57 protein-coding genes, 1 tRNA gene and 1 pseudogene (1 of these 59 only partly in view) are annotated in these 55614 nt (G+C 71.7%); 23 read left to right on the top strand and 36 right to left on the bottom strand.

Going from position 1 to position 55614, the window contains the following annotated elements:
* Positions 1-340: 340 nt before the first annotated feature.
* From ACH54P_RS43865 to ACH54P_RS43835, 7 genes are all read left to right on the top strand, one after another.
* Positions 341-2746, top strand: a complete 2406-nt coding sequence (locus ACH54P_RS43865) for a sensor histidine kinase (protein WP_489909200.1) — start codon at positions 341-343, stop codon at positions 2744-2746.
* A 52-nt stretch (positions 2747-2798) separates the two neighbouring features.
* Positions 2799-3224: a roadblock/LC7 domain-containing protein gene (locus ACH54P_RS43860; RefSeq protein ID WP_155545909.1), complete on the top strand. Its 426-nt coding sequence runs from the start codon at positions 2799-2801 to the stop codon at positions 3222-3224.
* Entirely contained in the window at positions 3221-3592 is a 372-nt protein-coding gene (locus tag ACH54P_RS43855; RefSeq protein WP_489909199.1) for a DUF742 domain-containing protein, read from the top strand. The genes ACH54P_RS43860 and ACH54P_RS43855 overlap by 4 nt, the downstream gene beginning before the upstream one ends.
* A 16-nt stretch (positions 3593-3608) precedes the next feature.
* On the top strand, positions 3609-4163 hold the full coding sequence (locus tag ACH54P_RS43850) for a GTP-binding protein (protein WP_489909198.1): 555 nt from the start codon (positions 3609-3611) through the stop codon (positions 4161-4163).
* Positions 4164-4479: 316 nt separating this feature from the next.
* On the top strand, positions 4480-5439 hold the full coding sequence (locus tag ACH54P_RS43845; protein ID WP_489909197.1) for a hypothetical protein: 960 nt from the start codon (positions 4480-4482) through the stop codon (positions 5437-5439).
* A 48-nt stretch (positions 5440-5487) separates the two neighbouring features.
* Positions 5488-6117: a hypothetical protein gene (locus ACH54P_RS43840; RefSeq protein WP_489909196.1), complete on the top strand. Its 630-nt coding sequence runs from the start codon at positions 5488-5490 to the stop codon at positions 6115-6117.
* On the top strand, positions 6114-6938 hold the full coding sequence (locus tag ACH54P_RS43835) for a hypothetical protein (protein WP_489909195.1): 825 nt from the start codon (positions 6114-6116) through the stop codon (positions 6936-6938). The genes ACH54P_RS43840 and ACH54P_RS43835 overlap by 4 nt, the downstream gene beginning before the upstream one ends.
* Here the strand turns inward: ACH54P_RS43835 and ACH54P_RS43830 are convergent.
* A complete protein-coding gene (locus ACH54P_RS43830; RefSeq protein WP_489909194.1) occupies positions 6901-7938 on the bottom strand; it encodes a sigma-70 family RNA polymerase sigma factor in 1038 nt (345 codons plus the stop codon). The two genes, ACH54P_RS43835 and ACH54P_RS43830, sit on opposite strands and share 38 nt — an antisense overlap.
* A 122-nt stretch (positions 7939-8060) precedes the next feature.
* Here ACH54P_RS43830 and ACH54P_RS43825 point away from each other — a divergent pair, with 122 nt between their 5' ends.
* A complete protein-coding gene (locus tag ACH54P_RS43825; RefSeq protein ID WP_489916974.1) occupies positions 8061-8840 on the top strand; it encodes an SDR family NAD(P)-dependent oxidoreductase in 780 nt (259 codons plus the stop codon).
* A 220-nt stretch (positions 8841-9060) separates the two neighbouring features.
* Positions 9061-10008: a cold-shock protein gene (locus ACH54P_RS43820; RefSeq protein ID WP_489909193.1), complete on the top strand. Its 948-nt coding sequence runs from the start codon at positions 9061-9063 to the stop codon at positions 10006-10008.
* A gap of 227 nt (positions 10009-10235) precedes the next feature.
* Here the strand turns inward: ACH54P_RS43820 and ACH54P_RS43815 are convergent.
* The 3 genes from ACH54P_RS43815 to ACH54P_RS43805 form a co-directional block, all read right to left on the bottom strand.
* A protein-coding gene (locus ACH54P_RS43815; RefSeq protein ID WP_489909192.1) for an IS5 family transposase occupies positions 10236-11077 on the bottom strand; the annotation gives its coding sequence in 2 pieces (ribosomal slippage) (positions 10236-10741 and positions 10741-11077; 843 coding nt in all).
* 70 nt (positions 11078-11147) lie between these two features.
* A complete protein-coding gene (locus tag ACH54P_RS43810) occupies positions 11148-13469 on the bottom strand; it encodes an ATP-binding protein (RefSeq protein WP_489909191.1) in 2322 nt (773 codons plus the stop codon).
* A gap of 79 nt (positions 13470-13548) precedes the next feature.
* Complete coding sequence (locus tag ACH54P_RS43805) at positions 13549-13995, bottom strand: hypothetical protein (RefSeq protein WP_489909190.1); 447 nt, start codon at positions 13993-13995, stop codon at positions 13549-13551.
* Between ACH54P_RS43805 and ACH54P_RS43800 the strand changes: the two genes are divergently transcribed.
* Complete coding sequence (locus tag ACH54P_RS43800; RefSeq protein ID WP_489909189.1) at positions 13996-15180, top strand: tetratricopeptide repeat protein; 1185 nt, start codon at positions 13996-13998, stop codon at positions 15178-15180.
* 2 nt (positions 15181-15182) lie between these two features.
* On the opposite strand, the gene ACH54P_RS43795 is transcribed toward ACH54P_RS43800, so the two are convergent.
* The 4 genes from ACH54P_RS43795 to ACH54P_RS43780 form a co-directional block, all read right to left on the bottom strand.
* Positions 15183-16067, bottom strand: coding sequence for an RNA polymerase sigma-70 factor (locus tag ACH54P_RS43795; RefSeq protein ID WP_489909188.1), 885 nt, complete (start codon positions 16065-16067; stop codon positions 15183-15185).
* A gap of 22 nt (positions 16068-16089) precedes the next feature.
* Positions 16090-16473 (bottom strand): DoxX family protein, encoded by a 384-nt coding sequence (locus ACH54P_RS43790; protein WP_489909187.1) that lies wholly within the window; start codon positions 16471-16473, stop codon positions 16090-16092.
* Between the two features lie 100 nt (positions 16474-16573).
* Entirely contained in the window at positions 16574-17305 is a 732-nt protein-coding gene (locus ACH54P_RS43785; protein WP_489909186.1) for a hypothetical protein, read from the bottom strand.
* Between the two features lie 228 nt (positions 17306-17533).
* The gene (locus ACH54P_RS43780) at positions 17534-18784 is read right to left on the bottom strand and encodes an MFS transporter (RefSeq protein WP_489909185.1); all 1251 of its coding nucleotides are present in this window, start codon (positions 18782-18784) and stop codon (positions 17534-17536) included.
* Positions 18785-18856: 72 nt separating this feature from the next.
* On the opposite strand from ACH54P_RS43780, the gene ACH54P_RS43775 reads away from it, so the two are divergent.
* Positions 18857-19333: a MarR family winged helix-turn-helix transcriptional regulator gene (locus ACH54P_RS43775; RefSeq protein ID WP_489909184.1), complete on the top strand. Its 477-nt coding sequence runs from the start codon at positions 18857-18859 to the stop codon at positions 19331-19333.
* Between the two features lie 13 nt (positions 19334-19346).
* Here the strand turns inward: ACH54P_RS43775 and ACH54P_RS43770 are convergent, their stop codons facing one another.
* The 4 genes from ACH54P_RS43770 to ACH54P_RS43755 form a co-directional block, all read right to left on the bottom strand.
* Positions 19347-20066, bottom strand: coding sequence for an alpha/beta fold hydrolase (locus ACH54P_RS43770; RefSeq protein WP_489909183.1), 720 nt, complete (start codon positions 20064-20066; stop codon positions 19347-19349).
* Between the two features lie 136 nt (positions 20067-20202).
* Complete coding sequence (locus tag ACH54P_RS43765) at positions 20203-20568, bottom strand: DsrE family protein (protein WP_489909182.1); 366 nt, start codon at positions 20566-20568, stop codon at positions 20203-20205.
* A gap of 68 nt (positions 20569-20636) precedes the next feature.
* A complete protein-coding gene (locus ACH54P_RS43760; protein WP_489909181.1) occupies positions 20637-20984 on the bottom strand; it encodes a hypothetical protein in 348 nt (115 codons plus the stop codon).
* Positions 20985-21168: 184 nt separating this feature from the next.
* Complete coding sequence (locus tag ACH54P_RS43755; RefSeq protein WP_489909180.1) at positions 21169-21807, bottom strand: TetR/AcrR family transcriptional regulator; 639 nt, start codon at positions 21805-21807, stop codon at positions 21169-21171.
* 85 nt (positions 21808-21892) lie between these two features.
* On the opposite strand from ACH54P_RS43755, the gene ACH54P_RS43750 reads away from it, so the two are divergent.
* Positions 21893-22597: a haloacid dehalogenase type II gene (locus tag ACH54P_RS43750; RefSeq protein WP_489909179.1), complete on the top strand. Its 705-nt coding sequence runs from the start codon at positions 21893-21895 to the stop codon at positions 22595-22597.
* Between the two features lie 3 nt (positions 22598-22600).
* Here ACH54P_RS43750 and ACH54P_RS43745 read toward each other — a convergent pair whose 3' ends face one another.
* The 4 genes from ACH54P_RS43745 to ACH54P_RS43730 all read right to left on the bottom strand — a co-directional run bounded on the left by ACH54P_RS43745 (position 22601) and on the right by ACH54P_RS43730 (position 25389).
* Entirely contained in the window at positions 22601-22804 is a 204-nt protein-coding gene (locus ACH54P_RS43745; RefSeq protein ID WP_489909178.1) for a hypothetical protein, read from the bottom strand.
* 214 nt (positions 22805-23018) lie between these two features.
* On the bottom strand, positions 23019-23873 hold the full coding sequence (locus ACH54P_RS43740; RefSeq protein ID WP_489909177.1) for an alpha/beta fold hydrolase: 855 nt from the start codon (positions 23871-23873) through the stop codon (positions 23019-23021).
* A gap of 16 nt (positions 23874-23889) precedes the next feature.
* Positions 23890-24741, bottom strand: a complete 852-nt coding sequence (locus tag ACH54P_RS43735; RefSeq protein WP_489909176.1) for an alpha/beta fold hydrolase — start codon at positions 24739-24741, stop codon at positions 23890-23892.
* A gap of 63 nt (positions 24742-24804) precedes the next feature.
* The gene (locus ACH54P_RS43730; RefSeq protein ID WP_489909175.1) at positions 24805-25389 is read right to left on the bottom strand and encodes a TetR/AcrR family transcriptional regulator; all 585 of its coding nucleotides are present in this window, start codon (positions 25387-25389) and stop codon (positions 24805-24807) included.
* Positions 25390-25518: 129 nt separating this feature from the next.
* Between ACH54P_RS43730 and ACH54P_RS43725 the strand changes: the two genes are divergently transcribed.
* Together ACH54P_RS43725 and ACH54P_RS43720 are read left to right on the top strand one after the other, a co-directional pair.
* A complete protein-coding gene (locus ACH54P_RS43725; protein ID WP_489909174.1) occupies positions 25519-26535 on the top strand; it encodes an NADP-dependent oxidoreductase in 1017 nt (338 codons plus the stop codon).
* 120 nt (positions 26536-26655) lie between these two features.
* Entirely contained in the window at positions 26656-26811 is a 156-nt protein-coding gene (locus tag ACH54P_RS43720; protein WP_489909173.1) for a hypothetical protein, read from the top strand.
* A 1-nt stretch (position 26812) separates the two neighbouring features.
* Here the strand turns inward: ACH54P_RS43720 and ACH54P_RS43715 are convergent, their stop codons facing one another.
* From ACH54P_RS43715 to ACH54P_RS43700, 4 genes are all read right to left on the bottom strand, one after another.
* Entirely contained in the window at positions 26813-28369 is a 1557-nt protein-coding gene (locus ACH54P_RS43715; RefSeq protein WP_489909172.1) for a Na+/H+ antiporter, read from the bottom strand.
* Positions 28370-28474: 105 nt separating this feature from the next.
* Entirely contained in the window at positions 28475-29488 is a 1014-nt protein-coding gene (locus ACH54P_RS43710; protein ID WP_489909171.1) for a HEAT repeat domain-containing protein, read from the bottom strand.
* Positions 29482-30147 (bottom strand): HEAT repeat domain-containing protein, encoded by a 666-nt coding sequence (locus tag ACH54P_RS43705; RefSeq protein ID WP_489916972.1) that lies wholly within the window; start codon positions 30145-30147, stop codon positions 29482-29484. The genes ACH54P_RS43710 and ACH54P_RS43705 overlap by 7 nt, the downstream gene beginning before the upstream one ends.
* A 24-nt stretch (positions 30148-30171) precedes the next feature.
* The gene (locus tag ACH54P_RS43700; protein ID WP_489909170.1) at positions 30172-31698 is read right to left on the bottom strand and encodes a hypothetical protein; all 1527 of its coding nucleotides are present in this window, start codon (positions 31696-31698) and stop codon (positions 30172-30174) included.
* A gap of 98 nt (positions 31699-31796) precedes the next feature.
* Between ACH54P_RS43700 and ACH54P_RS43695 the strand changes: the two genes are divergently transcribed.
* Positions 31797-32165, top strand: coding sequence for an STAS domain-containing protein (locus tag ACH54P_RS43695; protein ID WP_489909169.1), 369 nt, complete (start codon positions 31797-31799; stop codon positions 32163-32165).
* On the opposite strand, the gene ACH54P_RS43690 is transcribed toward ACH54P_RS43695, so the two are convergent.
* Complete coding sequence (locus tag ACH54P_RS43690; protein WP_489909168.1) at positions 32162-32632, bottom strand: hypothetical protein; 471 nt, start codon at positions 32630-32632, stop codon at positions 32162-32164. The genes ACH54P_RS43695 and ACH54P_RS43690 overlap by 4 nt on opposite strands.
* Positions 32633-32847: 215 nt before the next feature.
* Here ACH54P_RS43690 and ACH54P_RS43685 point away from each other — a divergent pair, with 215 nt between their 5' ends.
* From ACH54P_RS43685 to ACH54P_RS43670, 4 genes and pseudogenes are all read left to right on the top strand, one after another.
* Positions 32848-33903, top strand: coding sequence for an FkbM family methyltransferase (locus ACH54P_RS43685; protein WP_489909167.1), 1056 nt, complete (start codon positions 32848-32850; stop codon positions 33901-33903).
* A 10-nt stretch (positions 33904-33913) separates the two neighbouring features.
* Complete coding sequence (locus ACH54P_RS43680; protein WP_489909166.1) at positions 33914-34315, top strand: hypothetical protein; 402 nt, start codon at positions 33914-33916, stop codon at positions 34313-34315.
* Positions 34236-34990 (top strand): annotated as a pseudogene (locus ACH54P_RS43675) (8-oxoguanine DNA glycosylase OGG fold protein). The gene ACH54P_RS43680 and the pseudogene ACH54P_RS43675 overlap by 80 nt, the downstream one beginning before the upstream one ends.
* A gap of 131 nt (positions 34991-35121) precedes the next feature.
* Positions 35122-36123, top strand: a complete 1002-nt coding sequence (locus tag ACH54P_RS43670; RefSeq protein ID WP_489909165.1) for a hypothetical protein — start codon at positions 35122-35124, stop codon at positions 36121-36123.
* On the opposite strand, the gene ACH54P_RS43665 is transcribed toward ACH54P_RS43670, so the two are convergent.
* Positions 36120-37058: an SDR family NAD(P)-dependent oxidoreductase gene (locus tag ACH54P_RS43665; protein WP_489909164.1), complete on the bottom strand. Its 939-nt coding sequence runs from the start codon at positions 37056-37058 to the stop codon at positions 36120-36122. The genes ACH54P_RS43670 and ACH54P_RS43665 overlap by 4 nt on opposite strands.
* A gap of 102 nt (positions 37059-37160) precedes the next feature.
* On the opposite strand from ACH54P_RS43665, the gene ACH54P_RS43660 reads away from it, so the two are divergent.
* Positions 37161-38006: a helix-turn-helix transcriptional regulator gene (locus ACH54P_RS43660; protein WP_489909163.1), complete on the top strand. Its 846-nt coding sequence runs from the start codon at positions 37161-37163 to the stop codon at positions 38004-38006.
* A gap of 44 nt (positions 38007-38050) precedes the next feature.
* Here ACH54P_RS43660 and ACH54P_RS43655 read toward each other — a convergent pair whose 3' ends face one another.
* From ACH54P_RS43655 to ACH54P_RS43640, 4 genes are all read right to left on the bottom strand, one after another.
* Positions 38051-38176 (bottom strand): hypothetical protein, encoded by a 126-nt coding sequence (locus ACH54P_RS43655; RefSeq protein ID WP_489909162.1) that lies wholly within the window; start codon positions 38174-38176, stop codon positions 38051-38053.
* Positions 38177-38235: 59 nt separating this feature from the next.
* Positions 38236-40920, bottom strand: a complete 2685-nt coding sequence (locus tag ACH54P_RS43650) for a glycoside hydrolase family 9 protein (protein WP_489909161.1) — start codon at positions 40918-40920, stop codon at positions 38236-38238.
* Between the two features lie 265 nt (positions 40921-41185).
* The gene (locus ACH54P_RS43645) at positions 41186-42394 is read right to left on the bottom strand and encodes a L,D-transpeptidase (protein ID WP_489909160.1); all 1209 of its coding nucleotides are present in this window, start codon (positions 42392-42394) and stop codon (positions 41186-41188) included.
* An 83-nt stretch (positions 42395-42477) separates the two neighbouring features.
* Complete coding sequence (locus tag ACH54P_RS43640) at positions 42478-42972, bottom strand: hypothetical protein (protein WP_489909159.1); 495 nt, start codon at positions 42970-42972, stop codon at positions 42478-42480.
* Between the two features lie 272 nt (positions 42973-43244).
* Between ACH54P_RS43640 and ACH54P_RS43635 the strand changes: the two genes are divergently transcribed.
* Positions 43245-43643, top strand: a complete 399-nt coding sequence (locus tag ACH54P_RS43635; protein WP_489909158.1) for a hypothetical protein — start codon at positions 43245-43247, stop codon at positions 43641-43643.
* A gap of 147 nt (positions 43644-43790) precedes the next feature.
* On the opposite strand, the gene ACH54P_RS43630 is transcribed toward ACH54P_RS43635, so the two are convergent.
* From ACH54P_RS43630 to ACH54P_RS43605, 6 genes are all read right to left on the bottom strand, one after another.
* A complete protein-coding gene (locus ACH54P_RS43630; protein WP_489909157.1) occupies positions 43791-46640 on the bottom strand; it encodes a glycosyl hydrolase family 95 catalytic domain-containing protein in 2850 nt (949 codons plus the stop codon).
* A 16-nt stretch (positions 46641-46656) separates the two neighbouring features.
* The gene (locus tag ACH54P_RS43625; protein WP_489909156.1) at positions 46657-48024 is read right to left on the bottom strand and encodes an RICIN domain-containing protein; all 1368 of its coding nucleotides are present in this window, start codon (positions 48022-48024) and stop codon (positions 46657-46659) included.
* A 174-nt stretch (positions 48025-48198) separates the two neighbouring features.
* Entirely contained in the window at positions 48199-48795 is a 597-nt protein-coding gene (locus ACH54P_RS43620; RefSeq protein ID WP_489909155.1) for a hypothetical protein, read from the bottom strand.
* Positions 48796-48907: 112 nt separating this feature from the next.
* A complete protein-coding gene (locus tag ACH54P_RS43615; RefSeq protein ID WP_489909154.1) occupies positions 48908-49369 on the bottom strand; it encodes a nitroreductase/quinone reductase family protein in 462 nt (153 codons plus the stop codon).
* 55 nt (positions 49370-49424) lie between these two features.
* Positions 49425-50426 carry a zinc-binding dehydrogenase gene (locus ACH54P_RS43610; protein ID WP_489909153.1) on the bottom strand — a complete coding sequence of 334 codons (1002 nt, stop codon included), beginning with the start codon at positions 50424-50426 and terminating at the stop codon, positions 49425-49427.
* A gap of 4 nt (positions 50427-50430) precedes the next feature.
* On the bottom strand, positions 50431-51027 hold the full coding sequence (locus tag ACH54P_RS43605) for an NADPH-dependent F420 reductase (RefSeq protein ID WP_489909152.1): 597 nt from the start codon (positions 51025-51027) through the stop codon (positions 50431-50433).
* A gap of 146 nt (positions 51028-51173) precedes the next feature.
* On the opposite strand from ACH54P_RS43605, the gene ACH54P_RS43600 reads away from it, so the two are divergent.
* Entirely contained in the window at positions 51174-51785 is a 612-nt protein-coding gene (locus ACH54P_RS43600) for a TetR/AcrR family transcriptional regulator (protein WP_489909151.1), read from the top strand.
* A gap of 546 nt (positions 51786-52331) precedes the next feature.
* Here the strand turns inward: ACH54P_RS43600 and ACH54P_RS43595 are convergent.
* A tRNA-Asn gene (locus tag ACH54P_RS43595) sits at positions 52332-52404 on the bottom strand.
* Between the two features lie 168 nt (positions 52405-52572).
* Here ACH54P_RS43595 and ACH54P_RS43590 point away from each other — a divergent pair.
* Positions 52573-52743: a hypothetical protein gene (locus ACH54P_RS43590; protein WP_489909150.1), complete on the top strand. Its 171-nt coding sequence runs from the start codon at positions 52573-52575 to the stop codon at positions 52741-52743.
* Here ACH54P_RS43590 and ACH54P_RS43585 read toward each other — a convergent pair.
* The 3 genes in view from ACH54P_RS43585 to dnaG are tightly spaced (at most 47 nt apart) and all read right to left on the bottom strand, a layout consistent with a single transcriptional unit that may run on beyond the window.
* A complete protein-coding gene (locus ACH54P_RS43585) occupies positions 52733-53500 on the bottom strand; it encodes a trans-aconitate 2-methyltransferase (RefSeq protein WP_489909149.1) in 768 nt (255 codons plus the stop codon). The genes ACH54P_RS43590 and ACH54P_RS43585 overlap by 11 nt on opposite strands.
* 47 nt (positions 53501-53547) lie before the next feature.
* Positions 53548-54075 (bottom strand): hypothetical protein, encoded by a 528-nt coding sequence (locus ACH54P_RS43580; protein WP_489909148.1) that lies wholly within the window; start codon positions 54073-54075, stop codon positions 53548-53550.
* A gap of 3 nt (positions 54076-54078) precedes the next feature.
* Positions 54079-55614, bottom strand: the 3' portion of a protein-coding gene (gene dnaG, locus ACH54P_RS43575) for a DNA primase (protein ID WP_489909147.1). Its footprint extends 378 nt past the window's final position; the window shows 1536 of its 1914 coding nt (coding positions 379-1914); the start codon falls outside the window, past its right edge — the gene reads right to left on this strand; the stop codon is at positions 54079-54081.

Below are 55614 nucleotides of genomic sequence, written 5' to 3'. Positions count from 1 at the left end.
CCGGCAGGGCGAAGCGGCCGAATTCACTTTCACCCGTTCGGCCCAGTGTGCAAGTTGTCGAAATGCGTCCCGGGCCTGTTACCAGAGCAAATGCCGGTAACCGTCCGGACGCACTCGGTAAACGCCGTTCGCCGCGTGCCGGACGACTGTCCGCAAGGCGGGTCACGACCACCGGCCCCCAGGGGTTCGTGGTAAAAAACGGACCCTGATCGATTCCGCGGCAACACGGAGGGTGAGGCGAAGACGGGTGACGGCGGCCGCTGTGTCCCATCGTCGTGTCCGCTTCCTCGTCCGGGTCCCCATTCTTCGCCGACCGTCACTCAGGAGTTCGTGAACCGCCGTGCAGAACAAAGACGACAAGGACGAGTCGGACAAGCCGTACGACAAGTCGATCCGCAAAAGGCTGACCAGGACCGTTCTCATTCCCAGCGTGACTCTGCTGGTGCTGTGGATCGCGGTCTCCTCGTACTTCCTCTTCAACGGCATTTATGTCCGGGCGGTGGCGGCTTCGGTGCGCGAGGTGTCGATCCCCGCCGCCAGCGCGCTGGCCGAGTTCCAGAAGGAACGCCAGACCGCGCTGCAGTACCTGGACGACCCCGCGCTCGGCCCGGCGCGGCTGCAACAGCAGCAGAAGGCGACCGACGAGAAGCTCGTCGCGCTGAAGGACGCCTTCGCCGCCACGATCTCCAACGCGCCGGACGAGATCGCGACCAAGGTCAACGCGCTGAAGGCCCAGTTCGACCAGCTTCCCGTGCTGCGCTCGCAGATCAGCTTCCGCAGCATCGACCGCGCGCAGGTCAACAACTACTACAACGGCTTGATGGACACGGCGTCGAACCTGTTCGACACCCAGGCCCGCGTCGTGCCCGACGCCGAAGCGGCGACCGGCGGCATCACGGCGACCTCGGTCTTCCGCGCCGGTGACGCGATGTCGCGGGAGACGTCGCTGGTGTCGACGGCCTTCTCCGCCGGAACGTTCGCGCCCGACGACTTCGCGCAGTTCGCGCGGCTGTCCGGCACCTACCGGACCCAGCTGGCCCAGGTCGCGCCGTTCCTCGACCCCGGCGTCCAGGACAAGTACCGGGCGCTGACCACCAGCACGGCCTGGCGGCAGCTGGCGACCGCCGAAGAGGCGATCGTGAAGCACGGCCCGTGGTCCCCCGGCGAGCAGAACTCCGTGCCGGTGTCCGGAACGGACTGGCAGAACGCCACCAGCCAGGTCGCCCTGGGCCTCAACGACCTCGCCATCACCCAGGCGGACAAGGTTTCCGCGGCCGCGATCGACTCCGGTGACGCCCAGCTGCGCAACGTGATCATCGGCAGCATCCTCGCCCTGCTCGCCTCGCTGGCGGCGATCATCGTCGCCGTCCGGGTGTCCCGCTCGCTCGTCGACCGCGCGCTGATGACGCGCCTCGCGCGGCTGCGCAACGACTCGCTCGACCTCGCCCGCAACCGCCTGCCGAACATCGTGGAGCGGCTGAAGAACGGCGACGCCGTCGACCTGAAGGAAGAGCTCCCGCAGCTCGACCACGGCCGGGACGAGATCGGCCAGGTGGCCGAGGCGTTCAACGTCGCCCAGCTGACCGCGGTCAACGCCGCGGCGAGCGAGGCCAAGGCCCGCAGCGGCGTGCACAACGTCTTCCTCGGCATCGCGCACCGCAACCAGGTGCTGGTCCACCAGCAGCTGCAGATCCTCGACGAGATGGAAGCCCGCGAGGACGACTCGACGCAGCTGGCCTCGCTGTTCCAGCTCGACCACCTCGCCGCCCGCGCCCGCCGCACCACGGAGAACCTGATCATCCTCGGCGGGAAGCAGCCCGGCCGCCGCTGGCGCAAACCGGTCCCGCTGATGGAGGTGCTGCGCGCGGCCGTCTCCGAGACCGAGCAGTACGCGCGGGTCCAGGTCGAGCAGGTGGCCGACGTCGCGATCGTCGGCGCCGCGGTGGCCGACACGATCCACCTCGTCGCCGAGCTGGTCGACAACGCGACGTCGTTCTCGCCGCCCGGGTCCCCGGTCGAGGTGACCAGCAGGCTGGTCGCGCGCGGCGTCGTCGTCGACGTCTCGGACCAGGGACTCGGCATGAAGGACGGTGTCCGCGAATGGGCCAACGCGATGATGGCCGAGGCACCCGAGTTCGACGCGATGGCCCTGCGGGCCGACTCCAGCCTCGGCCTGTTCGTGGTCGCGCGCCTGGCGGACCGGCTCGGCATCACGGTCACCTTCGACCCGTCCCGCTACGGCGGCCTCCGCGCCACCGTGCTCATCCCGGCCCAGCACCTGGCCGGCCAGAACGAGAACCCGGCCGAAGACCCCGCATCCGTTCCGGCCGAGGACACCGCGGTCCTCGCCCCGGTGGGCGCCCCCGCGCCGCAGGCAGCAGAAAGCCCGCTCCGTTCGATGGACACGCCCAGCTCGTTCACCGGCCAGATCCCGATGAAGCGAGACACCAAGCCGAGGCCGTACCCGGCACGCGCGCTCACCCCGCCCGAAGCCCTGCCCGACGTGCCGGTGGCGGTCACGGAGCCGGTGCCCGCGGCCGAACCGGCCGCCACCACCGGGAAGCCGGCCGACGACCGGCCCCGGCTGCCCCGGCGCGAGCCCCAGCAGAACCTCGTCGCCCAGCTCGAACACGAACCCGACGACAGCGAGGACGACGTCGTGGCGCCGGGCGAAGGCACCGCGCGCACGCTCGCCGCGTTCCACAAGGGCACTCGCCGGGGGCGCGTCGGGCCCGGCGATGCCTAGTCCGCGACAGCACACCGAAAAGTCCACACAGGAAAGTCAAGGTCTCTGGAGCATGAACGAGTACGGGAACCCCAAACCCGATCTCAACTGGCTGCTCGACGACGTGGTGAGCCGCGTGGTCGGCGCGCAGAACGCCATCGTGCTGTCCGCCGACGGGCTGCTGATCGGCAAGTCGGCCGGCATGAGCAAGGACGACTCGGACCAGCTGTCGGCCATCGCCTCCAGCCTGCAGAGCCTCGCCAAGGGGGTGAGCAAGCAGTTCAACCGCGGGCCGGTGCTGCAGAACATGATCGAGATGGAGCGCGGCTACCTCTTCGTCTCGGCGGCCGGCCAGGGTGCCTGCCTCGCGGTGCTGGCCGCGGACAGCGTCGACGTCGAGATGATCGCCTACGAGATGAGCCGGCTGGTGAAACGGGTCGGCGACTACATGGCGTCCGCGCCGCGCGAAGCGGCGCACGTCCTGCGGGAGGCCACGTGAGTTCCGACGACGGCTGGTACGACGAGGCCGCCGGGCCGCTGGTCCGGCCGTACACGATCACCAGCGGCCGGACGCCGGCCGACACCGCGCGGCTCGACCTGTCCACGCAGGTCATGACCCTGCGGTCGGAACAGGAGCCGGCCGGGCTGGGCCCGGAGCACGTGGCGATCGTGCAGCTGTGCCGCCACCCGGTGTCCATCGCCGAGATCGCCGTCTACGTCAAGATCCCGCTGGGGGTCGTGCGCGTGCTCGTCGGGGACCTGATCGACCGCGGTCTCGTCATCACGCGGTCCCCCACCCACAACCCGGCGCAGTCGCCGGACCTCGAAACACTCCAGGCGGTTCTCGATGGCCTCATCAAGTACTGACGGCGCGGGGACGGAAATGGTCCCCACCCCGGTCAAGATCATCGTCGCGGGCGGCTTCGGCGCCGGGAAGACCACCATGGTCGGCTCGGTCAGCGAGATCCCGCCGCTGACCACGGAAGAGGTGCTGACCGAGGCGAGCGCCGGGGTGGACGACCTGTCCGGCGTGGAGCGGAAGACCACGACGACGGTCGCGCTGGACTTCGGCCGGATCACGATCTCGCCGCGGCACGTGCTGTACCTGTTCGGGACGCCGGGCCAGGCGCGCTTCTGGTTCATGTGGGACGACCTGGCGCGCGGCGCGATCGGGACGATCGTGCTGGTCGACACCCGGCGCCTGGAAACCAGCTTCGCGGCCATCGACTTCTTCGAGCGGCGGAAGATCCCGTTCGTCGTCGCGGTGAACTGCTTCGACAACGCGCCGCGCTACACCGCCGACGAGATCCGCGAGGCGCTGGTCGTCCCGGACCGCGTGCCGATCGTCATGTGTGACGCACGTGACCGCGACTCCAGCAAGCTCGCGCTGATCCGGCTGGTCAAGCACGCGATGACGGTGGCCCCCGTGCGGGTCTGAGCCGGCGGGCGGACACCGGATGTCCATTCGGTGTCCGCCTTTGTCCGACCCTGTCCACCTTTGTCCGCACAGGACAACGCCCGTGTCCCTGCGTGTCCACGGCGGACACCGGCGAACCCACATGGCCCAATTGGTTGGACCACCCGGGTGCAGCCTTTTAGTTGAGCAAGCATCAAACTGATAGCATCCGCTCGTGACCAGTCGCGCGCCGGAGTTTCCTGAATATATAAGGGAAAACTATCCGGCGAGAGGCCGGCTGTTCGGTGACTTTCTGTGTGGGCTGTGGTCCACCGCGTGCGAGGCGCTCGAGGTTCCGGTGGAACAGTCCGTCCGGACCACCCAGGCGTTGCGCGCGCTGCTGCCCCGGTGGGCGCACGAGCGGATCGGGCTCGTGCCCGCCCCGCCGTCCTATGTGGCGGACGACGGCTTCCCGGCCGAGATGTCGGTGAACTGGTCCGGGCGGGAGCCGGAGCTGCGCGTGCTGTTCGACAGCTTCGGCCAAACCGTGGTTCCGCCTGGTGACAGCGGTTTCGTCGCCCGGCGGGCGGAGCGCGTCCACGAGACGTTCACGCCGCCGGCGGGCCGGCCGTCCCCGGCGCCCGTGTGGCACTCGATCGCCTGGCGCCCACCCTCGAAAGTGGTCCACAAGACCTATTACGGACTTTACGAGTGGCCTGAACCACAGCGCCACGCTGCCGTGACCGAGGCCATGGACCGGCTCGGCATGACCACCGCCTGGGACGACGCCCGCCGCCGCATCGAAAACGTCCAAGGCGAACGGGAGATCGAGTTCTTCGCCGTCGACCTGGCCGACGACGCGGAGGCCAGGGTGAAGATCTACTACCGCAACCACGGCGCCGGTCTCGCCGAAGTGGACCGCGTCGCCGCCGTCGCGCTGCGCCACGACACCGAAGCGGCGCGGTCGGCCTACCGGCTGCTGGCCGGTGACCGGGACGACGCCGGCGAGGCGGCCTTGACCTGCCTGGCGTTCCGGTCCGGCGTGGACCGCGCCGCCGAGTCCACGACCTACCTGCGGCTGCCCACCCTCGCCCCGGACGACCAGGAAGCCGTGGAGCGCACGGCCGCGCTGCTGCACCGCGAAGGCGTGGACCCCGGCCGGTTCCGCACGCTCACCGCCGCGCTGGCGCCCGGCCCGCTGACCGGCAGCCGGGGCGTCCTGGAGCTGGTGAGCTACCGCGCGGCGGGCCGGCGCGGCGACGTCACCACGTACTTCCGGTTCCCCGTCTACGACCTTTCGCCTGTTGATCTTGCCTAGTGCCCCAGGAAAGATGATCTCGCGCAGCACCACGGTAAGGAGCCGATCGTGACCCAGCAGGACGTCGAGCGCATCGCCCGCCACAACGAACAGCGGCAACGGGAGTACGAGTCGTCGGAGCTGATCCGGCTGCTGACCGACGAGGACACCCCGCCCGACACGAAGAAAGCGGTGCTCACGTACCTGCAGCCGTGGTCGAACGCCTTCCAGCGGATGATCAGCGCCCGGGTCGCCTTCGAGAGCGACCCGAAGCTGCGGGCGCTCGCGCTCGAGCACCAGCAGGAGGAGATCGGCCACGACCGGATCCTGGCCCGCAGCCGCGCGGAGGACCGGGAACCGGTCTGGGACCCGGTCATCGAGATGGGCGCGTCGTGGTTCGTCGACCAGTTCGCGGTGCTGTCCGGCGTCCAGCGCGCCGTCCTGGCCCACCTCGCCCTCGAAGCCGGGAGCCTGGTGTTCAGCCAGGCGGGCACCCGTGCGTTCCCCGACGACGAGTACTTCGAGCTGCACGACGAAGCCGACGTCGAGCACCTCGAGATGGGGTACGAACTGCTGCGGCAGCACGACGGCTGGACCGCGGACGCCGTGATCACGGTGCTGGACCGGGCGTGGCAGGTGATCGGCGTGGTTTCCGACCGCATCGCCGAGTGCGCCCGCCGCGATACGGTGGCCGCATGACGACGACCGAACCGGCCACCGCGGCCCGCGCCATCGCCGGCGAAGCCGCGCGCGCCTACCAGGAAGCCCTGGGCGAGCGCCTGATCGGCGCCTACCTGCTGGGGAGCCTTTCCTACGGCGGCTACTCGCCGGCGGTGAGCGACATCGACCTGGCCCTCGTCCTCACCGACGTCCAGGACGGCGACCGCGAGTCCGTCGCGGCCACGACGGAGGCGCTGCAGGAGCGCAGTCCGTTGCACCGCAAGCTTTCCGTCTTCTGGGCGTCGCTGCCGGCCCTGCGCGAAGGCCGCGACGACGGCCGTTTCCCCGCGCTCGACCGCCTGCAGCTCGCCGAGCACGGCCGCGTCCTCCTCGGCGAGGACGTCACCGCGGAGGTGTTCCGCCCGGCCGCCGCGGAAATGCTGCTCGAGAGCGCGCAGTTCGCGATCGCGGTGCTGGCGACCCCCGAGGTGACGGCGGAGTTCCACCAGCCACGCCGTCTGCTGGCCGACCCGGTGTGGTTCACGAAGGCGGTGTTCTTCCCGGTCCGCTTCCTCTACACGGGAACGACGGACAGCGGCGGCCGCGCCGCGACGAACGACGAGGCGCTCGAGTGGTACCTGGCCCGGCCGGACGCGCCGGCGAAGTCCCTGGTCCGCCTGGCCGCGCGCGTCCGGGAAGGACACCCGCTGGACGCGGACGAGCTGGGTCCGGAGCTGGCCGCGGGGCTGGTTCCGTTGTACCGCCACTACATCGAGGCCGAGACCGGGCGGCTGCGGGCGGCCGGCGGCCCGGAAGACCTGGTCAAGGCCTTCGAGGACTGGAACGAACGGCTGGGGTGACCGGCCGGCGGTCCGGCAGCGATCGCGGCAGGCCGAACCGCGGGAGCACGGCGGCGTCGAAGCGGACCATCGCCGCGATCCGGTCGCCGGCGAGCGTCAGGACGTACAGGCCCGTCCCGTGGCGGCGGCCGGCCGGGGTGCGCAGGTACGCCCCGAACGCCGGCTGGCCGTTCGCCCGGGCCGGCACCAGGTCGAACCGGCGGCCCGCGGCGAACAGGGCCGCGCAGAAGCCGGCGACGACGTCCCGGCCCTCGTATTCGAACGGCATCGGCGGCATCGCCACGAAGGCGTCGTCGGTCAGCAGGCCCACCAGCGCGTCGAGATCGGCGGACTCCCAGGCCCGGACGAACTTCGCCACGAGCGCGTTCTCGGCCGGTGAGCCCGGGGCCGGCGGGCGGTCCGCCGTCCCGCGGCGCCGCAGGCCGTCGCGCGCCCGCTTGAGGGCGCTGGTCACCGATTCGACCGTCGTGTCCAGCATCGACGCCACCTCGCTCGCCCGGAACCCGAGGACGTCCCGCAGCACGAGGACGGCGACCTGGCGGGGCGGCAGCACTTGCAGCGCCGTGACGAACGCGAGCGAGATCGATTCGGCGCGTTCGTAACGGGCCTCCGGGCCGAGCGGCACGTCGATCCCGCCGTCGAGCAGGGCGTCGGGGATCGGCTCGAGCCAGACGACCTCGCCGAGCCGGGTCGGCTCGGGTGGTTCGACCCCGGGCACGTCCCACGCCTTGGCCGGGCGCCGCGCGGCCGCGCGGCGCGCGTTGAGGCAGCGGTTGGTGGCGATCCGGTACAGCCACGTCCGGATCGACGCGCGGCCCTCGAACCCGCCGAAGCCCTGCCACGCGGCCAGCAGCGTGTCCTGGAGGGCGTCTTCGGCGTCTTGGAGGGAGCCGAGCATCCGGTAGCAGTGCACCTGCAGCTCCCGGCGGTACGGCTCGGTCAGCTCCCGGAAGGCCTCGCCGTCGCCCGCCCGCGCTCTCGAAACCAGCTCCGCTGTCATCGCCCCCGCCTTTCTCCCGCACTCACATCCTGTACGGACACCGGCCGCCGCGGAAAGTGGGCGCCCGGTTCGCCGCGGTCGCGGGGTCTGCCTCTCCGAGCACTCGAGAAAGGAACCCGGTGATGATGTTGTCCGGCAAGGTCGCGGTGGTCTACGGAGCGGGCGGGGCGATCGGCGGCGCGATCGCGCGGGCGTTCGGCGCGGAGGGCGCGACGGTCCACGCGACCGGAAGGTCCCCGGCGGCGGTCGAAACGGTCGCGAAGGAGATAACCGCGGCGGGTGGCGTCGCCTCGCCGGCCGAGGTCGACGCACTCGACGAGCAGGCCGTGGACCGCCACCTGCGCTCGCTGGAACGCGTCGACGTCTCGGTGAACGCGATCGGGCTCCCCGACCAGGAGCTCCTGGGCGTCCCGCTGGCCGAGCTCCCGGCGGCGCGGTTCTCCCGCCCGCTCACCGACTACGCGACGTCGTACTTCCTCACGGCCCGCTCGGCGGCGCGGCGGATGATCCCCCAGGGGTCGGGGGTGATCATGACGGTGACCGCGCTCCCGGCACGCAAGGGATCCCCGTTGAACGGCGGCTACGGCCCGGCACAGGCGGCGAAGGAGCAGCTGACCCGCGACCTGTCGGCGGAGCTGTCCCCGCACGGCCTCCGCGTGGTCGGCCTGCGGCCGCACGCCATGCCGGAGACGGGCACGATGCGGGAGATCTTCGACCTCAAGGGCGAGGCGATGGGCGTGACGTGGGAGGAGTTCCAGGCAACACTGGCGGGCGCAACCCACCGGCGCCGGGTCCTGACGCTCCGGGAGATGGCCGACCTGGCGGCGTTCATGGCTTCGGACCGGGCGAGCGGGATGACGGGCACCACGGTCAACCTGACGATGGGCGTTCTGGACGATTAGATGTCCGTCGGTTCGAGAGCGGGGGTGGAGGCCCGTAGCCGTTGGCTGCGGGCCTTTCCGTATCCCTAAGACCTGGTCTCAAAACTCGGCGTGTCGCTAGGTGAACCAACGGCCCGCCCGTGGCTCCGCACCGCCCGCCTGTGGGGCCCCGGCCCGACGGACCGGAGGTCTGTCAGAGAGACTGGGGGCCATTGCCCGCCCTCTCGACCTGGAGCCTTTGATGCCGCAAGGAACCGTCCGTTGGTTCGACGCCGAACGGGGTTTCGGCTTCCTCGCGCCCGAGGACGACTCGCCGGACGTGTTCGTGCACGCCTCCGAGATCGTCGGGGACGGCGGCGCGAAAGTGCTCCGCGAGGGTCAGGCCGTCGTGTTCGAGGTCGGCGAGAACGACCGCGGGCCCCAGGCGCTGCGCGTTCGCGTCACCGCCGATGCGGCCACCGGCAGCGCCGTGGGCCTGCTCGGCACCATCAACTGGTACGAGCCGGGCAAGGGGTACGGCTTCGCGTCGCCGGACGGCGGCGGCGCCGACATCTTCGTGCACAGCTCCGCCATCGTGACCGGCGGCGTGGTCACCGAGGGGCAGCGGGTGGCCTTCCTGATCGTCGAAGGCGAGCGCGGCCCGCAGGCCGGGCACGTGATCCCGCTGGGAGCAGGGGCCGGCTCACCCGCTGCGGCTGGTATCGCGGACGGTGCCGACGGCACGGTGGCCTGGTACGACGAGGACAAGGGCTTCGGCTTCATCAACCCCGACTCCGGCGCCGGGGACGTCTTCGTTCACGCCCGGGCCCTGGCCGAGGGGCTGACGTGGCTCGCGGAGGGCGACCGCGTCGCCTACGAGGTGGCTAGTGGAGACAAGGGCCCGCAGGCCCGCGACGTGCACCTGGTCCGGGGCGCCGAGCCCCAGACGGCGCCGCAGCGGTCGGCACCTGCCGCGGCCGCAGGGCCGGCGGCGCGGGACGTGCCCGTACGAGGCGGCGAGGGCGTCGTCGCGCGCTACGACGGCGACCGCGGCTTCGGCTTCATCACCCCGGACGCAGGCGGCGACGATCTCTTCGCCCACGTGTCCGTGATCATGGGGTCGGAGCCGCTGCAGAAGGGCGACCGGGTCCGGTACGCGGTGCGTCAGAGCGACCGGGGCCCGCAGGCCGACCGCATCGAACGCCTCTGAAGAGGCGGCCCCACCGATGGCTGATCACTTCCCGACGAGAGTGCTCGTTCATCCCCGTCGATGGTGCCGTCAGCAACGCGGCTGCAGCCTCTTCCAGGAGATCGATCTCCCTCGTGGTGACGGGCCCCGTGCCGACCCGAGGACCTGCTCCGCGCTCAGAAGCTCACCAGTCACCCCACCCAACGACACAGAGCTACCGATGTATCCCAAACGAGTGAATGGATGCGTTAGACCTGGTCGCAGAGCTCGATCTTTATGAGCCGGCGGACGTTGATCACGGTGCAGGCCAGCGTGAGCAGCGCCAGCGTGGTGCATTCGGTCCGGTCGTAGCGCAGCCCGAGGCGTTTGAACCGCAGCAGCCAGGAGATGGTGCGTTCGACGACCCAGCGGACCCGGCCGAGGCGGGACTTGCCCTCAATCCCGCGCCGGGCGATACGGACCTTGATTCCGCGGCGGGTCAGGTAGCGGCGGCAGCGGCGGTAGTCGTAGCCCTTGTCGGCGTGCAGCTTGTCCGGTCGGCATCGAGGCCGGCCCGCCCGGCCGTGGTGGCCGCGCACGGTCGGGTTCGTGTCCAGCAGCGGCTCGGACAGCATGCTGTCGTGGGTGTTTGCCGCCGACAAGATGATGTGCAGCGGTAGCCCGTTCGCGTCGCACAGAACGTGGTACTTGGAGCCGGCTTTACCCCGGTCGGTGGGGCTGCGGCCGGTCAGCTCGCCCCCCTTTTCGACCGCACCGACACCGCGTCGATGCAGCCTCTGGTCCAGTCGAGCTCGTCGATGTTGGACAGCTCGTCGAGCACGAGCTGGTGCAGCCGGTCCCACACGCCGGCGTCCTGCCACTCACGTAACCGCCGCCACGCGGTGTGCCCGGAACCGCATCCGAGCTGCTCGGGTAGGTCTCGCCAGCGGCAGTCGGTGTCGAGCACGAACAAGATCCCCTCTAGCGCGGCACGGTCATCGATCCGGGGCCGCCCACCCAGACCGCGCGGCGCTGGTCGGGACGGGATCAGGGGTTCGATCAGCTCCCAGAGCCGGTCTTCGACCCGCCGCTTGTGCGTCGTCTTCGCCACGACTGCCCACGATCGACGACCAGGACCGGCAGGTTACGCAGTGACACACCCTTAAGTTTTGAGACCAGGTCTAAAAGCCCACCACGGTCTCACCCCGGACAGCCCAAGCCGCCACCTGAGCCCGGGAATCGAACCCCAGCTTCCGCAGAATCCGATTCACGTGCCCCTCCGCAGTCCGCCGCGAAATGACCAGCCGGTCGGCGATCTCCTGATTGGACCGGCCGTCGGCGATGAGAGCGGCCACCTCCTGCTCCCGATCCGTCAGCGGAGTGACCCGCTCCGGCTCGGGAACCGACGACGAAGCAGAGTCCCCCAGCGCATAAGCGATCGCCTCCGGAAGCCCGAACTCCCGTCCCCGCCGGTAAGCCGCCTCGAACGGCCCCTCCCCCAGTGCCCGGCGGGTCCTCGTCTCGCATTCTCCGTGCGGGGCCCCGAAATACCGGGACCCGAACATCGGGAACCCGACGGCCTGCCAGATCGGCTGGGCGGCCCCCAGCATCGTCGCGGCGGGTTCCCAGTTTTCCCGGGCCGCCTCGTTCCAGGCCAGCAGCTCGATCGCGAGCACGATGCCCAGCAGGTCGTGGAACGTGCTCTTGACGCGCAGGCAGTGCCGCCCGTGTTCGGCAGCCCGGGCGAAGTCGCCGCGGCCCAGTGCGACCAGGGCCTGGACGTAGATCGCGTAGGCGCGCGCCCACTGCTCGCCGTGGGCGACGCCGGTCGCGCACGCCTCTTCACACAGCTCCGCGGCCCGGTCGAGGTCGCCGAGGAAGATCGAAGCGACGGCCAGTTCGATGCCCGCCAGCATCACGTTGCTGTTCAGCTCGCCGAGCTGCCGGTAGCGGTCTCGCGCTTCCTCGAAAAGGGTCTTCGCGTCGCCGACGTCGTCCCCGACCAGCAGGTTGCAGCCGAGGCGGTGCGTCGCGTACGCCAGCGCGACGTCGTCGCCGGCCTGCCGGGCGTACGAACGGCACTCCTCCAGCATCGCGACCGCCGCGGCGTTGTCGCCCTGCAGCGTCGCGACGTACCCGTTGACCCACAACGCTTTCGTGCGCTCGGCGCCCGGTTCGGACGCGAGGGCGAGCGCGCGGTCGAGCCAGTGGCGGCCTTCGCCGAACACCCCGCAGCCCGCCCAGTAGAACCAGAGCGTCGAGGCGAGCCGGAGGCCGGTCTCGAGCTCGCCCGGCTCCGTCAGGCTGTAGTCCAGGGCGGCCCGCAGGTTCGCGTGGTCCGCGCGGGTGCGCCGGAAGATCTCCGCCTGGTCCGGGCCGAACCAGGCGCGTTCGCTCCGCACGGCCAGGTCGAGGTAGTGGTCCCGCATCCGCCGCCGCACCACCGGCGCTTCCCCGGACTCGGTCAGCTTGGCCCGCCCGAACTGCCGCAACGGCTCCAGCAGCCGGAACCGCTGGCGGTCGCCGTCGGCTTCGCGCAGCAGCACCGACTTCTCCACCAGCCCCGCGAGCCGGTCCCGCAGCTCACCGGCGGGCAACGCGCAGACGCGCTCGGCCGCCGGCAGGTCGAACCCGCCGGCGAACACCGACGCCCGGGCCCACAGGTGCCGTTCGGCCGGGCCGCACAGGGCGAAGCTCCAGTCGATGGCGGCCAGCAGGGTCTGGTGCCGGGGCTCGCCGCCCCGTTTCACCGTCCCGGGCAGCCGGAAGCAGTCGCCCAGCCCGGATTCCAGCTCCGCCAGCGTCAGCACCCGCAGCCGGACGGCCGCGAGCTCGATCGCCAGCGGGATGCCGGCCAGCAGGCGGCACACCTCGGCGACGCGCTCCTGGTTCTCCGCGGTGACGGCGAACCCCGGGTCGACCGCGGCCGCGCGTTCGGCGAACAACGTCATCGCCGGGTAGCGCAGCCAGGCCCCGCCGGGCAGCGGCCGCCCCGGCTCCGGCAGCGGCAGCGGGGAAACCGGCCAGAGGTGCTCGCCGGCCAGCGCGAGCCGCTCGCGGCTGGTCGCGAGCAGCCGGAGGCCCGGCGCGGCCCGCAGCAGGTCGTGCGCCAGCGCCGCGCACGCGTCCAGGAGGTGCTCGCAGTTGTCCAGGACCATCAGCAGCCGCCGGTCCCGCAGGTGCTCGGCGAGCACGGCCGCCGGGCCGCGGCCGGTTTCGTCGTGCACGCCCAGCGCCTCGAGCACCGTGTGCGCGACGAGCGCCGCGTCCTGGACCCCGGCGAGCTCGACCAGCCAGACGCCGTCGGGGAACGCGCGGGACAGCCCGGCGGCGGTCTGCACGGCCAGCCGGGTCTTGCCGACGCCGCCCACGCCGGTCAGGGTGACCAGCCGCGCCCGCGTCAGCAGGTGCTTCACCTCGGCTACGTCAGGCTTGCGGCCCACGAAACTGGTGGTGTCCGCAGGCAGGTTGCCCTTGCCGCACACCGCGCCCGCCTTGCCCACCACTGAACCGTAGGGAGGGTCCGGCGGGCTGGTCAATGCGACCGCGCGGGCGTCCCTCGGAGGAAGCAACCCGGCGGCGTCACGCGTCGGGGAGCCGGTACAGCGTCGGCGTGTCGCCACCGTGCATGGCGGCGATGCTCGTGCGGCAGGCCTGGCGGACCTCGCGGTTGGCCGCCGACCCGGCCTGGCCGCAGCACGGGCAGAACAGGTGCACCGCGCCGGGCGGGGTCTCGTCGACGGCGACGGCGACCGGGCGTTCACAGCGGCGGCACCACCGGTGCCCGGTGACGACCAGGACGTGCAGCGGGTCACCGACGCACTGGTGGGCCCAGCACCGGTGGACGTAGCAGGTGCTGCGGGTGTGCGGGTTGAGGCCGTGTTCTTCGGCGGTGTCCTCGGCGGCCAGGATGGCGGCCAGCCGCCGGTCGGCGAGGTCGGCGTAGCGGTCGCGCGGGCCGGCGGCCGGGGCCGGGCGCGGATCCGCGGCGTCCACGGGGGCGACCACCCGGAGGCGGGGACGCGACATGTGTTTCCGACCTCCCACGGTCATCGGCTGCCGGTGCCAGCGTGCCCCGCGGTGGTGCGTCACCGCACCCGTACAAGTACCCGACTCGCTACCTGTCCCGGATCACGTATCGCGCCGGAGCCACTACTGTCCGCGCCCGCGAACCCTCGCCGGTGGGGCGTGCGCCGGGTAAACTCTGAGGTCACCCTTTTGGTGCCGCCAGGAGTCGAGGTCATGACCAACCCCGAGTTCGACCTTCGCCAAGCGCTCCCCGACCGGCCCGGCCCGGACGACGTCGAGCAGCTGGAGACGCAGACCAGGGCGCTGCGGGCGGTCGACTACTCGGGCGGCGGCGGGATGTGCCGCGACGCCGTGCTGGTGCGGATCCACCGCGGGCACGAGCTGCTCGCGGCGTCCGCGGCGGAGCCGCTGCGCGACCGGCTGTGCGCCGCGGTGGCCGACCTGCACAACCTGGCCGCCTGGACGAGCTTCGACAGCGGGCACGTCGGCGCCGCGCACCACCACCTGGACCTGGCGTTGTCGCTGGCCGAGCACTGCGGCAACGACGAGCTGGCCGCCAACCTCCACTACCGGCGCGGCCGGATCCACCTGCACCACGGGGCGGCGGACGAGGCGCTGGTCCGGTTCCAGCACGGCAGGCTGGCCGCGGGCCGGTCCGGTTCCCCGCTGGCGGCGAGCATCCTCAGCGCGAACCAGGCGTGGGCCTACGCCATGAAGGGCGAAGAACAGCTGGCGCTCGAACTGCTCGGCCGGGCCACCGAGGAGTTCGAAGCGGCCGGCCCCGGCGAGCCACCGGACTGGGCGCGGTTCTTCACCGAGACGGACGTGTCCGCGATGGTGGGGACGGTGCACACCGAGCTCGCCCTGCGGATCCGGCCCCGCCGGGCCCGGGTGGCGGTCGCGGCGCTGACCGACGCGGTCGGCCGGTACGGCCCGGACATGGCCCGCAGCCGCGCGTTCTGCCTGGCCATGCTCGCCGTCGACCACCTGCTCGAAGGCGACCTCGAGCGCGGCGCCGACGTCGGCACCGAGGCGGTCGACGCGGCCGAGACGCTGAAGTCCGTCCGCACCAAGGACCGCCTGCGGCCGCTCAAGCTGGCGGCGGAGAAACGCCGCGACCACGCGCCGGTCCGCGCCCTGGGCGAGCACATCACGGCGTTCGTCCTCAGCTCCACGCACGTCTGAGCTCACCGCAGGGTCAGCGGGGTCTCCGTCCCGATCCGGGTCAGCTTCTCCGGGTTGCGCACGTAGTAGAGGCCGGTGATGCGGCCGTCGTCGATCCGGATCGCCATGACGCCGTCGAGCTCGCCGTCCAGGCGCAGGGCGAGGCCCGGGTTGCCGTTGACCATCGTGGGCTCGACGGTGACCCGTTCTTCGGTCTTGCCGAGGCCGCCGAGGACGAAGCGGACCACCTTCTCGGCGCCGCTGACCGGGCGCAGCGCGGCCTGCTTGACGCCGCCGCCGTCGCCCACGACGACGACGTCGGGGGCGAGCACGTCGAGCAGTCCCTGCAGGTCGCGGCCTTCCAGCGCCCGCTGGAACGACTCCAGGACCGCCCGGGTCTGGCTCGCCGAGACCACCTCGCGCGGGCGCCGGGCGTCGACGTGGCGCCGGGCGCGGTGCGCGATCTGGCGGACGGCCGCGGGGCTCTTGCCGACGGCGTCCGCGATCTCGTCGTAGCCGAGCTCGAAGACCTCGCGCAGCACGAAGACGGCGCGTTCGGTCGGCGCCAGCGTCTCGAGGACGAGCATGAGCGCCATCGAAACGCTCTCGGCGAGCTCGACGTCGTCGGCCACGTCCGGCGCGGTGAGCAGCGGCTCGGGCAGCCACGGCCCGATGTAGGACTCCTTGCGGCGCTTCATGGTGCGCAGCCGGTTGAGCGCCTGGCGGGTGGTGATCCGGACGAGGTAGGCGCGCTGGTCGCGCACCTCCCGCTGGTCGACCTCGACCCACCGCAGCCAGGTTTCCTGGAGGACGTCCTCGGCGTCGGCGGCCGAGCCCAGCATCTCGTAGGCGACGGTGAAGAGCAGGTTGCGGTGGGCGACGAACGCGTCGGTGGCCTGGTCGCTCATGGCTCGGCTCCCTTCGGGGTCGTCAGGCGGTGAAGGCCCCGGGACCGAAGCGACCCCAGGCGACGAAGGCCGCGACGGCGAGGTAGGCCAGGTTCAGCGCCACGAACCGGTAGCCGCCGTGCCGGGCGTGGGTGATCATCGCACCGATCATGAGCAGGACCCAGCAGACGGCGGTCACCGGCACGAGCACCGGCGCGACCCCGGCGACGGCGGGCAGGACCAGCCCGGCCGCCGCCAGGAGTTCGAGGACGCCGAGGGTCTTGACGAACCCGGTGCCGGCGTCCGCGGTCCACTCACCGCCGGGGCTCGCGGCCAGCTTCGCCTTCGGCACGAAGGTCTTGCTGACCCCGCCGACCAGAGCCACGGCGGCGAGCAGCCCGGCGGCGATCCACAAAGCGAGGTTCATGAGGCTCTCCTTCTCTCAGGTCGGCCTCAAGACACCGGGTGGCGGATCGTTGTGACAGGGCGCCGGGCGGGGTGTCCGGGATCACCCTCCGCCGGCTTCGTCAGGAACCCGGGCCGGAGTAGATCTCGGCGGCCGGGGGCGCCTCCACGGTGGTCGGCTTGTTCCAGTCGCTGAACTCGATCGCGCCGCTCTTCGGGTCCTGCATGCGCAGCAGGTAGTGCGGCTCGTCGGCGGCGATGGTGGCCGTGCCGTCCGGGCTCGTGAAGTTCAGGGCCGGGGTGCCGGCGAGCGTGGTGGGCTCGCCGCCGGTGAAGGTGGCCGACGCCAGCTGGCCGACGGTGTTGTCGGTGAACGTCCGGTAGTCGAGGAACACCTTGAAGGCGTCGCCGATGCCCGCGCCGATCTTGGCCGTGGACGGAACCCACTTGTCGGTGAGCTGCCTGGCCACCGCGGCCGGGGCGCCGGCTTTCTTCACGAGCGAGCTGGTGAAGCGGAAGTAGTACTTGTCCCCGACGCGCAGGACGGGGATCTCGATGCCGTCCTTCACGACCGTGCCGCTCGCGCTGTCCTGGTTGAGCTGCAGGTCGAGGTTGACGTTGCCGCCGTCGGCGATGGTGCCCTTGACGTGCACGGCGGAGGCCTGCTTGGCGGCGTCGGCCACGGCGCTGCCGGCCTTCGCGGCCGCGAGGGCGGGCGCCGCGCTCGTGGGCGCCGCCGTGGTGGACGAAGCGGCGGCGGCCGGTGCCGGAGCGCCGGCGCCGCCGGAGCAACCGGCGCAGGCGAGGGCGACAGCCGCGGCGGTGACGACCGCGGCCAGGGGAAGACGAGACATGGGTGATCCGTTTCGTGAAGGCCCGGGCGTCCCGGGCACGACCCGGGTATCGGCACGGCGGGTGATCCGTTACAGCGCACACCTCGGCCGAATCCCTTCGCGGGCACGGAAAACGGTTCGACGGCTGCGCACCGTGCCGACACGGTGACCCACCATGACCGACCCATGCAGGCCCTGGCGCAGCCGGCCGCCCGGACCGCTGATCAAAACCGCCTGAAGACCAGCCGGTCAGGGCCCGGCCGTCTCCTCCTCCGGCGCACGCCGCAGCTCCCGGACGTCGGGCACGGCCAGGACCGCGGCGGTCGCGGCCACGATGGCGCCGGCCGCGAACCACAGCGTCCGGTCGACGCCGATCCGGTCCGCGGCCGGGCCCGCGGCGGCCGCGCCCAGCGGGGTGAGCCCGAAGGAGCCGAGTGCTTCGTAGGCCGCGACGCGCGAGAACTTCTCGTGCGGGATCTCCTGCCGCAGGGTCGTCATCCAGTTGACGCCGAAGACCTCCACGCCGACGCCGGCGAGCAGGGACGCCGCGCAGATCACCAGGAGCGGCGCGCCGGCCGCCAGCGCCGCGAGCGGCAGCACGAGCAGCAGGGCCGCCGTGGTGCCGGAGACCAGCAGCCGCCGCGGCCGCAGCCGCACCATCAGGAGGCCGCCGAGGATCATGCCGGCCGCGTCGCACGACAGGATGAACCCCCAGTCCCGCGCCCCGTCCAGCTTCTGGTCGGCGGCCACCGCGCCCAGCACCGCGAAGGCGCCGACGCCGAGCGCGTTGACGACGGCGAACTGCCCCACCACGCTCCACAGCCACCGCCGGCCGGCGAACTCCGTCCAGCCTTCGCGCAGTTCGGTGAGCAGACCCGTGCGCTTGCGCAGCCGGCCCTCGGCCCGCATCAGCACCGCGAGCCCGGACGCGACGAGGAACGTGGCCGAGTCGAAGGCGAGCACCCAGCCCGGGCCGAAACCCGCGACCAGCACGCCGCCGAGCGCGGCCCCGGCGACCTGGGCGCCGTTGAGGCAGGTCCGGAACAGCGCGAACGCCTTGCTCGCGTTCGCGCGGTCGACGCTGCGCATCAGCAGGCCCTCGGTGGCGGGCATGCGGAAGGCGATGGCCAGCCCGTTGACGGCGGCGAAGACCACCAGCTGCCAGACCTCGACCGCGTGCGTGAACACCACCAGGGCGAACAGCCCTTGGGCGAGCGCGCTGACCAGGTTCGCGCCGACGATGACGTGGTGCCGGGGCAGCCGGTCGGCGACGACTCCGCCGATCACGAAGAACAGCACCGCGGGCACCGTGCCCGCCGCGGACACCAGGCCGACGGCGGTGCCCGAGCCGTCCGCGGCGAGGATCGCGAACGCCGCCGCGACCGGCGCGGCGGCCGTGCCCAGCGCCGAAACGACCGCGCCCGCGATCTGCAACCGGTAGCCGCGGCTCCGCCACAGGCCCGTCTTCACCGCCGGCGTGGTGCCGGTCGTCCGTCCCATCCGCTCCCCCAAACCAGTCACAACCCGGATAGTGTCAATTTCGTATATCAGGGTTGCCGGTATCCTGGGGGCGTGTCAAGCGAGAAAACGCCGTCGGGCGCCCAGCTGGCCGACGCGCTCATGCGCACCACGCACGCGCTGCGGCGGTTCGCCGGGCAGCCCTACCAGCAGCGGGGCTGGTCGACGTCCCGGGTGCTGCTGATGCTCGCCGTCGACGAAGCGGGCACGCCGCGGATGGGCGAGCTCAAGGACCGGCTCGGCGTCACCGGCCGGTCGATCACGTCGCTCGTGGACGGCCTGGAGGACGAAGGGCTGCTGCGCCGGTGCGACGACCCCGGCGACCGCCGGTCCACCCGGCTCGAGATCACCGACAAGGGCCGGGAACACCTCGGCGAAATCAAGGAGCTGCACGACGCGCACGCCGAACTCACCTTCGGCATCCTCAGCGACGCCGAGCGCAGCAGCCTGGCCGACATCCTGGACCGGCTGCGCGACCACGTCGCGGGCCGGCTGCCCGCGCCCGGCAAGGCCGACACCGGGCCTTCCTGAAGCGGCCCGGTTTTCAGACGCCGCGCAGCACCGCGACGAATTCGTCGGGGCGGGTCAGGTATGCCTCGTGGTCCCCGGGGACCCCGATCGGCGAGACGCCGAGCCGGTCCGGGAACCGCGGGCACCACGCGTAGTCACCCGGCGGCATGGCCAGATCCGCTTCGCCGACCAGGTAGCTGACGGGCAGCCCGAGCGACGACAGCGCCGGCGCCTTCACGGCCTGTTCGAAGTAGCTCATGGGATGAGGAACGAGCAGGTCGTACACGAGCTTCTGCACGGGTTCCGGCGTCTCCTGGATGAACGCGCTCTCCCACACGGGATAAGGGAGCACGACCGAGTGGCCGGCCGACTCCCGGGCCAGCTGCCGGAACAACGCGGCGTGCCCGGGCGGCACGTCCTCCACGAGCGGGACGTCGTTCTCCGGCACGAAGGCGCTGTAGAAGACCACGCGGCGCAGCCGGTGTGGGATCCGGTGCGCCGCCCCGAAAACGGGGTAGCCGCCCCAGCTGTGCCCCACCAGGGTCACGTCGGTCAGGTCGTTGCGGTCCAGGAAGTCCACCAGGAAGTCGATCGTGTCGGCGAGCTCGTACCGGCGGCCGTCGTCACCCTCGGCGAGCCCCGGCAGGGTGAGGGCGAAAACCCGGTGCCCGGCGGCACGCAACCGCGCCGCGACCGGACGCCACGACCACGCGCCGTGCCACGCGCCCGGGACGAGAACGTACGTCTCCACCATGGAGCGACCACCTTTTCCTGCGGCTCGTCCGGCCGGCCCCGCGGACGTCGTCCCGGCCGGCGCGTCCCTCCGGGAGACGCGCCGACCGAACATAACCACGAGTTTAGTTACAGTCAAGCACTGTAACTAAACAGCGTCAGTAGCCGAACGCTGTCGCCGCTTCGCCGCCGATCCACTTCCACAGCGGCACGGTGCCGTTCAGTTCCGCGCCGGGGATGAGGTTCTCGGCGTCGAGGTGCTTGGCGTTGAAGCAGATCGGGCAGACGTAGTACCGCCCGCCCGCCGTCTCGTAGCGCTCGAGCAGGTCCGCCGGCGGCGGGCAGCCGTCGCACGCGGTGCCCACGGCGGTGCCCGGCGAGGACAGGCGGACCGCCTCCTTGGTCGGGAACATCAGCGTCTCGCGCCCGGTCTCGGCGGCCCCGACCGCGACGAGGAACGCGACGGTGACCTTCTCCGGGTCCTCGAGTCCCGTCGACAGACTGATGACGGCTTTGTTCGACATGGTCCGCTCCTTTCTGCACGTCTTCCGGACGCCGACGTTGGGAGCGGGCGGGGGCGGCGGCGGCGTCCTCAGTGACGAAGAGCCGCGAGCAGGAGGACCACGGCCCCCGGCGCCGCCCGCCACCCGGCGCGCCGGGTGGCCGCGACGGCCAGGGCACTGGCGGCGAGGAAGCACGCCGAGCCGAGGTACCCGAGCCGGTCGCCGGCCGCGAACACGGCTCCGACGACCGGCGTGACTCCGGCCTGGGCGTGCACCACCGTGCCCGCGGCGATCCCCGCGACGGCGTCGAGACCGCCGTAGAAGGCCGCGAACCCGAACGCGGCCAGCCGCCCGGGCCACCGGAGCCACGGCGGCGCCGGGGCGAGCAGCGCCCACTGCGCCACGGCGAGGAGGGGGAAGACGGGGAGCAGGACCACGTGCAGCGTGGCCCATCAGGACGCGGTGGCCGCGTCGAGCTGCCCGGGGTGCACCGCGCCGAATCCCGCGAGCAGCAGACCGGGCCCGGCGAAGAGGGCACCTCGCTGCCACCGCGACCAGAGCACCGGGCGCCCCTGGCCCGGGCACGCGGGCCGGGAGAGCAACGAACCCTTACGGCCGCCGTCACCGGGCGCGCACTTCGTCGAGCCCGTCGACGATGAGCCGCAGCCCGAAGGCGAACTCGTCCTCGAGCGAAACGGGCAGCCAGTCGGCGACCGCCGCGGTGGCGGCGTACCCGGCCGGGTTCACGTCCCGGAAGGTCGGCTCCTCGTCCGTGCCGGGACTCTCGAGCCGGATGGCGAAGCCGAGGACGTAGCGCGCCACCGTCGCGTAGGCCCGGGCCGCCAGGCTCGCCGGGAAGCCGTTGTCGAGCAGGACCGCGAGGCAGCGTTCCCGCAGGGCCATCGCGTTCGGGCCCACCGGGATCCGCTCGACCAGCAGGGGCGCCACGTTGCGGTGCCGGCTCAGCGCGTCGAACATGCCCTGCGCGGCGGCCTGGCAGGCCTGCCGCCACCCCATCGCCGCGAGGTCGTCGACGTCGAGTTCGACCTCGCCGAAGACGCGGTCGACGACATGGGCGACCAGGCCCGCCCGGTTGGCGAAGTGCCGGTAGAGCGTGGCCGTGCCGGAGTCCAGCCGCTGCGCCAGCGTCCGCATGGACAGCGCGTCGGCCCCTTCCTCGTCGACGATCCGGAGCGCTGCCGCGACGATCCGGTCGAGCGGGACCGGCGGTCGGCCGCGCGAGCGTCGGGCTGTGGTCACCGGCTCAGTATGGCCTCCCCCGGCCCGCAGTACGCTCGGCCCGGCCCCCTGGTCACCCACTTACCCCCGCGACGAGGAACCCGGCATGACCGACACCGATGCAGTGAAGATCCTCGCGTTCGACGTCTTCGGGACGGTGGTCGACTGGCACTCCGGCATCGCCGCCGCGGTCACGGCGGCCGGGTTGCCCGTCGACGCGGCGAAGTTCGCCAGCGCCTGGCGCGCCGGCTACGCCCCGGCGCTGCGGCGCGTCATCGGCGGCGAACTCGGCTGGACCAAGCTCGACAACCTGCACCGGATGATCCTCGACGACGTCCTCGCCGAGTTCGGCCTGCCCGGCGTGCCCGACGAGGAACGCCGCCGGCTCACCCTCGCCTGGCACCGGCTCGACCCGTGGCCCGACGCCGTCGATGCTCTTACCCGGCTCAAGGCCCGGTACGTCGTCTGCTCGCTGTCGAACGGCAACATCGCGCTGCTCACGCACATGGCCAAGCACGGCGGGCTGCCGTGGGACTGCGTCCTGTCCGCGGAGATCTTCCGGCACTACAAGCCCGAACCCGAGGTCTACCACGGCGTCGCGGCCGTCTTCGACGTGCCGGAGGCGGAGGTGATGCTGGTCGCCGCCCACCACGACAACCTCGCGGCCGCGCGGTCCTGCGGGCTGCGGACCGCCTACGTGGAACGGCCGCACGAGTTCGGCCGGGACGCCCCGAAGGACGTCTCACCCCGCCCGGGGAACACCCTGCACGCCCGCGACCTCGGCGAGCTGGCCACACAGCTCGGCTGCTGAGCCTCAGGGCAGCTGGGGGTAGCTCGCCGCGACACCCCCGGCCAGCGCGGCCTGCGCCTGGCGGGAGGCGTTGTCCCCCAGGATTTCGTAGGAACCGGCGGCGAGGCCGTCGACGGCGATCCGGGCGATGCCGGCGGGGTCGGACTTTTCCGAGACGACCTCGCGGACCATGTCGGTGTCCAGGTAGCCGACGTGCAGCCCGGTCACCGCCGTTGCCGCGATCTGGGGTGCGAAGGCCCTCGACAACCTCGTACGGCTCGGTGCAGGACTTCTTGTCCCTCATCCGGCCCCACCGGTACGACTCGACCGACCGGTACTCGTTCTCGACCAGGATTTGCCCCGGGCCGAGGCGGGCAACGCCACCTCGCGCAGCGCGAAGTCGGACGGCACCGGGCGAGCCTCCAGGCGAGTGCGTCCGGCCTCATCGCGCGAGGAATTCGAGGGTCTTCTCGACGAACTGCGCGTGGAACTGGAAGATGCCGCCGTGGCCGGCGTCGGGGTAGATCACCAGTTCGCTGTCCGGCAGGCGGCGGGCCAGGTCGTGCGTGTTCTTCGTCGGCACCATCCGGTCGTGGTCGCCGTTCGCGACCAGCACCGGCCGGCGGATCACCGACAGGTCGGACGGCTTTTCCAGGCCCCAGCGGTGGATGGCCTTGAGCTGGGCGAAGTAGGACGGCAGTGAAATCGGCTTGTCGCGGTTGTTCTTGCGTTCCTTCAAGCGCGCCAGGAACTCCTTGCCCGCCCGCTTGCCGTTCGAAGTCCGGGTGAAGAAGAGGAACTGCTTCGGGTCCTGCAGCGTCAGCAGCGCGCGGACGGTGTCGAGGGTCGCAATCTTCGTCACGTTCTTGATGCCCTCGCCACCGGCGGGGCCCGTGCCGGCGATGATCAGCTTGCGCACCAGGTCCGGGTCGGTCTGGACGATCACCTGCGCGATCATGCCGCCCATCGAGAAGCCGAGGAGGTCGACCTTGGCCAGGCCGAGCGCGCGGATGAACGTGACGGCGTCGGCCGCCATCGCCTGGATCGACTTCGGGGTGGTGCCGGTGGACGCGCCCACGCCGCGGTTGTCGAAGGTGATGACCCGGTGGTGCGCGGCGATGCCGTCGACGACGCGGGGGTCCCAGTTGTCGAGGACCGCCGCGAGGTGGGTCACGAAGACCACCGGGACGCCGGTCTTCGGGCCGAGCTCGCGGTAGGCGAAGTCGACGCCGCCGGCGGAGACCGTGCGGGTCGGTGCGTCCTGATAGGACGAAACGAAGTCTTGGTTGCTGGTCATGGCTTGTCCTTTTCGGTCACTTGCCGAGGAAGAGGTCGACCTGGGCGGCGAACTCGTCGATGTGCTGGAACAGGAAGGCGTGCCCGGCGTCGCTGTAGAGCACCAGCGTGGAGTCGGGGACGTGCTCGACCGCCTTGTAGGAGCCGAGGGCGGGGATCATCACGTCGTGGATCCCGTTGGCGTACAGGACCGGCTGGCCGATCGCCTGCAGCTGGGACTTCAGCTGGTCCCATTCCACGGCCAGGAGGCGCCCCACGGCGGCGAGCTGCCCCTGGGCGGCTTCCTCGGTCACGGCGGGACCGCCGCTTTCGAGGCGCTTGGCGACCTTCCCGAGGTGTTCGAGGCCCGAGGCGCGGGCCGGCTCGGTTTCCGGGTAGAAGAGGTAGAGCAGGTCTTCGGCGTCCGCGTCCGGCTTGGCCATGATGGACAGCACGCGCTCGCTCATCTCCGGCGTGCCGGGCGCGACACCCGGCCCGCTGCTGCCCGCGACGACGATCTTGCGCACGAGACCGGGCCGGCGGAGCGCGACGAGCTGCGCCACGATGCCGCCGAGCGACCAGCCGAGCAGATCGACCTGCGGCAGCCCGAGCGACTCGACGAACTCGATCGCGCCGTCGGCGAACCCTTCGGCGGTGTCCCGCGGCTCGCCGCCGGTGTACCCGATACCGACGTTGTCGAACAGGATCACGTCGCGGTCCGCGGCGAGCCGGTCGACGAACTCCGGGTCCCACCAGTCGATGGTGCCGCGGAAGCGCATGAGCAGGACCAGCGGCACGCCACCCCGCGGACCGGTGCGGCGGTAGGTGAACACCGCGGAGGGGCCGGCGGTGGTGTGGTTCTCGAGGGTGTCAGCCAGGTAGGTCGTCATGCTTTATATTATGACCATAATTCTATGAGCGATGCAAGGACCCGGGCTCGACCAGGTGGCGCCTCAGGCTTCGGGCGCGGCGTCCAGCACGGTCAGCGCGTTGCGGATCCCCTGCTCCAGGATGTCGTCGGACAGCTGCCGGTCAGCCAGGGCACGAGCCAGCTGCAGGGTGCCGACCATCAGGGCGTAGATGCCGAGCGTCTTGGTGCGCGCCGACTGCGGGTCTCGCGGCGCGAGGCGAGCGGCGATGTCGTCGATGACGGCCAGCACGCTGCCGGTGTAGCTCTCCTTCGTCGGATCCGTGCAGCGGCTGATCTCGTCGAGCAGCGCGGCGGACGGGCAGCCCTCTTCGGGGTTGTCGCGATGTTCGGGCGAGAGGTAGGTGCGCACCATCTGCTCGACGCCGTCACGGCCGGGCGGGAACGAGGTGAGCCACTCGCGCTGGCCGCGCAGCTGTTCGGAGACCGCGGTGGCGACCAGGTCTTCCTTGGATTCGAAGTGGGCGTAGAAGGCACCGTTGGTCAGGCCCGCGTCCTTCATGAGCGTGGCGACCCCGGAACCGTCGATCCCGTCACGCTTGAGCCGGCGACCGGCCGTCTCGATGATCCGCTGCCGCGTCGCCTGCTTGTGCTCTTTCGCGTACCGCACCACGCGCGCCTCCACTCACCGGACTGGTGCCCTCATGTTAGTACGATCATAATCTCAGCCCGGCCCCTGGCGTCCGGCTCGCTCGGGCCATATTGTAGTACGATCATAATCTCAAAGTAGGTGGCTGACATGAAGGCGTTTCTCGTCGATCGCTACGGGAAGAACGGCAACACCCTCCGGGCCGGCGACGCGCCCGAGCCCACCGTCGGCGAGCACGACGTGCTGGTCGAGGTGCACGCCGCGGGCGTCAACGCCCTGGATTCGAAGATCAGGAACGGGGAGTTCAAGCTGTTCCTCCCCTACCGCCCGCCGTTCGTGCTGGGGAACGACGTCGCCGGGGTGGTGACCCGCGTCGGAGCCCGCGTGCGCGAGTTCAAGCCCGGCGACGAGGTCTACGCGCGCCCGGGCAAGGACCGGATCGGCACCTTCGCGGAGTTCATCGCCGTCCACGAAGACGACCTGGCCCTCAAACCGAAGCGGCTCACGATGACGGAAGCCGCGTCGGTCCCGCTCGTCGGCCTGACCGCCTGGCAGGCGCTGATCGAACTCGCCCACGTGCGGAGGGGACAGAAGGTCTTCGTCCAGGCGGGTTCCGGCGGCGTGGGGACGTTCGCGATCCAGCTGGCGAAGCACCTCGGCGCGACCGTCGCCACGACCTCCTCGAACGCCGGGCTCGTCGAGCGCCTCGGCGCGGACGTCGTGATCGACTACCGCAAGGACGACTTCGAAGACGTCCTGCACGACTACGACGTGGTTCTGCACAGCCTGGACGACGAGGCCCTCAAGAAGTCCTTGCGGGTGCTGAAGCCCGGCGGCAGGCTGATCTCCATCTCGGGCCCGCCCGACCCGGACTTCGCCCGGGAAATGGGCAAGCCGTGTACCCTGCGCCCGGCGACGCGCGTCCTGAGCCACGGAATCCGCACGGCGGCCAGGCGCCGCCAGGTCGGCTATTCGTTCCTCTTCATGCGGGCCAGCGGGGCCCAGCTGCGCGAGATCACGTCCCTCATCGACGCGGGCGTCATCGAGCCGGTCGTGGACCGGGTTTTCCCCTTCGCGTCGACCAATGACGCCATGGCGTACCTCGACGAGGGGCACGCCAAGGGGAAGGTCGTGGTCGAGGTCCGCCCAGCGGAGGACGGCTCGTGACCGACTTGCCTCGCAGCCACCAGTCAGTGTTGCTGCTCAAAGAGGACCTGGAGGGGATCGTCCAGGTTCCTCACGCTGGTGATCGGCGACAAGCGGCGGTGGCGGCAGTACAAGGCGCGCGTGAAGCAGCTTCCGCCGCGCGGCACGGCGGTGCTGCTGACCACGCAGTACCCGGACGAGGCCGAGCAGCTCTGGATCGCCCCCGCCTGGTGCGCGGGACTCCTCGCCGTGGCCTTCGTCTTCGCGACGGCCGCGTACCGCCGCAAGATCTCCTAGCTCAGTCCTCGAGCCCGGTGTGCTCCAGGTCCAGCAGCCGCTGGATGCGCCGCCGCGTGCCGTCCGTGATCTCGCCCGCCTCGAACAGGCGCGTCAGTTCGGCCGTCTCGATGTCGATCAGCTCGCGCCGCAGGGCGCGGTAGTCGATCCCGCCCTCCGCGTCGCCGGACTCCTCCGCGCCGTCGCCGCGGATGCGGTCCAGGCGCGTCTGCCAGCTCGCCCGCAGCTGGTCGACGGCGAACGCCGGCACCGACTCGGTTTCGGCCAGGTGGTCGAGGTGGTCCAGCCCGGCCTCGGCGAGTTTCCGGCGCGCGGTGGCGTACTCCGTCCGCAGGTCGGCCGGGTCGAGCGCGATCCCGGCGCGGCGCACCAGCGGAGCCAGGGTGAAGCCCTGCACCACGAGGGTCAGCACGATCACCGCACTGGTCAGCAGCAGGACCAGGTCGCGGGCGGGCAGCTCGGATCCGTCCAAAGTGGCCACGGGCAGCGACAGCGCCGCTGCCAGTGGCACCACACCCCGCGCCCCCGCCCACGAGATGACCGCGGGCACCTGCCAGGAAAGCCGGCCGGCCTCGCGGCGTTGCCGCAACGCCGAGAGCACGAACACCAGCAGCAGCCGCGCCAGGACCAGCGTCGCCGCGATCGCCACCGCCTGCAGCAGCCACCACGCCCCGCCACCGGCCACCCGCCGCACCAGCTCGGGCAGCTGCAGCCCGATCAGGCCGAACACGACGCTCTCCAGCAGGAACACCACGGTCTGGTACACCGCGCCGACCTGCAGCCGGATCCGCGCCGTCGTCAGCCGTTCCGCCTGGGTCCCGAGGATCACGCTCGCCACGACCACCGCCGTCACGCCCGACCCGCCGACCGACTCCGCGACGACGTACCCCGCGTACGGCGTGACCAGGGAGATCACCGTCTCCAGCACCGGGTCCTCGGTGCGCCGCCGGATCACGAACGCGCCGAGCGCGGTCACCACCCCGACCGCCAGCCCGCCGCCGGCGAGCGCCGCGAACTCGCCCAGCGTCCGGCCCCACGACGCGGCTCCACCGGCGACGGCCAGGAACAACGCCACCCGGAACAGCAGCAGGCTCGTCGCGTCGTTGAACAGGCTTTCGGCCTGGATCAGCGCCTGCACCCGCGGCGGCAGCGCCAGCCGCCGCGCCAGCGCCGTCACCGCGACCGGGTCCGTGCTCGCCAGGATCGCGCCGAGGACGAACGCCATCCCGACCGGCAAGGGCGTCACCGCGACCGCCGTCCCGATCACGGCCGCCGCCGACAGCAGCACCAGCCCGACCGACAGCACCGCGACCGGCCGCCCGACGGCCCGCAGATCGCGCCACGGCAGCTCCTCCCCCGCCGCGAACAGCAGCGGCGGGAGCACGACCAGGCTGATCACGTCCGGGGTCACCTGCACGACGGGCACGCCGGGCAGCAGCCCCACGACGACCCCGACGACGACCAGCAGCGAGGGTGCCGGGACCCGCAGACGCCGCGCGAAGGTGGCCACCACGGTCGCCACGACCACGAGGAACAGTACGGTTTCGACGCCGCGCATGAGCCGGTCCTCCATCCCGATCCCGGATGCCGACCAGACTTCCCGGCGCGCCGCGGCCAGCCTACGCGAGCCACCCGTTCGGGGACATCCGGGAAGACGTCGGCTTCAGTCGCCGGGCCCCTCCTCGAGCACTCCCGCGAGCGCCGACGCGACGAGCGCGACGGCCGGATCGGCGTCGCCGGCCAGCCCCCGCAGGGCGTCGCGGGCAAGGGGTACCGGCAGCTCGGCCAGGGCCTGGACCAGGCGGATCCGCACCGCGGAGTCCGCGGTGGGGGCCGCGAGCTCGCCGGTGAGCGCGCGCATGATCGGGTCCGCGCGCCCGGGATCCCGGGCCAGCGTGCCCAGGACCTCGGCCGCCTCGACGTCGTTCGCGCCCTCGACCACCATCGTGACCAGGGTCGGCACGGCGGAGCTCGCGCCCCGGCCGCCCAAGGCCAGAGCCGCGAGCCGGCGCACGGCCGGATCCGCGTCGGCGAGGGCGTCCGCGAGCACCGCGACCGCCTCGTCGCCGGCGATCTCGGCGATCGCCCGGACCGCGCGCCGCCGGACGCCGGCGTCCGGGGACGACAGCCCCGGCGCCAGGCTCGCCACCCCGTCGCCGCCCGCCCGTGCGAGAGCCCACCGCAGGGCCCCGGCGACGTTCGGATCGGCCTCGGCGAGCACCGCCGTGGCCAGCAGTTCCGCGGGCACCGGCACGTCGTCGGCCGGGGCCAGGACGGCCTGCTGCCGCCGGGCGGCGCTGGGCGAGTTCAGGCCGTGCAGCAGCTCGACGATGCGCAGGACGCCCTCCCAGCCGGCGGGCGCCGACGCGTCGACCGCGCGAAGCCGCTCCAGCAGCTCCTGCTCCCGCTTCAGCCGCTCTTCGCTGCGCCGGACGAGGTCCCCGACCAGGGTGGACGGCGTGAACGCGGGATCCTCCAGCGCGCGGCCGATCTGGCGCAGCGACAACCCCAGCGACCGCAGGCCTTCCACGTGGAAGATCCGGCGGATGTCCTCTTCGGCGTACTCGCGGTAGCCGCCGACGGTGCGCCCGGTCGGCCGCACCAGCCCGAGGGCGTCGTAGTGCCGCAGCATCCGGCTGCTCACCCCCGAGCGGCGCGCCACCTCACCGATCAGCACCCGGTGCTCCCGGCCCGCTCCGGACCGAGCGCGGCGATCCGTTTCGCCGCGTCGACGGCCAGGTCGAACCCGGCGTCCGGGTCACGCAGGAGCCGTTCCGTGGCCCGGGCGTGCGCCCGCACCGCCGGGTTCCGACTCGCCAGCCCGGTCTCCAGGGCCGGCTCGGCCACGTCCGCGCCGAGGGCGACGAGCGCCCGGCTGAGACTCAGCTGCATCTCGCGGTCGCCGCGGCCGAGCTGGGTGGCCAGCTCGGCGGCCAGCCCGGCCCGCTCACCGGCGGGCACGAGGACGACCGCCGCGCGCCACGCGCTTCGCGCGACCTGGACGTCGGCGTCGCGCAGCAACGACGGCGTGATCGCGGGCCACGTCCGGCCGTCCCCGATCTTGGACAACGTGTGCAGCGCCTGGCTCCGGGCCTGCGCACGCCCGGACCGCAGCTCGGCGAGGAGCCGGGGCACCGTGATCTCCGCCGGCAGGCGCGTCAACGCCCAGGTGAGCATGTCGCGCACGAAGAAGTCCGGCTCGATCGCGCACCGCGCCACCAGCGCGTCGACGAGGCCGGGGTCGGCCTGCGTGCCGGCCGCCAGCGCCGCCCGCAGGCGCGTCGACGAGTTCCCGGCGCCCAGCGGATTTCGGTCTGTCGTGTTGATGAGGACCACCTCCGGCACCCAGTGAAGACCTTGTCACCGTGTCAAGGTCAAGGACGGGCGGCCGGCCCACCAACCGGCCGCGACGACCAGCGGCAGGCACGCCGCGGCCAGGAGCAGACCGAGGTCGACGGCGGGGCCGCGGTCCGGCGGGGAGCCCACCGTCCAGCCCAGCACGGGTCCGACGAACGCCAGGCCGGTCAGGACCGCGGCGGCGGCCACCACCGCCACGCGCGAGCAGCGCAGCACCTGCTGAGCCAGCGTGAGCCCGATCCCGGTGCCGACCAGGCACAGCGTGCTCACCAGCCAGAGCGGGGTCGACGTCCCGGCGTTCGCGGTCAAGAACGCCACCGCGCCGACGACCGGGAGGGCCAGCACGACGAGCAGGCCGAGCGGACGCAGCGCCGCGAGCCCGTAGCCGAGCCGGGCGCGAACGCGGCCGGCCGCCACCGACATCCCGATCAGCAGCGCGAGCAGGGTGAGCAGCCCGGCGTTGGTGATGTCGTCGCCGATCATCCGGCCGAACCCGGTGAGCGGCACCGGCCGGATGGCCAGCATGGTCGCGGGGACCACGACCGGCACGCGGCGCCAGGCGCCGTCGGCGCTGCGGACCGCCAGCCCTTCCACGCCGTTGGCCACGATCACCTCGTGCCCACCGGGGACGGCGCGGACCATGACATCCACACTGGCCACTTTGGACACCTGGTCCACCCCGCCGGGAAACGGGTGCTGGCGCAGGACGAAGGACCACCGGCCGGCGGGCACCTCCCAGCTGGTGTGCCAGGTCCGGCCGGCGTCGGTCGTCTCGTCGACGCCGAGCAGGCGCCCACCGCGCGGCGGCGTCTCGACCGGGTCGAGGTCGCCGCCACCGTGCACCCGGTAGCAGTGCGCGGCGGCGTCGGGCACGCAGGCTTCGGTCCGCGTCCGGCGCTCCGGGAGCGGCTCCCCCGGCAGCTGCGTCCAGTCGTCGACGCCCGACCGGGAGCCGTAGAGCAGCCCGTCCGCCTCGATCACCACCTGCACCCCGGTCTCGCCCTCGCCCGGGCTTCGCACGGAATCGACCGACGGGAGCGTGTTGGCGGGCGCCGACGTCGCGGTGATCGCCAGCACCGCGAACGGCCCCGCGACCATCACCCGCAGCCGGAGCGCGCGGCCGGCCGGCAGGGGCGGGGCCGCCGCCACCCGGCGCCAGACCCACCAGGCGAGGCCCAGCGCGGGCAGCGCGACCAGGTCGCTCGGATCGGCCAGGACGACCGACGGCCCGTTGGCCACCGACCACGGCGCCGAGGCGACCCCGGCGCCCGCGGAGGTCAGCTTGACCAGCGCGAACCCGGCACCGGTCACCAGCACCGCCGCCGCGGCGCCGACCCGCTCGGTGAGGAACAGGCCGAACAGCAGCCCGAGCACCGGCGGCGCCACGACCAGCCCGGCGACGTCGCTGAGCTTGCCGGTGACGAGGCCCGGCCACGCCTGCTTGAGGACGTGGTCGTTGAGCAGCAGGACCGCCGTCGCGGTGATGGTCAGCGGATGCGCCGGCCAGCGCAGGTGAGCCCCAGTTCGCACCTGGTACAGCCTGGGGTGCGGTGATCACGGCCGCGACACGTCTCAGCCCCGGATCAGCGCGGTCCGCCTCGGCGTCGAGCCGTTCCTATAGTGATCCGGTGACTTCCTCCGGCTCCCACGACATCGCGATCACGGTCCGCCAGGACGACGAGACCTGCGTGATCACCGTGACCGGGGAGGTGGACATGGCCACCGGCCCCATCCTGACCCGCAGCATCGAGGCGGTACTGGCCGAGCAGCCGGGCGCGGTCATCGCCGACCTCGGCGGCGTCACGTTCCTCTCCAGCGTCGGGATCACCGCGCTGGCGATGCTCGTCATCGACGCCCGGGCGGCCGGAATCCCGTGCTGCCTGGTCGCCGCCGGCCGCGCGGTGCTGCGTCCGCTGGAACTGACCGGCGTGGCGCCGAACCTGGTCATCCACCCGGACGTCGGCACCGCCCAGGCCTGGCTGCGAGACCTGCGTTAAAGCTCGTCGATGCCGAAATGGCGGACGAACGCGTCGACGAACTTCTGGGATTGGGCGGCCATCTGCCGGCTTTGGCGACGCGCGAAGCTCGCGAACTCCGCCAAGGCGTCGATCGCCGCCGGTTCGGGGCCGGCCAGCGCGAGTGCGACCGCCAGGTGCCCGCTCTGGGCCTGGTAGCGGTTCGGTACCCGCTCAAGCCGTCGGATGATGTCCTCGAGGGTCGGCAGCGAGCGGAAGAACGGCATCGCGTACGTCGTGATGTCGGCGAGGAGCACTTCGACCGCCGCGGTTTCCCCGACCAGCCAACGCTCATAGGGCGCATTGGCTATCCCGTCCTCGTAGAGGATGTCGGCCAGGCCGCGGCCGAACGAGGCGCCCAGCGGGGTTCCCGGCGGGCGGCCTTTGAACCGGGCCACCAGCCGGCTCGCTTCCCGGTGTTGCACCCCGAGTGCCGAGGAGAAGGCCACGCCGTAATCCCGCGAGCCGGGGTTCAGGCCGATCTGGAAGGCGACTTCGTCGTTTTCCGACAGGACGAACGCGGGTTCGTCGAAGTCGGCCTGCTTCCAGCCCTGGCTCCGGAGCCCGCGGGCGACCGCCTCTGCTTCCCAGCGTGAGACACCGCATGTTCCCCCGCGGCGGTTGATCTAGGCTCGGGTCCTCGGTTTCCCGTCTTGGAGGTTGCGTGGAGCGGCTGGTTCCCGACGTCACGGGGTTCGACGCGGCGCTCGCCGGCCGGATGCTGGCCACGGCCGGGTGCCCGGACGCGGACGGCATCCCCAAGGTCGAGCACGCCGGCGAAAGCCGGGACCACGAAGGCGGCCGGGTGCAGGTCATGCACAACGGCCTGCTCGTCGAGGAAGGCGGCTACTACGGCGCCTGGATGACCGAGGCGATCCGCGCCCTGCGGGGCCACCACGAACCGCAGGAAGAGCTTGTCTTCCACCGCATCGTGGAGCGGCTGGCCGCCGAGGGCGGCGAACCCGTCATGATCGAATTCGGCAGCTTCTGGACGTACTACGGCCTGTGGTTCTGCCACGCCATCCCGGCCGGCCGCGTCGTCGCGCTCGAGCCGGACCCCGCCTACCTCGAGGTCGGCCGCCGCAACGCCGCCCTCAACGGCTACGGCGACCGCGTCCGGTTCGTCCAGGCGGCGATCGGCGACCGCCCCGGCGCACCGACGGACTTCCAGGCCGAGAGCGACGGCCGGACGTACCCGCTCCCCCAGCACGACCTGGCGTCCCTGATGAGCGAGACAGGCCTGTCCCGGGCGGACCTGGTCCTGGCCGACGTCCAAGGCGCCGAGACGATCCTGATCGAGCGAGCCCGCGGCGACTTCGAAGCCGCCCGGGTGCGGTTCCTGGTCGTTTCGACCCACCACCACTCCATCTCCGGCGACCCGCTCACCCACCAGGAGGCCCTCCAGCGCCTCCTGGACGCCGGCGCCCAGGTCATCGCCGAACACACAGTCGGCGAATCCGTCAGCGGCGACGGCCTGATCGCGGTCTCGTTCGATGCGCGAGACAAGGACTTCACGGTTCCGGTCAGCCACGCCCGCTACCGTGAGTCGTTGTTCGGCGAAGTGGAATACGACCTCGCTGCCGCGTTGTCGAGGGCTGCGCGGCTGGAGCAGGAGCTGGCTCGCGCCACGGCCGAACTCGACGCCGTCCACGCCACGAAACTCTGGCGTTGGGCCAAGAAGCCGCGCGAAATCTACGCCCGTCTCACCGGCCGCGCCTGACGGCGGCCGCGTGAGTTCGATCATCGAGTTCTTCGTCGCACCGGACGACACCGCCGCGATCGGCGTCGCGAACAGCCGCTTCGAGTCGGCGACCTACGGCAACTTCGACGTCTGGTCCACGCTCGTGGAGTGGGAAGGCATTCTGACGAGCCACGACTCGAGCGGCCCGAACACCATTGCCGGCGGCGGCGGTTCCCCGATCGTCCTGGCCGCACCGCACGATCTCACAACGGCGTTGGCCGACGCTGACGACCACGTGCTCAGCACGACCGCCGAGCGGTGGGTCGAGCTGCGAGAAGAGGAGGGGGAAACCATCGACGCCGAACTCGCCCATGAGCTCATCAGAGAGGTGGCGTCCCTCGCCGTCGGCGCAGTACGAACCGGAAAGTCCCTGTACTGCTGGATCTGTTGACGTCCGCTTTCCGGTCGTGGCCGCCCGGCGGGGCCGGTCCGGCCGGAAACCGCATGGTGCGCTTCCCAAACCGGAGCGATCCCGGTCGACGTGGGCAGCCGGACTCCCTCCGGGCGCCTGTCCGGCGGGCTTCGCCGCGAGCGGGCACGTCTGGCGCCATAATGTCTTCGCCCTCGCCGAGCGCTGGCGCGCGCGGGAGGTTTCGAGCGTGCAGTTCGCGGCAGGCGTGCTCGCCTGGGGCACGGGATCCGCGGGTACGGGCCGTTCCGGACCGGCCGCGTCCTCGCCCGGGAGCAGGCCGGCGAGCGGCTGGAAGCCGCGCTCGGCGGACTGCGGCCGCACGCCGTCACCCCGGCCGTGCTCGAGGACTGCTACGAGCGGTTCACGACCACTGCGAAGCTCACCGGTCTCGGAGCGGCCTTCTTCACAAGAGTTGCTTTACTTCGCCGTCTATCGCCGGGGCGAAGGAGGGATTCAGCAGTTGATCCTGGACCGGGTCGTGGCGGGCAGGCTGCCCCGTCGGCAGGACCGGCCGGGAAGTACCGGACGGCGTGGTGGACCGGCACCTGGCTGGCCTACCTTCGCTGGGCGGCGGACCAAGCCGCCCGTCCCGGGTTCGGTGACGAACCGGACCGCGTCGAGATGGCGCTCTTCCCCGGCTCTTGCACACCCTGACGTCCGCTTTCCTGCCCCGCTCCCGCTGAAGAGGGAGGAAGCCCGTCCTGGCGGGGGAAGTGCCGCCGCACCCGGGACGTCAGGGTTGCCCTATGGATACCACTGATCCTCCGACCGGGACGCGGCTTCCCGTGACCGCAGCTGCCGCGGCGAGCTTTGCCTTGAGCGCGCTGGGTTTGTACTGGCTGGTGGCGGACGTACCGAATCCGCTGGACCGGCCCGACCGGAAATTCAGCTCGGCCCTGGCGGCCTACCCGGACGGCTGGGCCAACGGGATCTTCGCCACCTGCGCGGTCATCGCGCTGGCCGGGGCGCTGTGGCTTCTGACAACACGCCGGGCAGCGGCCGCGGCGCCGTGGGTGGCCGGCGCGTCGATCATCGCCTTGCTGTTGCTGATGGACGGCTCCAACCTGATCCTCGCCGGCTACCTCCCGGCCATCGTGATCGGTTCGGTCCTGGGTTTCGACGAGGTGAACCCGTCGGTCCTGCTGTCCCCGGGCCTGGCGCTCCAGGTGACTCTCCTGGTCACCGTGGCCGCGTTCGGTGCGGTCATCGCCGGGCGGCTGCGCCGCGGGCTCGGCGGCACCGGACCGACGGCGACAGAGGCCGATCGGGAGCGGCGGCTCGCCCGGGCGAAGGCGCGGACCCGGTTCTGGACGAAGATCGCGATCGAAGCACCGGTGCTCTATGCGCTCACCCGCGTGCTGATGTTCTTCTGCGTGCCGGGATTCGACATGTTCGGCTTCGGCGAACCGATCCTGTGGGCGGGTCTCGGGCTGGCCGTGTCGGCCGCCGCGGGCGCCTGGCTCACCAGCGGGCTGATCCGGCCCTGGGGTGAGACCTTCCCCCGCTGGATCCCGGTGCTGCGCGGCAGACGCGTCCCCATCCGGCTGGCGGTGGTGCCCGGCCTGGTGGTCGCGGTGATGGTGGCGACCACCGCCAAGGACCTCCTGCTGACGTTCGCCACGACCGACTCGGCCCTCGCCGCCGTGACCGACTGGCCGCTGGTCACGCTGCCGATGCTGCTGTGGCCGTTGTGGGCCTTCGCGTTGGCGATGGCCGCGGCCACCTACGGCATCCGCCGGCGGCTGAGCGAAGCAGAACCGACCTCGATCACCCGCGGCACTGGTTAACGCGACGCGCCCGCACGTTCCAACAGCTCGATGGTCGCCTCCCACAGGCGCCGCTCGCGATCGCGGTCGTGGGCGACCGGCCGGACCTCCACCGCCTTGGTCTTGACCACGAACGCGCCGTCACGCAGGTGTGCCCACTTGTCGTCGAGCGCCAGCGCGGCCAGCAGCGGCCCCGAGCGCCGCGGCGTCGACACGCCCGGAATCCGGCCCACGGCGCGGCTGACCGCCTGGAGTGCCGCGGGTGCGCCGCGGCCCAGCGCGGTGCCGGGCATCCAGCCCGGTTCGAACACCGATACGCCGATCCCGGTGCCGGCCCGGCGCTGCAGCTCGTGGGCGTAGTACAGGATCGCCAGCTTGGCGTTGGAATACGCGACACCGGAGGCGGACATCCCCGGCACTTGCTCACCGGCGGCCGGGCGCGCCAGCAACACGGGATCGGCCCACTCGGCCTCGGGCACGTGCAGCAGCTTGCGCCAGAAGTTGGCGTAATAGGTGTTCGATCCGACCAGCACGACCCGCGCCGGGGCGGTGAAGGAGCCGAGCAGGTCTCCGATCAGCTGGGCGTGAGCCAGGTAGTTGACGGCGAAGGTCAGCTCGTAGCCGTCCGGCGAGGCCTGCCGGGTGTCGACCGACATGGTGCCGGCGTTGGCGACCAGCGCTCGCAGCGGCCGGACGACGCCGTCGGCGAGCAGGCCGCGCGCGGTGGCCGCGGCGGCACGGACGTCGGCCACGCTCGCCAGGTCGCAGCCGATCTCGTGGACGCGCGCGCCGAGGGCACGGGCCTCCTCGGCGACCGCGGTCAGGTCGCGGCCGGCGCGGCCGACGAGCAGCAGGTCGGGTCGCTCCCCCTCGGGGCGGTCGGCCATGGCCAGCACGGCGTGGCGGCCCAGGTTGCGCGTCGGGCCGGTGATCAGCACGGTTCCGGATTCGGTCATGGCCCCAGCCTGCGGGAACGGCGGGCCGGCAGGCAGTCGTCCGGTTTTCGTAGGACTGCCAGGGCCAGGACAGTCCCTGCGGACCCGGGCAGACTGGACAGCGTGGAAGCGTGGGAGTTCGGCCGGACGGTACGCCGCTGGCGCGACCGGATGACACCCGAGACCGTCGGCGTGCCGGTGGGCCGCCGACGCCGGGCCGACGGGTTGCGCCGCGAAGAGCTGGCCGCGCTCGCCGGCATCTCGGCCGACTACCTGACCCGCCTCGAGCAAGGACGCGCGACCGCCCCGTCGGCTCAAGTGGTGGAGTCGCTGGCGCGCGCACTGCGTCTGTCCGACCCCGAACGAGAACTGCTCTACCGGCTGGCCGGGCACGCCGCGCCAGGCCCGGACGTCGTGTCGTCACGGGTGCCCCCGAGCGTGCAACGGCTGCTCGACCGGCTCTCGCACACCCCGGTGGTCGTCTACGACGCCAGCTGGACGCTGGTGCTGGCCAACGCCCCCTACGACGCGCTCATGGGCGACACGACCACCTGGCGCGGCCTGGACCGCAACGCCGTCTGGCGCAACGTCGCCCGCCTGCCCTCACGGGTCGTGCACACCCCGCGGGAACAGGCCGAACACGAAGCCCGCCTCGTGGCCGATCTGCGCCTGACGGCGTCGCGCTACCCCGCCGACCGTGCGCTGCGGCGCCTGATCGCCGACCTGACCTCCGGCAGCCCGCGCTTCGCCGAGCTCTGGGACGCCGAGGCACCGCCGCCCCCGGCGGACCCATCCCGACGCAAGACCGTCGACCACCCGGCGGTCGGCCGGATCACCTTGGACTGCGACACCCTGCTCGTAACGCTGGACGACCTGCGCATCACGGTTTACACCGCCCAGCCCGGCACCGAAGACGCCGACCGCCTGGCCCTCGCCGTCGTCTGCGGCACTCAGTCGCTGCAGTTCTGAGACCAGGGTTCGGAAGCAGCCTGCCTGCGCACGTCCGGCGCCGTTCAGTAGCGCAGTTCGGCCGGCACCCCGGAGTGGTCGGAGGGCACCGTGGTGCGGGCTGCCGCGGTGCCGACGAGCTCCGCCGCTCGCTCGCGATCGGGTGCCGACCACGCCTCCTGGAGCGCCACGACGTCCCGAGCGTGCTCGCCGAGGATCGCGGAGATCCTGGCCTGCCGTTGTTCCCGCGTCAGGGCTCGGTGCCCCAGGCGAGGGCGCCGGACTGGTAGGCGGTGGCGGTGGCGAGGTCGGTGAACGACGCCGCCGCGCGGTAGCTGTAGTCGTCGGCCTGGTTGAAGGCGGACCAGTCGGCCTTGGCGATCCGCACCTGGATCTCGCCGGTGCCCGCGCCGGCGGCGAGGGTGCCGCCGGCGAGGCTGACCTCGACGTATGCGTCCGCACCCGGACGCGGCGCGCTGAGCTTCACCACGCGCAGGGTGACGTTCCCGCAGCCGAGAACCGCGTAGTCGCACCAGACCTGGTAGCCCGGGTTGGTCGCGTCGCCGGTGAACCAGTAGCGCGCGGTGACGCTGTTCAGGGCGGTGGCCGTGGTGCCCCGGTTGACGATCTGGAGGCTGGTGCGGATCTGGTTGCCGACAGCGGTGCTGTCGCCGTGCTGCTGCACGGCGAGCGAGCCGGTGCCGGTGTTTCCGCCGGTCGTGGTGGTGACCGAGACCGGGCTACTGGCCGCCGACTGGTTGCCGGCGGCGTCCCGGGCGCGGACCGAGAACGTGTACGCGGTGCCGGGAGTGAGGCCGGTGACCTGGTAGCTGGTGCTCGTGGTGGCGCCCACCACCGCGCCGGCCGAGTTCAGCACGTCGTACCCGGCGACGCCGACGTCGTCGGTGGCGGCGGTCCAGGTGAGGCCGACGCCGGTGCTGCCGGGCGTGGCGGTGACCCCCGTGGGCGCGGCGGGCGGGGTCGTATCCTCTGTGGACTGTCCGGGCGTGCTCCCCCACACCACCGCGGAGCCTTGCGCGAGCACCAGCTGCGGGTTGTTCACCGGCGCGGTTCCGCTGGGTGCGAGGCCGGTGTGCGACCAGTCGTTGCCGGGGTTCCAGGTCCCGCTGCTGGTGATCCGGAACTGCACCTCCTTGCGGTAGCGCGACTGACCGCCGGGGGCGACGCCGCCGGAGCACGGCACGTCGACGTAGTACACCGAGCCGGAGAACTGGTGCACCGTCGGCGCATCGCACTGGTTGTACGCGGAGGTGACCGAGATCTGGCCGGGCGTGGTGGCGCCGTCGAGGGTGAAGTAGTAGCGCAGCGAACCGGTGAACGTGCGCGCCGGCCACGCCGACTTGTTGAGCACGTACGCCTTGACCTCGGTGAACGTGCCGCCGTCGGGCTGGTTGAGCGCACCCTGCGCCAGGATCTCCGGGCCGTCCGGGGTTTCCTTCGGCGGGAAGTTCGCCTGCGGTGCGCCGCCGTACTCGGCGTACAGCCGGGCCAGCGCGCCGGTGAAGCCGGCGTTGTAGTCGAGCGCCACCTCGTTCATGGTGTAGTTGCTGCGGTCGTCGGTGTACGCGTCGTTGGCCGAGCTGGGGCCGCCGACGAGGGCGCCGTACAGGGTGTGCCGGCTCGTCACCGGGTCCGTGATGCTGTCGGCCCAGGAGCCGTGCGCGGTGCGGTGGTGCGGGTTGCGGGGCGGGTTGACGCCGAACCCGACCTCGTAGCTCGCGCCGCGCGGGTTGTCCCCGAGCGCGTAGTCGATCTGCCGCACGGCAAAGTCGTGGTACGTGGTGGCGCGGGCGGGGTCGGCGGTCCGGAGCCAGTCCGAGTAGGCGAGGGCGACGAACGCGGTGTTGGCGGCGTACCGCAGCGAGCCCCACTGGTCGAGCACGGCCTGGCCGCCCGGGGAGTAGGGCACGCGCTGGCCGTTGACGCCGGTGGTCCACCAGTCCAGCCAGCGGTTGGCGTCGGCGACGTACTCGGGATCGCCGGTGAGCTGGGCGAGCAGGACGTACGCGCCGTAGGACTTGTCGTCCCAGGCCAGCGTCCAGCGGTAGGAGCGGGTGGAGGTCTGCGGCTCGGTGGCCAGCTTCCCGTACTCGGCGCGCGCCTTGGTCAGGTAGCCGGCGTCGCCGGTGGCCTTGTAGAGCCAGATCGCGCCCCACACCAGCTCGTCCTGGTAGCCGCTCCAGGACTTGTAGAAGTTCTGGGCGTCGGTGATGCAGTTGGAGTAGGCGCCCCGGTAGTTGTCCGCGAACGAGTAGAGCTGCTTGGCGTGGGTGAGCAGAGTAGCCGCGTAGGCGGGGTCGTCGGCCCGGAAGACCAGTGAGCCGGCGGCCAGCTGCGCGGCGCCTTCGCCGGCGAGATCGGAGCCGGGGCAGGAGGGGTCGACGCGGTAGGCGGGGCGGGCCATGGTCATGGTTTCGGCGGGACCCCACCACTTGTGGTCGTCGTCGCCCTTGCCGACCTGGCCGTAGAGCACGTTGGGCTGGGGGTGGGCCTTGATCAGCCAGTCGTTGCCCCAGCGCAGGTTCGAGAGCAGGTACGGCCACTGCCCGGAGTCCTGGTAGGCGGCGCGGTTCTCCAGCGCGCCCCAGGCCAGCATGCTCATGCTGAATTCGAAGGGCAGGCCGAACTTCACGTGGTCGCCGGCGTCGTAGAACCCACCGGTCAGATCCAGGCCGACGTCCGAGCCGTCACCGAGAGCGGACGGGCCGCGCCAGGAGACCCGGTTGCCGGGGGGCAGCGCGCCGGAGCGCTGCGCGTCGTAGAACCAGATCGCCTTCTGGAGGGCCTCGCCGTAGGCGAACTTGCCGCCGGCGGCGCGGGCGGCCGGGGACAGGCCGGGCACCACCGCGGCCAAGCCGAGCACGAGGAGCGCCACGAGCGCCCGGGACAGCCACTTCAACGTCGAAGCGTGCACTCCGCCTCCTCGGTTCTGGGAGCGCTTCCGGATCGACGGTAAGGACCCGTACCCGGTCTGTAAAGCGTCACCGCTCCGGATAGGCGATTCGGGGGTGCAGCACGGGACTGTCCGGCGTAATCCGCGTTGTCGACCGGGCCGTATCGGGAGGACTTCAGGCGCCGGACGCTGGGAGCGTTCCCAGATTTTGGGGTCGAACAGCGGCCTGGGAAGTCCTTTGTGTACTCGACGTCGAGGACTTCGCCCCCGCTCACCGTGCCGGGGTTCAGCCGTGCAGGGCGCTGCCGGCCTGCCAGGCGCTCCAGCTGATGGCCCAGTCACCGTGGCCGTTGTTGATCGACAGCTGCGGCCCGCCCGAGTTGGTGACCTCGACGACGTCGCCGACGTTGAAGGTGTCGAAGAACCACTTGGCGTTCTCGGTGTTCATGTTGAGGCAGCCGTTGGAGACGTTGTCACTGCCCTGCACGCCGACCGTCTTCAGGTTCTCGTGCAGGTATTCGCCGTCGTTGGAGATCCGGACGTTCCAGTTCTCCGGTGCCTTGTAGTAGCCGGGGTCGCCCTCGCACACGCCGTAGCTGCAGGAGTCCATGATCTTGTGGTCCTCCTTCCCCAGCACGGTGTGCGTGCCGTTGAAGGTCGGCGTCGCGCCCCGCGGCGGGGTGTCGGCGGTCTTGCCCATGCTGGTCGGCGCGGTCTTCACCAGCTGCCCGTTGTGGTACGCCTTGATCTGGTGCGTCTTGCCGTCCGCCTTGGCGATCCACGAGTCGTGCACCTTGTAGGTGGCGGAGACGTCCTGACCGCCGTACAGGCCGCCCCCGATCGGCATGCCGAAGGTCGTGGTCTCGAGCTTCACGGTCGAGCCGGCCTTCCAGTAGTCCTTGGGCCGGAAGTGCACTTCGCGCTTGCCCACCCAGTACCAGCCGCCGCCCTGGGCGGGCGAGGACGTCACCTTGAAGGACTTCTCCACCGCGGCCTTGTCGGTGATGTCGTGGTCGAACTTCAGGCCGATGATCAGGCCGACCCCGAAATCGCCCGACGCCGCCTGGAAGAGCGAAGGACTGGCGACCCCGGCCGGCTTGAGGGTGTGTACTTCCCCGCGCTGCTCGGTCGCCGCGCCCGCCTGGTTCACCGCGGTGGCGACAACCTGGTAGGTGGCCGCGTACCGGAGGTGATCGTTGCTGGTCCACGTCGTCTTGTCCGCCGAGAGGTCGCCCTTGACGGCGTTGCCGGTCTGCGGGTTCGTGACCGTGACCGCCTGCAACGTGCCACCCGACGCCTTGACGACGATCGGGTCCTTCGGGCTCAACTGGTCCCCGCCCTCGAACGCCACCGTCGCGGCCGGCACCCCGGGCACGTTCGTCGTCCCGGCTGCTCCGGCCAGTCCGACCGCTTGCGCGGCGCCCGCGGTCTCGGTCTGTCCACTACAGGCGGTCAGCAGCAGGGCCACCAGGCCGAGCCCGGCGATGGGGATCATTCTCACGACACCAAGACGCGCCACCCCCACCCCAAGTTGTGTCACGATCCGATCTCGTGCGGCGACCACGCAGCGGGACGCCCTCAGGCCGCTGGGCGAGTCACGCTCGGGACCGCACCGGTGGCCGACACCACGAGCGTGATCGGCCAGCGAACCTCCGCGGGCTCGTCCCACGTTCGATGGCGCGAAACGATGTCCAGCTGCTCGTCCGTCAACCGCCCGCCGGTGGCGAGGCAGCACCGCACCACCGACCGCACCTCGGGCGTCGCCGAGTCCGGCAGGTCCCGCTCCCACAGCTTGAGCGCGTGCAGCGCCGCCCGGCGCGACACGGCCGGGTTCGACGCGTACCAGTGCCCGCCCGAGCTGCCCGGCGGCGGACCGACGGAGGGCACCCGCCGGCCGAGCCGCTTCTGGCTCACGCGCGAGCCGACGTACGAGGCGACCTCCTCACGCCACACCGCGCGACTGGCCTCCAACGCCTCCAGCGCCCGCACCAGAGCCGATTCGTGGTGCTGGTACGGCCCGGCCAGCTCTTCGAGGAAGCTCAACGTCGCCCGGTGACCGATCGGGTGGTACAAGCCAACACACGAACACAACGCCGCGACCCGCCGGCCGTGCGCCAGCCGCCTGTCACGCACTCTGCGTGCCCGCTCGGTGAATCCCATCGGCCGACAGTACCGATCACAACGCTCCTCCAGCGTGGACTCGAACCAAAACCCTCCGGTTTCTTGTTTCGAGCCGGTGTCAGTCCACCTCGTGTGCGCCGCGGTGAGGCCGAGCGCCCTGCTGCTCACGGAAGAGACTCCTGCGCGACGGCCTGCTGAAGGTCGCCGCCGACGGCCCGCCCGGGTTGATCGCCGACGTCGACGGGCCGCCGATCGGCGAACTGTCCCCGGCGGCCGTGCTCCCCCTGGTCGCGCGCCGGATCGGCAACTGGCCCGGCATTCCGTTCTCCCTGGTCGCCCGGCAGCCCGCCCACCTGGACACGTCCCACCGCTACGGCCTCGACCGGTTCGTCGCCGTGCACGCCGACGTGGAGGCAGCCGAAGGGCAGCAGCAGATCCCGATCCGCCGCTGGGCCGAACGGGTGTTCCCCCGCGCGACCAAGCTCGCTCGCGCGTTTCTTCGGGAACTCGCGACGGACTGGGAGGTACCCGAGGTGGTCTACGACGGAACCCTGATCGTCGGCGGCGCGAACGGAGTCGCCGCGGGTGACGTCGCCGGCGACGGCTGGCAGGTCTTCGCCTGAGCCATCCGCCCGCGCTGCTGGGGACGGCGTGACTGGCGGCGAGGAGCTTGCCCGGCAGGATTGGCACAGCCGTCTGCGCGGGGAACGGCGGCGAACCGCGACGCGCGTCCACCTGATGCGGCTCCTGGTCAACGCTCCTCAGGCCCGTCACACGCGCTGGAGCAGGAAACGCTGGTTGGCGGCCCCGGTCACGGTCCACTGCGAGATGCGCGCGCCGTCGGCGGTGGAGGCGCTCCACACGTCCATGGCGAGGCCGCTGGCGCGGTTGACCAGGCTCACCACGCCGCTGCCCTGGTCGGTCACCCGCCACTGCTGGGTCGTGGCGCCGGTGTCGGGTTGCTGGGCGATGTCGGCGCCGGTGGCGGTGGACGCGACCTGGAGGACCAGGCCGCTGCCGCGGGACCGGATGCGGTGGAAGCCGCCGTCCGAGGCGAGGAAGTCGAACTGCTGGTTCGGGCCACTGGTGGCCTGCCACTGGATCAACGCCGCCCCGGCGCTGGTGGAGCCGCCGCTGATGTCGGCCGATTTGCCGCTGTGCTGGGCGACGAGCCGGTAGTTCACCCCGGGTTCCACCACCGGCGGCGGCCCGCCGAGCGCGGTGGCGCGGTAGGTGTGGCCTGCTTGGCCCGCGAAGCGGACCAAGTCGGCCTCGACGGTCACCGGCGGGACCTCGGCGCCGCTCGTGGTGTCGAGCAGTTCGTAGGCCGCGGTGAACATCCGGCTGCGGACCTTGACGTCGCCGTCGCGGTCCGGCGTGATGGTCAGCTGCGTCGCCGCGCCGCCGCTCCAGGCCGCGCCGACCGTGTAGCCGCCGCGGCCGCGCAGGCCCGTGACGCTGCCGGCCGGCCAGGCGGGCGGCAGCGCGGGCAGGACGTGCAGCTCGCCGTTGTGGCTGTGCAGCAGCAGTTCGGCGATGCCGGACGTCGCGCCGAAGTTGCCGTCGATCTGGAACGGCGGGTGCAGGTCGAACATGTTGGGCGCCAGCCGGTCCGTGCGCACGAGGAGCCGGAGCAGGTCGTGCGCCTTGCCGCCCTCCTCCATGCGGGCCCAGTAGTTGATCTTCCAAGCAAGTGACCAGCCGGTGCCGTCGTCGCCGCGCAGTTCGAGCGTCTTGCGGGCCGCGGTGAACAGCTGCGGGGTGCCGCGCTTGCTGATCTGGTTGCTGGGGTACAGCCCGTACAGGTGCGAAATGTGCCGGTGGGTCCGCTCGGTCTCCACCCAGTCGTAGAGCCATTCCTGGATGTTCCCGCGCGAGCCGACCTTCATCGGCGCCAGCCGCTGCCTCGCCGCCTTGACCTGGTCGGCGAAGGCGGCGTCGACGCCCAGCACCTGGCACGCGCCGGCGCAGCCGTCGAACAGGTCGCGGAGGATCTGCATGTCCATCGTCGGCCCCGCGCACACGGACGCGTTCGCGTGGTGGTTCAGCTCGGGCGAGTTCGACGGGTTGGTGACCAGGTAGCCCAGCGACGGCTCGGTCACCAGGGTGTCGAGGAAGAACTGGGCGGCACCCTTCAGCAGCGGGTAGCGGGCGCGCAGGAACTCGACGTCGCCGGTGAACCGGTAGTGGTCCCAGATCATGGTGGCGAGCCACGCCCCGCCGGTCTGCCACATGCCGGCTTGCGCGAAGTCCACGATGGAGGATCCGCGCCACCCGTCGGTGTTGTGGTGGGTGACCCAGCCCCGGGCACCGTACTCGACCTGGGCGGTGCGGGCCCCGGTGACCGCGAGGTCGCCGATCATGGCGAACACCGGCTCGTGGCACTCGGCGAGGTTGGTGACGCCGGCCGGCCAGTAGTTCATCGGCAGGTTGGCGTTGAGGGTGTACTTCGACTCCCACGACGGGTTCAGCTGGTCGTTCCAGATGCCCTGCAGGTTGGCCGGCTGGGTGCCCGGCCGGGACGAGGAGATCAGCAGGTAGCGGCCGAACTGGAAGAGCAGCGCGGCGAACTGCGGGTCGCTGACGCTGTTGTGCTGGGCGATCCGGACGTCGGTCGGCTGGTCGGCCGCGGCGGTGCGGCCGAGGTCGAGGGTCGTGCGCCCGAAGAGCTTCTGGTAGTCGGCCACGTGCCGGCCGCGCAGGGCGTCGTAGGAGAGCGCCTGGGCGGCGGCCAGCCTCGACCGCGCGATGCCCTGGTAGTCCCCGTTCACCGTGCGGTAGTCGACGTAACTGGTGCCGACCGAGATCAGCAGCGTCACGGCGTTGGCGCCGGACACCCGCAGCGTGCCACCGGAACTGCCGGTGCTCCCGCCCTCGGCGGCGGCGCTCACCAGGGCGAGGAACCGCACCGAACCGGCGATGCCCCGGCTGTCCCCGGAAACGCCGTCCAATGCGATGGCCGAACCACCGGGGCTGGACGTCGTCGCCCGCTGCGGGGTGCCCAGCGACGCGGAGAACGAGATCGAGCCCGGCGTCTCGGCCGTCAACCGCAGGACGATCACCTGGTCCACGGCGCTGACGAACACTTCGCGCCGGTACCGCACATTGTTCGCGACGTAGGTGACGACCGTCGTGGCGGTGGTCAGGTCGAGCCACCGCTGGTACGAGGACACCCCGCTGTTGCCGGGCAGCGCGAGGCTGAGGGTGCCGACGGGCTGGTACGGCTGCTGGGCGGCCGGGGAGCCGAGCATCTTCTGGTCGATCAGGGATTGCGCCTGCGTCCACTGGTTCGCGAACACCAGCTGCCGGATCTGCGACAGCGCCCCCGCGCCCTGGGTGTTGCTGTAGTCGTGGGGGCCGCCCGCCCAGACCGTGTCCTCGTTGAGCTGCAGGCGTTCGGTGTCGGTGTTGCCGTACACCATGGCGCCCAGCCTGCCGTTGCCGATCGGCAGCGCGCGCAGCCACTCGGTGCCGGCCGGTTTGTCGTACCACAGCGCCAGGTCGTTCACCGCGCGGACGTCCGCGGGCGCGGCCGAGCCGGGCCGCGCCGTCGCCGTCCACACGAGGGGCACCAATGCGGCGCCCAGCCGGATCGCCTGTCTCCGGGTCAGGTCGGGCATCTGCGTCCTCCGCTCCTCATGCGCGCTGGAGCTGGAACCGCTGGTTGGTGCCGCCGGAGGCGGGGTACTGCGAAATCCGGGCCCCGTCGGCGGTCGAGGCGCCCCAGACGTCCATGGCGAGGCCACTGGCCCGGTTGACGAGGCTCACCGCGCCGCCGCCCAGGTCGGTCACCCGCCACTGCTGGGTCGTCGCGCCGGTGTCCGGCTGCTGGGTGATGTCCGCACCCGAGGCCGAACTCGCGACCTGCAGGACCAGCCCGCTGTGCCGCGCGCGGATCCGGTAGTACCCGTCGCTCGTCGCCAGGAAATCGAACTGCTGGTTCGCCGCGGTGTGCGAAGCCCACTGGACCAGCGTGGCCCCCGCCGCGGTGGACGCCCCGCTGATGTCCGCGGACTTGCCGCTGTGCGCGGCCACCAGGGAGTAGTTCACCCCGACCTGCACCGGCGAGGTGGGCGGGTTCGGATCGCTGCCGCCGAACTGGCTGAAGAACTTCCAGATCTCGGTCTTCGTCCAGCTCCTCGCGCCGCTCTCGCACCCGGTGCAGCCGTCCACCGGGCCCTGCTGGTGGCCACCGTCGAACGGCGCCCACACCACCGGGTAGCCGGTCCGGCAGCCCGAATAGACGGTCAGGTAGTGGGTTTTGCTGCCCGCCGCGGGCTCGGGGGCGTTCTGCGGGGTACAGCCGTTGTTCCGGACGAAGGTGTCCCGCAGCCCGCGTCCGGCGCCGATGTTGTCCGAGACGCCGTGGATGCCCAGGTAGGCGATCGGCTGGGTGCCGCCGCTGCACCCGCTGATCGCGCCGGGGGCGGCGATCGCCGCGACGGCGCGGAAGACGGTCGCCCGGGCACACGCGAGTGCGTAGCTCATCGCGCCGCCGTAGCTGAAGCCCACGGAGAACAGCTGCGTCGTGTCGACGCAGAGGTCGTTCTCGATCAGCCGGACCATGTCGTCGGTGAAGGTCACGTCCTCGCCGCCGGAATTGCCCCAGCCGTTGTTGAGGCCCTGGGGCGCCACGAAGATCGTGGAGTTGCCCGACTGGGACTGCATGCCGTAGTAGGCCCATGCGTAACCGTCACTCCCGCCCGAAGCGACCTGCTCGGCGGTGCCGCCCAGCCAGTGGAAACCGAAGGCCAGCCGGTGCGGCGTGCTGTTGTCGTAGGTGTCGGGGATCTTCAGGATGAAGCTGCGGCTCTTGCCGTTGCTCTGGATCGTCCGTTTACCGCTGGTGAGCGTGGGGTTTTTGCCGCACCCGGCGCTCGGCGTGGCCGCCTGGGTCGTCGTCGTCGTCGTTGCGGCGGCGGCACCCGGGGTGGAGCCACCGAAAGCCGGCACGAGCAGCGCGGCGGTCACGAGGATCCGGAACGGAGAGCTGAGCCTGGGCATGCGAAACCCCTTCGGCGGACGGGGGAAAATCCTCGGTCCCCCGGCACGAGACGTCTGCTCGAGGGTATTTGCGTTGTAGCACAGATTTCCAATGGACGTCCAGCCGGAAATGAAAGTTTCACTTCTGCCGGCTGACGCGAAAAGAAAGAATGGATTCCGCGAAACGATTCCCGGCTAGCTCACCCAGCGCGCCATGTCCGGTGCGGTGCCGACCAGGCACTCGACGGCGGCCGGGAAGCCGGCGAGGGCGTAGGCGGTCAAGCGCAGATGACCCTCGAGGCAGATCAGGTCGTCCGGCCTCGCGCCGACGAGGATGAGCGGCGGAAACCGCACGCCCCCCGCGAGTGCCTCGGCCGCGTCGAAGAACGGTTCGTCGGGCACGTCGTACGCCCGCGATCCGGCCTTGATCCGGGTGGCCGCGTCGGACGGCCGCCGGCTGCCACCCGACAGTTCGACCCAATAGGAATAGTCCAGGTAGCGCACACCGGCCGCTTCGCCGGCGGACAGGAGTGCCCTCGTCCAGGTGACTCGGGTGGGGAAGTTCTCGAACAGGTCGCGGTTTTCGCCGTATCCGCGCGTCGCGGCGAGCAGAGCACGACGGGCGAGGTTCGCTCCGGCGTCGGAGAGATCGGGGTCCGTCAGCAACCGCTCGGGCCGCCCGGCGGCCGCCAGCTGGGACCGGAGTGTCCCGCCGAACCGCGGGCTGGCCAGTTCTCCGCGCAAGAACCAGGCGACCATCTCGTCTTCGCCGCTCGGACCCAGCACCCGCACGACGTCAGTGTTCCACGCGGTGGCGGAGGTGATGATCCGCCGCGCTCGTCGGCTCCGGCGTCGGCCGGTGGGGGCGCCCGGGTGCGAGCCCGGGCGCCCGTGGCGAGTCCGGTCAGCTCTCGACGGGTTCGAGCAGGATCAGCGGCACCTCGCGGTTGCCGGCCTCGACGGCGCGGGCGCGAAGGCCGGCGAAAAACGGGTAGAGCTCTTCGGTGTAGGCCAGCCAGTTTTCCCGCTCCGCGCCTTCGGCCACCCGGGCGGTCATCAGCCGGCGGTCCGGGCCGTCCTGCAGCTGCACCGTCGGGTGCGCCACGAGGTTGTGGAACCAGCTCGGATTGCGGGCCTGGCCGCCGGCCGCCGCGCCGATGGCGTAGACGCCGTCACGCTCGATGCGCATCAGGGCGACCTTGCGCAGCTTGCCCGAACGGGCGCCACGCATGGTCACCACGACCACCGGGCCACCCTCCATCGTCGCGCCTTCGCGGCCGTCGGTGCGCTCGTAGAGCTCGACCTGGCCGCGGGTCATCGCGTCGGCACTGGGGACGTACTCACCGTCGAGCAGATCCGTTGTCATGTCGGGAATTCCTTTCGTTGAGGGCGGCTTTCAGTGACGCCGTGGTTCACCGGCTTCAGCCGCCTACCTGGATCACGGTCTTTCCGATGGTCCGGCCGCTCTCGGCGAGGGCGTGCGCCGTCTTCATGCTTTCGGCGGTCAGGCCCTCGAGCACGGTGGTGACGATCGGGCGGAGCCGACCCGCCGCGACGTCGTCCGCCGCCCGGGCGAGGATCCGGCCCTGGCTGCCGACGTCACGGCCGGCCACGATCTTGCAGAACACCATCTCGCTGTGCAGTGACAGCGATTTGCCCGTCAAGGCCCCCGGGTCGAAGGGGCCGGCGAGGTCGGTGGCGGCCAGGTGCCCGAAGGGGCGCAGCACCTCGGCGATCGCCCCCAGGTGGCCGCTGGTGCCCGAGGTCGAGAACACCAGGTCGACGTGGTCGATCCCGGCCGTGCGGAGCTGTCCGGCCAGGTCGCCGCGGTGGTCGACGACCAGGTCGGCGCCCATCGCCGTCGCCCACTTCCGCGACTCGGGCCGCGAGGCCGTGCTGATCACGAACGCCGGCGTCGTGGCCTTGAGCAGTTGCGTGGCCATCGACCCGACGCCGCCGGCTCCGCCGACGACGAGCACGCGGCCGACACCGGGCGGCAGCGCGTCCTGGTCGCGAAACAGCGATTCCCAGGCCGTGAGGACACCGATGGGCAGCGATGCGGCGTCGGTGAACGCGAGCCGGCCCGGGATCTTGGCCACCACCCGGTGGTCGACCGCGACGCGCTCGGCCCAGCTGCCGTCGCGGGTGAAGTCGCCGGTGCCCATCACCCGGTCCCCGGCCGCGAATCCGGTGGCTGCGGGCCCGGCCGTGGCGACGACCCCGGCGAACTCCCAGCCGAGGACGACCCGCCCGCCGGGCTCGGCGCTGCGCGTCTGCCGGATCGCGGCTTCGCCCGGGTTGATGCCGATCGCCCGGACTTCGACCAGCAGGTCACCGTCCCGCAGCCGAGGTTCGGCGACTTCGGTCAGCTCGATGGCGAACGCGTCGAGCGCGTGTGCCTTCTCATAGGCCAAGGCTTTCATGACCTCAGTCCTGCTTCAGGGCGTGCAGCGCCGAAAGCGGGCCGCCGACCTGCATCAGGCGGCCGCCCTCGCGCAGCGTCCCGGCGTCGACCGGAGCGAATCCGAGGGCGTCGGCGACGGTGCGGAAATCCGCCTTGGCGGCCTGGTCGTCACCGGCGTAGAAGAGCAGCTGCCGTCCTTCCGCGTGCCGGGGATCGGCGGCGATGTACTGGGCGTAGAGGGTGTTGAAGGCCTTGACCACGCGCGCGCCCGGCGCACGATCGGCGACGAACTCGCTCGCCGTCCCCACCCCGAGATCGGCGACGGCCGGTCGCATCGACTCGAGGTTGTTGGTGGTGTCGACCAGGATGCGGCCGTCCCACTCGGGCAGCTCGGCCAGCGCGTCACCGACCTGGGGCCACCTCACGGCGAGGAAGACCATGTCGGCGGCGGCCGCTTCGCCGGCCGTGCCCGCGCTCGCGAGCGGCCCCAGCCGGGTCACGACGTCGCGCAGCGTGTCCGGGCCGCGGCTGTTGCTGAGCGTCACCTTGCGGCCGGCCGTCACGAGGTGGCCCGCGATCGCCTGCGCGACCGTCCCGGCGCCGATGGTTCCGAAGTCCATGACCGTCCCCTCAGTCTTCGATGACGTCCATCATCACAATCTATGATTGCAGTCGTCATCATTAACAGTCAAGCCGGGCTTCTCCGTGGACACTCGGTTTGATGATGGGTATCATCGCTAGCGAGCTCGCCAGGAAGGTGGTCGACGTGCCCCGCATCACGCAAGAGCAGAAGCGGCTCAACCACGAGAAGATCGTCAACGCGGCCGGCGCGGGATTCCGGCTGCGCGGCATCGACGGCATCGGCATCGAGGAGCTGATGAAGTCGGCCGGTATGACGCACGGCGGGTTCTACAACCACTTCGCCTCGAAGGACGACCTCGCTCTCGAAGTCCTCCACCAGGGCTTCACCGACTCGCTCGAGGCGCTCGACGCGATCCGCGAAGCGCATCCCCGCTCGGCGCGCGCGGCCCTGCACGACATGGTCGACGAGTACCTCGACGCCGAGCACCGCGACCACCCCGAGATCGGCTGCGCCTCGGCCGCCCTCGTCTCCGACGCCGGCCGCCACGGCGCCGCCGCCCAGGCCGAGTACCGGCGCGGGCTCGACGGCTATTTCGCCACCATCACCGACATGCTGCTCGACCGCGCGCGCCAGTCCGGCACCGAACTCTCTGCCGCCGAAGCCCGCGAGCGCGCGGTGGCGCTGTTCAGCCAGATGGTCGGCGCACTGCTCCTCTCCCGGGCGATCGCCGACGCCGCCCCGGACCTGTCGGACGAGGTGCTGACGGTCAACCGGCGGCGGCTCAAGAAGCTGTGACCGACGTCGTTCTCACCGCCCCGGCAGCCGAAGACTCGCTGCACGGCCGGCTGCCCGGCGGGACCTCGCGCTCGGTGAACTGTTCGAGAGCGGCGCGTCTTCGGTCGTTCTGCGATGTCGATGGCCGGACGGTACGCCGGCGGTGCTCAAGCTCGGTCCCGATCGAGATCTGCCGACCAAGCAGGTCGTGATGCTGCGCGTATTCGCACCCTCCGGCCGGTGCCGGCGGTGTTGTCCGCGGACGCGGAGACGGGCGCGATGGTCCTGGAGAGATCCGGCCCGGCACCGAGGTCGAAGACCCCGCCGTCAGGCGCCCGGGGTCGTGCTCACCCATGAGCCATCGATCGACGCGAGGCCGACACAGTGCGCACCGGAGTGCACCGCGAAGCCGCCCGCAGCCCGCCGACGACCACTACAGCCAGCAGACGGCGTCACCGGGGCAGCAGCGGCAGCTGAGCAAGCCGACGTTGGACGACTGTCAAACAGACACCAAATCGCCCCTACTCCCGGGTAGCAAAAAAGCCCAGGTCTATGACCTGGGCTTTGCTCCCCCGCTTGGACTCGAACCAAGAACCCTCCGGTTAACAGCCGAATGCTCTGCCAGTTGAGCTACAGGGGAATGTCGCTCACTTCCGGTGCCGGTCGTCTCCGACCGACGAGAAGAACTTTAGCCCATGCCCCAGCACGCCTTCGCACCACCCCCCACTTAGCGCAACCACCCCCGGCGGCCGGGTTTTCCTGGACAATGGACAGTCGGACGACCTACGGACGGAAGGCGTGGACGCGGATGAAGAAGTTCCTGCTGGGGGCAGGCCTGGGGTACGTACTGGGCGCCAAGGCAGGCCGGGGGCGGTACGAGCAGCTCGTGCGCACCTACCGCCGGGTCGTCGACCACCCCATGGTCCAGGGCGCCGCCGGCGTCGCCCGCGCCAAGATCGGGGAGAAGTTCAAGCGCTGACCCTCGCCACGAAGAACACCCGGCGGAACTCGAACCAGGTGGTCCCGTCGGCGCGCGTCGGGTAGGCCGCGTCGAGCCGCGGGGCCAGTTCGGCGCGGAACCGGTCCCACTCGGGGTCGGACAGGGCCGCCCGGACCGGGCGCAACGCCGTTCCGGTGATCCACTCCAGCACCGCCCGCGGCCCGCGCAGCGGCTGCACGTACGTCGTCTCCCAGGCGTCGACGTCGCAGCCCGCGTCGGCCAGGAGGTTCGCGTACTCGAGCGGGCTCGAAACGGCGTCGTCCTCGCGCAGGACGACGTCGGCCAGCCGGGACGACCAGGCCGGGGACGCCGCCAGCTCCCGCGTCAGCGCGTGCGAAGGCGCGTCGAAGTTCCCCGGTACCTGGACGGCGAGGAAAGCACCCGGCGGCAGCTCCGAAGCCCAGCGGCGGAGCAAGGCGGAGTGGTCCGGCACCCACTGCAGGACGGCGTTCGACACGACGACGTCGGTGTCGGGTGCGGGCGTCCAGTCGCGGACGTCGAGCAACGCGGCGTCGAGGCCACGAGAGCGGGCGGCTTCCACCATTTCGGGTGAACTGTCGCCGCACTCCAGCACCGCGGAAGGCCAGCGTTCCCGGAGGGACACGGTCAGGTTGCCGGGGCCGCAGCCGAGGTCGACGACCCGTCGCGGAGACGACGCGCCGATCCGGGAGATCAGGTCGTAGAAGGGCCGGGCCCGCAGGTCGGCGTAGTCGAGGTACTTCCCGGGATCCCACACGGTCGCCTCCCAATAACAGTACGCCTGTACTGAGTACGAGCGTACTGCTACTCGGCGGGGTTGACCAGCTTCGCGGCGACTTGCTCGGCGATGGCCGCCACGAGCTCGACGTCGGTGCCCGGGTCCGGCCGCACCTGCAGGACCGTGCCGTCCCGGCCCGGCACCTTGCGCTGCACGAACCACGCGCCACCGGAACCGATCTCCTGCCGGTGCCGCGACCGGACCGAGCCGTCGACGCGCAGGCGCACGTGGTGCGGCACCTTTCCGGGTGACGGCAGCCGGAACCGCACCGGCGCGAGGTCGGCCAGCACGACGGCCGAACCCGCGGTGCCCACCTCGGCCGACTCGGTCAGCGTGAACACGCCGTCCGCCCAGGCCGCCTTGCCGATCAGGTGCCAGCCGACGCGCCGCGCGCCGTCGCCGTCCGGGATCCACAGCCCGAGCGGGGTGACGGCGAGGTGCCCGCCACCCTCCACCGGGGCGCTGTCGACGACGTCCTCGCCGGGCTCCAGGGAACCCGCGAAGCCCGGGGGTGTGCGGTCGCCCAGCAAGCGGCGCAGCCAGCGGCTATCCACGGCTCAGCTCCACGCGCCGGCGGCCGCCTGCTCGCCCAGCGACTTCTTGTACTGCTCCAGCGCGACGAGGTCGCCGAACAGCGCGCGGTAGTCGTCCGGCGCTTCGACCGGCGACAGCCGCTGCAGCTTCGACTTGATCTCCGCGATCTGCCGTCCGACGAGGCTTTCCTGCAGCCGGGCGAGGATCGACGAGATGTACCGCGAGTCGACCTCGTCCTTGGCCTGCAACGGTTCCACGGCCAGCTCCGACAGCACCCGCCGGACCGTCCCCTCCGGACAGTGCGGGGCGGCCGCGTCCAGCAGCGCCGGGCCGGTCAGGCCCGAACCGGCGCCACCGGCCTTGAGCACGGCTTCGTGCACCGCGACGTACACCGGGTGCGTGAACGCCTCCAGCGGCAGCGCGTCGTACTCCGGCCCGGCGATCGCGGGCTGCTGCAGCGCGGCCTTCAGCGCCTCGCGCTGGATGGCGAACCGCGGGTCCTTCGGCGCGGGCCGGGCGACGTCCTGCTCCGGCGCGGGGGCCGGGGCGCCGACGCGGGCGGGCTGGCGCAGGGGCGCCCCGCCCCGCTTGTCGGTCGCGCCCGCGCTGCCGCGGACCCGGTTGACCACCTGCGCCACGTCCTGCCAGCCCACCCACCAGGCGAGCTTCGACGCGTAGCCGTCGCGGGCCGCGCGGTCCTTGATCGAGGCGACCATCGGCACGGTCTTCTGCAGCGCCGCGACCTGGCCGTCGACCGAGTCGAGGTCGTAGTTCTTGAGCGTGCTGCGGATGACGAACTCGAACAGCGGCGTCCGCCGCGCGACCAGGTCCTTCACCGCGCTGTCGCCCTTGGCCAGGCGCAGCTCGCAGGGGTCCATGCCGTCGGGCGCGACCGCGATGTAGGTCTGCCCGGCGAACGTCTGGTCGCCTTCGAACGCCTTCAACGCGGCCTTCTGGCCCGCTTCGTCGCCGTCGAAGGTGAAGATCACTTCGCCGCGGAAGGCGTCGTCGTCCATCATCAGCCGGCGAAGCACCTTCATGTGGTCTTCGCCGAACGCCGTGCCGGACGACGCGACCGCGGTCGGCACGCCCGCCGCGTGCATCGCCATCACGTCGGTGTAGCCCTCGACCACGACGACCTGGTGGCGCTTCGCGATCTCGCGCTTCGCCAGGTCGAGGCCGAACATGACCTGGGACTTCTTGTAGATCGGCGACTCGGCGGTGTTGAGGTACTTCGCCGAGATCCGGTTGTCGTCGAACAGCCGCCGCGCGCCGAAGCCGACGACCTCGTTGCCGACGTCGCGGATCGGCCAGACCAGCCGCCGGTGGAACCGGTCCATCGGGCCGCGCTGGCCCTCCTTGGACAGCCCCGCCGTGAGCAGCTCCTTGACCTCGAAACCGCGGGTGAGCAGGTACTTCGTCAGCTTGTCCCAACCGCCCGGTGCGTAGCCGCAGCCGAACGTCTTCGCCGCGGCGGCGTCGAACCCGCGCTCGGAGAGGAAGTCGCGCGCCGGACGCGCTTCGTCGGTGAGCAGCTGCTCGGCGTAGAACTCCTGCGC

The organism is Amycolatopsis sp. N2S4-7, assembly GCF_058119595.1.
This window is presented reverse-complemented; position numbering and strand designations above follow the sequence as displayed.

What these genes read in the sequence shown, in the direction of transcription:
- ACH54P_RS43860 (WP_155545909.1), top strand. Translation starts at nt 2,799, where the DNA reads ATGAACGAGTACGGGAACCCCAAACCCGATCTCAACTGGCTGCTCGAC.
- ACH54P_RS43850 (WP_489909198.1), top strand. Translation starts at nt 3,609, where the DNA reads ATGGTCCCCACCCCGGTCAAGATCATCGTCGCGGGCGGCTTCGGCGCC.
- ACH54P_RS43835 (WP_489909195.1), top strand. Translation starts at nt 6,114, where the DNA reads ATGACGACGACCGAACCGGCCACCGCGGCCCGCGCCATCGCCGGCGAA.
- ACH54P_RS43830 (WP_489909194.1), bottom strand. Translation starts at nt 7,938, where the DNA reads ATGACAGCGGAGCTGGTTTCGAGAGCGCGGGCGGGCGACGGCGAGGCC.
- ACH54P_RS43825 (WP_489916974.1), top strand. Translation starts at nt 8,061, where the DNA reads ATGATGTTGTCCGGCAAGGTCGCGGTGGTCTACGGAGCGGGCGGGGCG.
- ACH54P_RS43820 (WP_489909193.1), top strand. Translation starts at nt 9,061, where the DNA reads ATGCCGCAAGGAACCGTCCGTTGGTTCGACGCCGAACGGGGTTTCGGC.
- ACH54P_RS43805 (WP_489909190.1), bottom strand. Translation starts at nt 13,995, where the DNA reads ATGTCGCGTCCCCGCCTCCGGGTGGTCGCCCCCGTGGACGCCGCGGAT.
- ACH54P_RS43795 (WP_489909188.1), bottom strand. Translation starts at nt 16,067, where the DNA reads ATGAGCGACCAGGCCACCGACGCGTTCGTCGCCCACCGCAACCTGCTC.
- ACH54P_RS43790 (WP_489909187.1), bottom strand. Translation starts at nt 16,473, where the DNA reads ATGAACCTCGCTTTGTGGATCGCCGCCGGGCTGCTCGCCGCCGTGGCT.
- ACH54P_RS43785 (WP_489909186.1), bottom strand. Translation starts at nt 17,305, where the DNA reads ATGTCTCGTCTTCCCCTGGCCGCGGTCGTCACCGCCGCGGCTGTCGCC.
- ACH54P_RS43780 (WP_489909185.1), bottom strand. Translation starts at nt 18,784, where the DNA reads ATGGGACGGACGACCGGCACCACGCCGGCGGTGAAGACGGGCCTGTGG.
- ACH54P_RS43770 (WP_489909183.1), bottom strand. Translation starts at nt 20,066, where the DNA reads ATGGTGGAGACGTACGTTCTCGTCCCGGGCGCGTGGCACGGCGCGTGG.
- ACH54P_RS43765 (WP_489909182.1), bottom strand. Translation starts at nt 20,568, where the DNA reads ATGTCGAACAAAGCCGTCATCAGTCTGTCGACGGGACTCGAGGACCCG.
- ACH54P_RS43750 (WP_489909179.1), top strand. Translation starts at nt 21,893, where the DNA reads ATGACCGACACCGATGCAGTGAAGATCCTCGCGTTCGACGTCTTCGGG.
- ACH54P_RS43740 (WP_489909177.1), bottom strand. Translation starts at nt 23,873, where the DNA reads ATGACCAGCAACCAAGACTTCGTTTCGTCCTATCAGGACGCACCGACC.
- ACH54P_RS43735 (WP_489909176.1), bottom strand. Translation starts at nt 24,741, where the DNA reads ATGACGACCTACCTGGCTGACACCCTCGAGAACCACACCACCGCCGGC.
- ACH54P_RS43725 (WP_489909174.1), top strand. Translation starts at nt 25,519, where the DNA reads ATGAAGGCGTTTCTCGTCGATCGCTACGGGAAGAACGGCAACACCCTC.
- ACH54P_RS43715 (WP_489909172.1), bottom strand. Translation starts at nt 28,369, where the DNA reads ATGCGCGGCGTCGAAACCGTACTGTTCCTCGTGGTCGTGGCGACCGTG.
- ACH54P_RS43665 (WP_489909164.1), bottom strand. Translation starts at nt 37,058, where the DNA reads ATGACCGAATCCGGAACCGTGCTGATCACCGGCCCGACGCGCAACCTG.
- ACH54P_RS43645 (WP_489909160.1), bottom strand. Translation starts at nt 42,394, where the DNA reads ATGATCCCCATCGCCGGGCTCGGCCTGGTGGCCCTGCTGCTGACCGCC.
- ACH54P_RS43630 (WP_489909157.1), bottom strand. Translation starts at nt 46,640, where the DNA reads ATGCCCGACCTGACCCGGAGACAGGCGATCCGGCTGGGCGCCGCATTG.
- ACH54P_RS43625 (WP_489909156.1), bottom strand. Translation starts at nt 48,024, where the DNA reads ATGCCCAGGCTCAGCTCTCCGTTCCGGATCCTCGTGACCGCCGCGCTG.
- ACH54P_RS43615 (WP_489909154.1), bottom strand. Translation starts at nt 49,369, where the DNA reads ATGACAACGGATCTGCTCGACGGTGAGTACGTCCCCAGTGCCGACGCG.
- ACH54P_RS43610 (WP_489909153.1), bottom strand. Translation starts at nt 50,426, where the DNA reads ATGAAAGCCTTGGCCTATGAGAAGGCACACGCGCTCGACGCGTTCGCC.
- ACH54P_RS43605 (WP_489909152.1), bottom strand. Translation starts at nt 51,027, where the DNA reads ATGGACTTCGGAACCATCGGCGCCGGGACGGTCGCGCAGGCGATCGCG.
- ACH54P_RS43590 (WP_489909150.1), top strand. Translation starts at nt 52,573, where the DNA reads ATGAAGAAGTTCCTGCTGGGGGCAGGCCTGGGGTACGTACTGGGCGCC.